This is a genomic window from Natrinema sp. CGMCC1.2065, from assembly GCF_051225675.1.
Classification (GTDB): Archaea; Halobacteriota; Halobacteria; order Halobacteriales; family Natrialbaceae; genus Natrinema; species Natrinema thermotolerans.
Genome location: NZ_JBPJSJ010000002.1, coordinates 273,863 through 325,371, shown reverse-complemented (window position 1 = coordinate 325,371; position 51,509 = coordinate 273,863). Strand labels below are relative to the sequence as shown.

Here is a 51,509-nt window from a genome sequence, read left to right as displayed (position 1 = left end):
GGCACCGGGCGGGATGTCCGGCTCGGCCTCGAGGCCGGCCGCACCGTGGCGGGACTCGCGATCGTGATCGTCGGCGGGCGCGTCCTGGTCGACGCCGCGGTCGGGCTGGCTCTCTCGGTGGGGATCTCCGAGTGGGTCATCGGCGCGACGATCGTCGCGGCCGGTACGTCGCTGCCGGAGCTGGTGACATCCGTCGTAGCCGCCCGCCAGGGTGATACCGGAATCGCCGCGGGCAATGTCGTCGGCTCGAGCGTCTTCAACGTCCTCGGCGTACTGGGGCTGGCCGCCGCGGCTCGCCCGCTGGCCGTCGATCCGGCGGTCGTTCTCGCGCTCGGATGGCTCGCCGCCGTGACCGCGTTCGCAACGGTCGTCCTCGCGACGGGGCGGCAGCTGACCCGCCTCGAGGGGGCCGCGCTCGTCGCGTTCGGAACGGCCTACTGGGTCGTTAGCGCCATTCTCTGAGGCCGCGGCGTCGCCGATCGACGAGACCGGAACCGGTGACACGAGTGTTAGCGAGTATATATGTGGGTCGCAGCCCTGAACGTGAGTATGAACATGCTCGTCGACGGCGAGTGGCGAACCGACGCGTACGAGTCGACTGACGACGACGGCTCGTTCGAGCGCCAGACGACGCCGTTCCGCGACGAAATCCGCGACGACCCCGACGCCCGATTCCAGCCGGCGGCCGGCCGGTATCACCTCTACGTTTCCGCCGCCTGCCCGTGGGCCCACCGGACGCTCGTGACGCGGGCGTTGAAAGGCCTTGAGGACGCGATCTCGGTGTCGGTCGTCGATCCCTATCGGGGCGAGGACGGCTGGCAGTTCTCCCCCGAGAAGGAGGGCTGTACGCGCGATCACGTCCACGACGCCGACTACCTGCGCGAGCTATACGTGAACGCGGATCCGGACGCGACCTGTCGCGTTACGGTGCCGGTCCTCTGGGACAAAGAAGAGGGGACCATCGTCAACAACGAGTCCGAAGAGATCATGCGGATGCTCGACACCGAGTTCGACGAGTACGCTCGGCGGGACGTCGATCTCTACCCCGAGGGCTACCGCGACGAGATCGACCGGATCATCGACGAGATCTACGAGCCGATCAACAACGGCGTCTACCGGGCCGGCTTCGCGACGAAGCAGGGGCCCTACGACGAGGCGGTCGACGACCTCTTCGCGGCGCTCGACCACTGGGACGAGGTGCTTGCCGTCCAGCGCTACCTCGCCGGCGACCGGCTAACCGAAGCCGATGTCGCGATGTTCACGACGCTCGTCCGGTTCGACAACGTCTACCACACGCACTTCATGTGTAACGTCCAGTACATTCGCGAGTACGACAACCTCTGGCCCTACCTGCGGGACCTCTATCAGACGCCGGGGGTCGCCGAGACGGTGAACATGGACCACATCAAGGAACACTACTACACGACCCACCCGGACGTCAACCCCCACCGGATCGTCGCTCAAGGGCCGGACCTGGACTTCGAGAAACCCCACGACCGCGACGACCTCCCCGGCGGCCCGCCGTCGGATCTGGTCGCGGCCGCCAGCGCCGACGACTAGGTCGTCCTCGAGCAGAAGAACGATCTCGCGGCGTCAGGACTCCGCAGTCGCCTGTTCGGTTTCGTCCTCGGATTCGGCATCGTCGGCCTCGGTGGCTTCCGTTTCGGCCGCCGCGAGTTCCGCGTCGGCGGCGGCCGCACGGTCATCGGGGGTACGGCCGGTGTCGCGCCGCCAGTCCTCGAAGCTGTGGCCGAACTCCTCCTCGGCGACGAACACTTTCCAGAGGATCCAGACCGGAACCAGGACCGGGATCAGTGGAAGCAAGACGATCACGAGTACCGCGGCCATGATATAGCCGAACAGGGACATCTGGGTGTTGGGCCCGTATCCCGTCGACTCGGACACCTTGACTGACATATGGGTTCGTACGAACGTACCGGTGTTCGGTCTTTCGATTCGTCGGGTTCGTTGCCGTGGCTGTGCTAGTCGCCGGTCAGCACCACCTCGGCGTCGTCCTGCGGTCGGTACGACAGCGCCTGCATGGTCTCGGACAGCGAGAGGAACCGCTCGGCATTGTCGGAGATGCCGTGGGCGATCAGGGGGGACTCCTCGAGCGTCGCCGTCGCGGCCGCATTGAGAAGCCGTCGACAGTCGCCGGGGCTGAGCCACATCGCGCGGGCGTAGCGCTCGCCGGCCCCGTCGCGCTCCCGGCACTCCGCGCGGAGTTCGTCGCGGGTGAGCAGCCAGCCGATCCGGAGGTTCACTACGTCGAACCCGTGGCGCTTCGCGTAGTAGGACCCCATCGACTCGCCGAAGACCTTCGTGACGCCGTAGTAAGTGTCGGGATCGGTCGGATCCGACGGCCGAACGATCTCCGGTCTGCCGACCGTCGACTCCGGCCGGATCCCCGAGACGGCGTTTTTCATGTTGACCGCGTGGTTCGAACTCGCAAAGACCACGCGTTCGAGGTCGTTCTCCGCCGCGGCCTCGAAAGCGTTGTAGACGCCGTCGACGTTCGGTTCGCGTACCTCGTCCCACTCGGCCCGCGGGGAGGGGTTAGCCGCGAGGTGAATCAGAACGTCCTGACCCGCGATCGCGTCGCTGAACGCGTCGTAATCGGCGATCTCGATCGGTTCGGACTCGAGGTCGTCGGTCTCGCTGTGGGTAAACAGCGCGAGGTCGTGATCGCCGTCGGAGAACGCGGCGATTGCCTCCCGGCCGACGTTGCCCGCCGCGCCGGTGATGGCGATGTTCGTCATACGGAAGCGACGGTGACCGGCGCAAAATAGGTCGGGCCGGCGTCTTCTTGCCTAGCCGTGTGCGCCATTGCGATAGGTAATCCGGACGCCGGAGACGCGGACACGACGACCTCGATTCCCGCCCGCCGGGGGATCGATCGGGCGGCAGGAACGCGTCGGCGGTCGGTACTGTGGTGTTACGGCTCGACGACGATCTTGCCGACGCTCTCCCGGTCTTGCATCGCCGCGAAGGCCGCGTCGGTGTCCGCGAGCGCGTACGTCTCGTCGATCTCGGGCTCGAGATCCCCGTCGGCGGTCAGCTCGACGAGCCGCCGGAGGTCGTCCTGGGTCCCCATCGTGGAGCCGACGATGCGTTTGTGACCCAGAAAGAGGCTCGCGATATCGATCGTCGACTCGCCGCCCGCCGTGCGACCGCAGATCGCCATCGTCCCGCCGCGTCGCATGACCGACTGGCCGAGCCGCGTGAACTCGCCGCCGAGGTGGTTGATCACCGCGTCCGGCTCGCCGATCCGCTCGACCGCCGTGCGGATCTCGTCGACGTCGGCCGATTCGACGCCGTGATCGAGGCCGAGTTCGCGGACTCGCTCGAGCTTCGACGCCGACGTCGACGTGCCGATGGTTTCGGCACCGAACACGGCCGACAGCTGAACCGCCGCGACGCCAACGCCGCCGGTCGCGCCGGGGACGAACACGAGGTCGCCGGGGCCGACCTCGGCCCGCCGGAGCATGTGGAAGGCGGTCATGTAGGCCGTCGGGATCGCGGCGGCGGTCGTCGCGTCGACGCCGTCGGGCAGCGGAATAAGCCGGTCGCCTTCGACGCACGCCGTCTCGGCCAGCCCGCCGTGATAGAGCGAGAACCGCTCGCAGGTGTTTTCCGGCCCCTCGCGGCAGAACCGACACTCGCCGCAGGTCTCGTTCGGACAGAGAACGACTCGGTCGCCGGGCTCGACGCCTCGAACGCCGTCGCCGACCTCGCTGACGACGCCGGCCACGTCCAGCCCCGTGACGAACGGCAGATCGTCGGCGTCGACCATCGCCGAGTCCCCCTCGAGGATCCAGAGGTCGTGGCGGTTGATCGCACAGGCAGCGACGTCGACGGTGGCTTCGCCCGGGCCGGGCTCGGGCGTGTCGCGCTCGATCGTCCTCACTCCCTCGGGTCCGCTCAGTTCGGTGAAGGCTGCGGCTCGCATCGAGTTTCGGATCGATCCCGAGGACAAAGACCCTAGGGAAGGCGGAATCCCACGTCGAGCGCGGATCGGCGGGCTTGGGACCGCCGACCCAGCCCTTTTTCGCTGCCGGCCGTAGGTGTACCCGTGACAGCGCCCACGACCTGGGAGGTCGAACTCCGCGTGCCCGACGACGCCGCCCTCGAGGCAGCCGGCAAGTCCCGGACCATCGACGTCCGCGCGGACGAGGCGATCCTCGCGGCGGCCCGCCGGGCGGGCCTGTGGCTCTCCGCGGACTGCCAGCAGGGGTGGTGTATCACCTGCGGCGCGCGACTGCTCGAGGGGGAACTCGACCACAGTAACGCGAAGCGGTACTACCCCGAAGACGAGGCCGAGAACTTCGTGTTGACCTGCGTGGCCCAGCCCCGCGCCGACTGCGTTATCCTGGTCGAACAGTACGACGAACTGCTTCGCCATCGGGCCGACCACGACAGGCCGCCGGGGCGGTCGAAACTCGGCTAACCGAGGGGCGACGGCGGTCCGTCCGAGCCGCCGACACCGGCGACTGCCCGCCGAACGCTTTCGGCCCCCGCGATGGACGCCCCGGTATGACCGAGCCGCGGTTCACCGGCGTCCTGCTCTACGACGGCGATTGTCCCTTCTGTTCGGCCGCCTCGACCGCCGTGCGGCGACTCGAGTCCGTCGGCGTCGTCGCGTGGTCGGAACCGGCAGCACAGCGGTTCCTCGAGGCTCAGTTCGGCGAGACGCCGTTCGCGCTCTTTTTCGCGGATTGCGAGGCCGGGACGGTCTGGGCGGGCCGTGCGGCCGCGACCGAACTCTGCGAGCGGGCGGGGATGCCGGTGCTGGTTCGGGACATCGTCGGCGAGAACTACGAGCGACTCGCGGACGCCGTGCGGGTCGTCTCGGGAACCGACCGGGAGATCGAACCCTACCACGACGCGTATCCGATGGCCAGCGACGCCGCGGCGCTGTTCGACGAACTGGCGGCTAGCGCGGGCCGGACGCACGTGCCCGGAACCTGAGCGCCCCTCGAGGCGAGCCGGCGGTTCGCCGACCGGTGGGCCGCTCGAGCCCCGCAGGGACTACACGTCGATCGTTCCCCGCATGGAGTTGGGGTGGACCTGACAGTAGTACTCGGCCATCTCGGCGCTGGCGGTGAATGTAGCCGACTGAGTCGCCCCTTCTTCCCCGAGCAGGTCCGTCTCGAGTACGTCCTCCCCCGACTCGTCTTCGATCGCGAAATTGTGCTGGAGACCGTCGCCGTTCTCCCAGACGAGGGTGTACTCGGTCCCCGCCTCGAGCGACAGGGTCGGGTTTTCGGTCCCCGCGATGGTATCGGGTGCGGCTCCCTGCCAGCCGGACGTCTCACCGACGAGGCGGATGTCGGCCTGTGTGTCGGTGCCGTCGTCCCCATCTGCCGGCGTCTCGCCGCCGTCGCCGGGGAACTCCCAGTCCGCGAACGGCCCCTCGACGATCTCGTCCTGTTCCCACATCGCGTGGATAAACGGTTGAGTCTCGCCGTTCGGGAGTTCGAACGCGGTCGGTACCGGATCGTAGACGGGCCCGTCGGGTGTCGGCCTGATCGGCAAGACGACGCCGTGGGTGTGGTGGATCTGTCCGGCGATCGTCTCCGCGGGCGCGAGCGGCAGCTCATCGTCGAGGACCATCCGATACCGTTCGTCACGCACCGTCGCGGTCGTCATGAGGTGGACGACGCGCATCCCCTCCTCGGTGGCCCGCTCGCCGTTGACCTCGAGGTGGCCGACGCCCCAGGACGCGCCGTAGGTGTAGACCTGCGGGAACAGCGGTGAGCCGGTCCCCGTGATGCCGTGCAGCGAGCCGTCGGTCAACACGCCGCCGCCGGTCTCGTAGCCGGGGATCGGCGGCTGGATGACGTGATCGTGGTCGATCCTGTACTCGTTGCCCGCCGGATCGGTGAACTGCGCCTCGAGGGCGACCGTATCGGTCGTCTCGCCCGGCGCGCCGGGGAGGTCGTACGGCTGGTGATCTTCGTAGGTGATCTCGAACGAACCGCTGGTAACCTCGGCCTCGTCGCTGTACAGCGTCGGCTCGGTCAGTCGCTGCTGGGCGATCGAGTCGTCGTCCTCGATCGGTTCGCGGGCCTCGTCGGGTGCAGCGACGAGGAAGGGCAGGTCCGCGAGCAGCTGTGGGACGGCCTCGCCGAGCGGCGAGGGGAGCCCCTGGGCCTGTTCGATCCGCGCCTCGAGGAGGTCGGTCCCGCGTCGCGGGTTTTCCGCGGTTCCGAACACCGACGGACTCAGTCGCCGCTCGCCGGGCAACACCCAGTAGACGGCGTCGCCCGGCTCCTGTCTGGCGGTGACGGTCACTTCGGGGTCGTCGCCCTCGTCGCCTTCGCCGTCGGATTGGGTCGCGCCGACGCCGGACGCGCTCGCGAGTCCGCCGATCGCTGCTATCGTCCCTAGTTCGAGGAATCGCCGTCGTGATGACGCCATAGCAATCGGACACCGAGGGTGTGGATAAAGCCCGACCCGGTGGTGTATCCCGGTCGAATAGCCATCGCTGCTGAAATCGAAGGGACGTGGACAATCACGGTGAGCGAGATAGCGGCGACCGTCCGCGGCTAGCCGCGTTCGCGGACGCTCAGTCGCGTCCGGGTGCGGGCTCGGGCAAGGCCCGCCGTTCTCGAGGCGGCACGAGGTAGTTCGCCCGGTTCGCGACGGTGATGTACTGGAGGATGCCGTTGTTCGTTCGCCGGCCGACCGAGCCATCGGTGAGGTCACCGCCGGTCATCGCCGTCCGGGTCGTCACGAAGTCGTCGATCGAGCGCTGCAACGAGAGGAAGTGAAGGCCGGCCCGATCGTCGTCGGTCGAGTCGAAGTCCCGTCGGAGGACGATCGGCTCCCCGTCTTCGCGGGCGCGAGCGGTCTTCTGTGCGTGGCCGACGGTCCCCTTCCGCCGGGCAGCCTCGTCGGCCGCGTCGGCGACCTCGGTCACCCGACTCGAGTCACCGAGGTTGTGGCCGGCTCCCTCGACGAACCCCTCCTCTGCGTGGGTCGGCGAGAACATCTTGGCGACGCGTTGCTCGCGGCTGTCCTGGTCGTACCACTGCTGGAGATGCAGGTTGAGCTTCGAAAGGTGGATCGTGGTCCCACCGGCGAACGGCCCCTCGTCGATCGTTACGCGATCCTCGCTGGCCTGCGTTCGCTTGAAGCCGGACTTGAAGCCCATGAACATCGGCGCGTCCTCGGGGACCGGTTCGCCGTCGGGGATGCCGGCGACGCCCGACTGTTTCTCGGCCGGGAGCCCGCGGCCGATGAACCCCGTTCGGCGTTCGGCGATCTCGAACACCCCCTCGAGCGTACCCTCGACCGCGAGGCCGTTCAGGTCCTCGAGTTCGCCCTTCAGCGCTTCCTCGGCGCTCAAGGTGACGTGGCCGTAGTCGCTGGCCAGATGTACCAGCGCGTCGTACTCGTCGAGGGCGGGGTCCTCCAGCGCGGTCAGGGGCTCGGGATCGGGCAGTTCGACCCCCTCGAGGTCGCTCTCGAACCGGTCGAAGTACGCGGGCCCGTAGCCGACGGTAAAGGCGAGCCCCTCGTTGCCCCGTTTGTAGGCCCGCTCGAGCGTTTGGAACGCGGCCTCGAGCTGGTCGCGCTCCTCGGCGGCGTCGGCGGGGCCGTCGCCGACGTACTCGAGGGCGAGCAGGAGGTGGTGTCGGGGCGGCACGTCGTTGCCGTGGTCGTCCGTCGAGAGGAACTCGTTCCAGGCGTGCTGTCGGGTCGGGAGTTCGTCGGGCGCGAGGACGGCCTGTGGGACGTCCTCGCGCTCCTCGCGCTGGAGACACGCGGCAAGCCCAGCGGCACCGCCGACGGCGACGGCGCGTTTGACGAACTCGCGACGCGGGAGTCCGCGGTCCGACCTGTCCATACACGACTCTGGGGTGCTGACGACTAAGGATATTGTGGTCCGACCGTTGAACCACCGAGGGAGCGACACCGACGGTTCTCGGCAATTGCAAGCAAAGCTTCATGCGCCGAGTTATGGGAGTGGACCGGTGGATGTCGGACGAGAAACCACACGCGGCAGGCAACGTCGACGCAGGGGACACGAGCGAGCGCGTCGGGATGAAGGTGCTTCGCGAACGCGGGCTCGAGCCCGAGGAACTGCGCGAGAAACTGATCGACGCGATCGGTACCGAGTTCACGACCTACTACTACTACACCAACCTGCGGATGCATCTGGCCGGCCACGAGGACTACAAGGAGATCACCGAGGACGCCCGCCTCGAGGACCGAGCCCACTTCGAACTGGTCGCGCCGCGGGTGTACGAACTCGGCGGCGCGCTCCCCAACGACATTCGGGACTTCGCCGATCGAGCGTCCTGTCCCGACGCCGAGGTTCCGACGCCGATGGCTGGCGACGGGAGCTTCGACACCGAGTCACTCGACGCCGAGAGCATCCTCGAAGTACTGCTCGAGGCGGAACGCTGTGCGATCCGGACGTGGTCGGAGGTCTGTGACATGACCCACGGGAAAGATCCCCGGACCTACGACATGGCCTCGCGCATCCTGCAAGAGGAGATCGAACACGAGGCGTGGTTCGTCGAACTCCTCTCGATGGAACGGGACGGCGAGATCAACCCGGCGGGTCACTTCGTCCGGGGCGAGCCCGGCGACGCGCCGCTCTCGACGAACCGGCGGTTCAACGACAGCGCGTAGTCGAGACGCGCCGGCGACCACGGCGTCGACCCCGAATCCGACCTCGAGCGCTCGCGGGCCCCGGATCCCGGCCCACCCCCATCGCGGCGCGCCAGCGATGACCGGCAGTGCCATCCGTCTTCGAGTGGTATACGTTCCCATGAATCAGATCGAGGCGTTCGTCGAGATCGACGCGCCACCCGATGTCGTCTGGGATGCGCTCATAGCGTTCGACACCTACCCGGAGTGGGACCCGCTCACGCGAACGATCGAGGGCGTCGCCGTCGACGCGACGGGTGGTTCCGAACGGAGCGACGCGTTCGCGTACCGCCCTCGGCCCATCGGGCCGACGGTCGTCGCCGCCGAGCCGCCGCGACGGCTCGCCTGGCACGACCGGCTCGTCGTGCCGTTCGCGTTCGATCGCTACCACGAGTTCCACCTCGAGCCGATCGGCGACGGACGCCGGACCCGACTGCTCCAGCGGGAGACGGTCCGCGGGGCACTCGCCGGTCTGGCGTTCGACGAGGCACGCCTCGAGCGGGCCTTCGTCGCGATGAACGAGGCGATCGCGACGCGGGCGGAGCGGCGGATCGCCGCCTAGAACGCCGAGAGCGACGCGAGCGATCCGACCCCGTGTGTCGGCCCGACCGGCAGTTCGTCGTCGGTGCGGTGGTCCAGCCGGCGGAAGTCGGCGGTGACGCGCCGTGGCGAGGGGACGCCGGGACGAACAGCGTCTCCACGTGACTCGAGGGTGGCTCGGCGAGGGTTCAAGTACGGACAAGCGGCGAGGCTCGCCGTGACCCGCTCTACCCGACGTCGTACGAGCCGTGAGCGAACCGTCCCGAGTCCACCAGCGAGGCACGCACATGGGACATAGAGCGCTGGTCGCCTACCGGCGGCCGGACCGGCTCTACGGACTGCGGTACAGCCACTGGGGCGGCGAGGACCTCGCCCTCGCCGAGGCGATCACCCCGCGGACGCCGCTTGCCGACGGCGCGATCGACGGTGCGTTGCTCGCGGATTCGATCAGCCGCGAGCGGATCCTGACCGATCACCTCGACCCCCGCGTCCACGAAGCACTGTATCTGGTCGCCCCTGACGCCGGCTATGCCGTCGATCCCTACCGGGTCTGCTGGCTCGAGTGGGGCGACGGCCGCGACGGCGGCCGGGGCGCGATCGTCGCGACGGAGCCGGCCGACGACCGTGCGGTCAGGGTCTGGTTTCGTGCGACCAAGACCGCGCTGGCCGACGTCATCGAGATGGGCGTCCTGTCCCGGCGGGCCGCACAGACCTACCTCGAGGCCCGCGTCCACGAGGAGTGGGACGGGCGGTGCTACACCTACGGCGACGCGCCGGCCGACGAGCCGGCTGGCGGCTACGATCCGCCCCTCGACCGGTGGCTCGGCGGCGTGGACGGGCTCGAGGGGGATGCCGACGGGGAACGCGGCGCTGACGGGGACGAAACCGGCGAGAACGAGCGTGACGAGGGGAACAGATGGGACGGTGAGGGGAACGGACGGGAGGACGAGGAGAGCGGAGACGGGGCCTGAGATCGATCGATCACTCGCCAGTCGTCCACCTGGCGTCCGCGAGCGTCCGCTGGACGACGTCGTTGCCGACCGCCTCCGCGAGCGTCTCGAAGCCGGCCCGCTCGCCGCGGTCGTCCGCGTTGGCGACCAGCCGCGAGACGATGAACTCCGGCGTCGACCGGCCAACCGTGTCGAAGCGGGGCTGGTAGTCGACGAGCAACTCGAGGTCAGGATTGAGTCCCTCCGCGAAGATGCCGTCGACGCGGGCCTCGGGTGGCAGCGGCTCTAAGTCGTCCGCGAGGTGGGTGACGAAGACGCCAAGCGCCTCGCGGTCGACCGAGAGCGTGACCAGCCCGTGTAGCAGGTCCGCCGCGCTGCCGGGCTCGGTGATCGCCTCGAACTCGTCGACTAGCATCAGCGTGCGCCCGCCCGTCGAGAGGGGCGGGACGATCGACTTGAGCGTGGACTCGAGGACGCCGGCGTTGAAGCTCGCGTGCCGGCGGTGAAAGACCAGCGAGTCGACGGGCGTCACCTCGGCCCGATCGGCCGGGACGGGCAGCCCCATCGCCGCCAGCAGGACGACCTGACACAGCGTCTCGAGCAACGTCGTCTTCCCGCCGCTGTTGGCCCCGGTGAGGACCGCGACCCGCTGCCGGCCGGGGACCGAGTCGACGCCCTCGGGGACGCTCGAGACGCCGTGGTCGCCGAGCCCGTAGGTCACCGGCTGGACCGACTCGTCGTCGCGCGCAGCGAGCGTGAGGTTGCGGGCGTTGACGACGGAGACGGCGGCTTCTTCGGCCTCAACGAAGACCGGCCGTGTACAGTCGTACTCGAGTGCGAAGCGGGCCAGCGACAGGTGCAAGGCGATGTCGTCGACCGCGTCGACGGCCTGATCAACTGCGTCGCGGGCGTCGTCGAGGGTGTCCTCGAGGTCGCTCGCGACGGTGTCCTCGCGCTCGTCGACCGCTTCGGTCAGGTCGCTCCGGAGGGCCCGTAGCGTGGCGCCGACGAAGTCCGTCGCGTCGGTGGCGTCGGTCGCCATCGCCGCCCGAACGCGGTCGATCGTCACGCCGGTCTCGGTCAGCAGGTGGTCCTCGAAGGACTGGCGAAAGCCCTCCACGTCGCGGACGCCCTCCGAGCGCAGCTCCTCGATCAGCTCGAGGGCGTTCGCGTCCATGTCCTCGATCGCTCCCAGCGCGTCCCGGAGGCGATCGAGTTCGTCGTCGGCCCCCTCCCGGACCCGATTCCCGTCCAGCGCCGCCAGCGCGTCGGCGGCGTCGGCCAGCCGGTCGCGCTCGAGGTCGGCGATCGCGGCGAAAGGACCCGAATCGACGCCGGCCTCGAGCAGCGCTATCGCGGCCTCGACCGCGGCGTACTCGCTGCCCTCGCGCTCGTCGTAGCGCTCGTAGGCCGCCAGGACCGCCTCACGCTCTTCCTCCTCGAGGGCGGCCCACGCGTCGCGAGCCGCGATCACGTCGTCGAGGCGAGAGTCCATCGCCTCACGGGTGGCAAGCGGGGTCAGTACCCGGATTCGGTCCGCAGCCCGCTGCGTGACGGCGTGTTCGACCGCGAGATCCAGCAGTTCCTTGTAGGCCGACCGCGCGTCGCTGGTCGCCAAAATGTCCATGCCAGCGCCGCCGGTCGCCCGCCGGAGGATCCGCGTCGCCCGACCGCGGGCGAGCCCGGCGTCGGCAAGCGCCCGGACGTCGCCGTTCTCGATCGCCCGAACCGCCGCTTCCGTCCCCAGTTCGTCGACCAACCGCTCGCGCGTCTTCGGGCCGACGCCCCAGTACTCCTCGAGTCGCATACGCTGTTGACTCGAGGCGACCGTCTTGAACACTGTGTCTCGCGGGCTCGAGTCACGCCGTAGGACCGCGTTCGACGCGGTGGCGGGGGCAGCGCCGAACCCGCGCTAGCGCGCCGCGGCGTGTGCGAGCAGTTCGATCGGCGTCGGCGGCGACTCGCCGTCCAGCGAGCCGCCGGCGAGGGAGCTGTCGGCCGGGACCGGCTCGACCTCGCTGTCGCCGAGTTGGGTGCGACAGGAGGTGCCCGGCGCGGCCACGACGTCGGCACCGCTGTCCTCGATCTGGCCGACGAGGATGTCGCCGATCGACTGGCTCAGCGAGTAGTGTTCGGCCTCGTAGCCGAACGTCCCGGCCATGCCACAACAGCCCGAGTCGAGCGGGTCGACGGCGTAGCCGGCCCGCCGGAGGACCCCCACCGCGTGGTGGTCTTTCTTCTCGGCTTTCTGGTGACAGTGGCCGTGGTAGACGACCGACTCGTCGGGTGCCGCCCAGTCGACGTTCTCGTCGAGCCGGAAGGTGTCGAGGTACTCACAGAGGCCGTAAGAGTTGGCGGCGAACCGCTCGACGGCCGCCCCCGAGCGCAGGTCCAGGGCGTCTGACTGGAACATGACCGCGTCCGAGGGCTCGGCGACGACGACGTCCCAGCCCTCGCGGATCCGGGGCTCGAGTGCGGCCACGTTCGCCTCGATCGCATCGCGAGCGATATCGATAAAGCCCTTCGACAGCGCCGGTCGGCCGCTGTCGGTCCGGTCGGCGACGTCGACGTGGACGCCCGCGGCCTCGAGGACGCGGACCGCCGCCTTGCCGACCTCGGGATGGCTGTAGTTCGTGTAGGTGTCCGCGAAGAGGACCGCCTTCCGTTCGGCCTCGGATTCGGCGACGCGCGAGCCGCCTCGCTTCTCGAACCAATCTTGCAACGTCTCGCGCTCGAACTCCGGCAGGGACCGCTCGCTCGCGATGCCGACCGTCTTCTCGGCGATCGTTCCCGAGCCGGGAAGCGACTGCACGAGGTTCGACACCGGCGCGAGCGCGCTGCCGACGGCCGCGAGTGTGTCGAAGTTGGCGAACAGTTTGTCGCGGAGGCTCGCGCCCTCCTCCTGGTGGCGCTCGTGCATGACCTCCGTCTTGAGTTTGGCCATGTCGACGCCGCTCGGACAGTCGCGCTTGCAGCCCTTACAGCCGATACAGAGGTCCAGCACCTCCTCGGCGAACTCGTCGTCGGTCGGGTCGTCCGGCAGGTCGCCGCTCATCGCCTGCCGGAGGAGGTTCGCCCGGCCGCGGGTGGCCGTGATCTCCTCGTCGGCGGCCCGGTAGGTCGGACACATCACGCCGCCGGTCGTCTCCTGACTCCCGCGACAGCCGCCACAGCCGTGACAGAGTTCGACCATCCCCTGCATCCCGTTCTCGTTGTCCCAGTGCAGCGACGGCTCGAGCCCGGCGTCGTACTCGTAGTCGGCGTCGTACCGGAGGTGTTCGCTCATGTCGTGGTCGCCACAGACGTTGCCGGGGTTGAGCAGCCAGTCGGGGTCGAACGCGGTCTTCAGGTCGCGGAAGGCCTGCCAGAGGTCGTCGCCGTACAGCTTGTGGTTCCACTGGGTGCGTGCCCGGCCGTCCCCGTGTTCGCCGGAGACCGACCCGCCGAACTCGACGACCATGTCGGTGACCGCGTCGGCGATCGCGACCATCTCCTCGCGGTCACGGTCGGCCTTCGTGTCGACCAGCGGCCGGACGTGGAGGACGCCCGGGCCGGCGTGGGCGTAGAAGGCCGCATCGTTGTCCCGCCCTTTCTCAGTCAGCAGCGACTGGAACCGTTCGACGAACTCGGGCAGGTGTTCCGGCGGAATCGCACAGTCCTCGATGAAGCTGATGTGCTTCTCGTCGGAGGTCCGCGAGAGCAGGATCGGGAGCCCGGCTTTTCGCAGCGTCCAGAAGGTCTCGCGCTCGCCCTCGTCGTGGGCCTCGAGGCCGTCGAACGCGATCGTCTCGTCGATCGACGGCCGCTCGGCGGGCGGGGCCGCCTCGGCGTCGGTCCCGGGGACCCTGTCGGCGAGCAGGCCGGCCGTCTGTGCCCGCCCGTGGTCGTCGTCATCGGCGTAGAACTCGACCAACAGCGCCGCGTTCGCGGCGTCGGGCACCAGCGACGCCGCTTCCTCGAACTCCGTCGTGTCGCGGGCCAGCCCAAGCAACACGTCGTCGATGAGTTCGACCGCCGCGGGCTCGTGTTCGAGGACGTGCTGGACGTCGGTGACGGCCTCGAGGACGCTCTCGTAGAACAGCAGCGAGACGGCCTTGGTTTCGGGAACAGGCTCGAGCGCGACCTCGGCCTCGGTGACGACCGCCAGCGTCCCCTCGCTGCCGGCCAGCAGCCGCGCGAGGTTGACGGTCCCCGTCTCGGCCTCCTCGACGAGGACGTCGAGGTTGTAGCCGGAGACGTTGCGCTTCATGTCCGGGAACCGCTCTCGGACCGCCTCGCTCTCCTCGTCGATGATCCGGACGACTTCGGCGTGAATCCGCTCGAGTACGGAGCCGTCGGGATCGGCGGACTCGCGGAGGTCATCGACGGCGACCTCGCCGAGCGTGGTGACCGTGCCGTCGGCAAGCACCGCCTCACACTCCTCGATGTAGGCGTCGGTCTTGCCGTAGACCAGCGAGTGGGCGCCCGTCGAGTTGTTGCCGATCGCGCCGCCGATCGCGCTGCGGTCGCCGGCCGCGGGGTCGGGTGCGAACTTCAGACCGTGGGGGGTCAGCACGTCGTTGAGTTCGCCCAGGACCGTCCCCGCCTCGACGCGCGCCCGGCGGTCCTCGGGATCGATCGAGACCACGCCGTCCATGTGGCGGGTGAAATCGAGGACGACGGCTTCGTTGACGGCCTGTCCCGCGAGGCTCGTCCCGCCGCCGCGCGGGAGGACGGGAATCCCCCGCTCGGCACAGTAGGCGACGGTCGCGGCGACGTCGTCGGTCGATTTCGGATAGACGACGCCGATCGGCGTCAGCTCGTACGCGCTCGCGTCGGTGGCGTACAGCTGTCGCGTGTAGGTGTCGAAGCGAACGTCCCCCGCAACGCGGTCGCGGATCTCGTCGACCAGCGCCGGTTGCGCGACGTCGTCGGAGACGAAATCGTACTCGGCCCGCCGGTCACCGGTTTCGGCCCCGCCGTCGAACGTCGTGTTAGAGCTTGCAGTCATCCTCAACTGAACACGTTGGTTGATCCGTCACACGTTTCTCAACGATAAAGCGTTCGGACCACCGGCCGGTGCCGTCGGCGAACTGTTATGCGCCGGACACGACAGAGCCCCAACGGCCGGATCCGGGCGGCACCGATACCGGGTACGCACGCACTTGGGGTTCGACGCGCCACCGAATCCTCCCGACCGGGCAGGCAATCCGGCACGTCATCACCGAGCGCGGGACCCGAGGTCAGTCGACCGTTCCCGCCGTGACGTGACAGGCCGTCACGCAGTCCCCGACGGGATATACACAAACGCGCATATAACTCTGGTCGATGGGGAGCTGAAGCACCACAAACACGGGGATTTTTATCGTCTCGGTGCCCTACGAACACCCATGACTGATGGGCGGGGCGAGACTCCCCGGCGAACAGGAATGACCGAAAAGTGCGGCGTCGTCGGCGTCTCACTCGACGGTCGGGACGCGGCACGACCGTTGTACTACGCGCTGTACGCGCTCCAGCACCGCGGTCAGGAGTCCGCCGGTATCGTCACCCACGACGGGTTCCAGCAGCACAGCCACGTCGAAATGGGGCTCGTGGGTGACGCCTTCGGCGAGGGCGATCTCGACGAACTGACCGGCGCTGCGGGGATCGGCCACGTCCGGTATCCGACGGCCGGCTCGGTCGACTCCTCGTGTGCCCAACCGTTCTCCGTCTCGTTCAAGAGCGGCTCGCTCGGCCTCTCACACAACGGCAACCTCGTCAACGCCGACGAGATCCGCGACGAACTCGCCGCTGCGGGCCACGCCTTCACCAGCGACGGCGACACCGAGGTCATCGCCCACGACCTCGCGCGCAACCTCCTCGAGGAGGACCTCGTCCGCGCGGTCAAGCACACGATGGGCCGGATCCACGGCTCGTACTCGCTGACGATCACCCACGACGATACCGTGCTGGGCGTGCGCGACCCACAGGGCAATCGCCCGCTCTGTATCGGGGAACTCGAGGACGGTTACATCCTCGCCTCGGAGTCGGCAGCGATCGACACGCTCGATGGAGAACTCGTCCGCGACGTGCGACCGGGCGAGCTGGTCGTCCTGCAGGAGGACGGACAGGGCTTTGACTCCTACCAGCTCGTCGAGAACGAGAACACCGCCCACTGTTTCTTCGAACACGTTTACTTCGCCCGTCCCGACAGCGTCATCGACGACACGCTGGTCTACGAGGCTCGCCGGAACCTCGGGCGCAAGCTCTGGGAGGAAAGCGGCGTCGAGACCGACGTCGTGATGCCGGTCCCCGACTCCGGACGCGCCTTCGCCTCGGGCTACGCGGACGCGGCAGGCGAGACGACCGCCGACGGCGAGGCCCGCGACGCCGACGACGACGGCGTCGAGTTCGCCGAGGGACTCATGAAGAACCGCTACGTCGGGCGTACGTTCATCATGCCGACCCAAGACGAGCGCGAGCGCGCGGTGCGGCTCAAGCTCAACCCGATCAAGTCGACGATCGAGGGCAAGACCGTCACGGTCATCGACGACTCGATCGTCCGCGGGACGACCTCGACCCAGCTCGTCCAACTCCTCAAGGACTGCGGGGCCGAGGCGGTCCACGTCCGGATCGGCGCGCCCGCGATCGTCGCCCCCTGTTACATGGGGATCGACATGGCCACCCGCGAGGAACTCATCGCCGCGGACAAGTCCGTCGGCGAGATCCGCGACGAGATCGCCGCCGACAGTCTCGCCTACCTCTCGACCGACGCCGTCGCCGACGTCCTCGGGAAAGAGCGCATCGACCTCTGTCTGGGTTGTGTGACCGGCGAGTACCCCTACGACATCGAGGGCGAGGAGACCGACCGCGACGTCAGCCGGCCCGACGTCGGCGGCCAGCAGCTGCCCGCGGACGACTAACGAAATTTTGCGCTGCGCTCTGAGCGGACGGTTGCGCCATCAGCGCAACCGTCCGCTCGTCACTCGGCAGAATCTTCAAAAGAGCGCACAGCGCTCTTTTGGACAGCGAGGGACCTCCGGTCCCTCGAGCAGGCGGTGCGAAGCGCCGCCGACCTCGCGGGATCGAAGATCCCGCTCAGTTTCGATCAAAAGCACTCCTCCTTCCCCTCCGCTCGCTTCGCTCGCTCCGGGTCAATCGTCGGCCCGCTCGTGCCGACGGCACTCGCGGTCGTAATCGGTGTCCTCCTGCTCCCTGTCCGTGGAATGCGTTCGGGCACTCCGTCGAGAGCGTTCCGATCTCGACAACCTACGCGATCGGGAGCCAGTTCACCCCGAACAGCAGGACGACGCCCTACGGGATGTCGACAGTGTTCGGCCGCCGCCGGAACGCCCAAGCCGGTCACCGGTCGACTCGAGGGATGCCGCTATTGTGGTTTGAGACGACGCTGTCGCTGTCGGACGAGGAAACGACCGCTCTCGCCGATCGGGTGACGGAGCTGGACACCGACGAGATGGTGACGACGGCGGGTCACGTCGCGGTCTCGATCCGCGAGCGCGGGCGGGCCGAGACTTCCACGACCTCCACCTCGAACGCGTCGTCGACGGCCCGCTGCTCTTTCTGAGGGCAGCGACTAACGGTCGTGAAAGGCGGCCGGCCGGGTACCGATTCGTCGGGGGCTGACGCCTACCGCAGACAGGCCGCGACGACCTCGAGCATCCCCTCGCCCCGGACCTCGTCGGCGAATAGCGGCACGCGTCGAACGTCGGTGCCGCGGAACAGTTCCTGCGCCTCCGCGAGGGCGCTCTGCTGGACGTCCCAGCGGCGCTGACAAAATTCGCAGTCGTCCAGATTCGGCTGGAGGAACTCTCCGTGGACGTCGTCGGTGACGTTCGACAGGGGCTCCATCACGCGGTTGACGACGACGGTACCGACCGGAATCCCGAACTCCTCGAGTTGGGCCCGCAGGCGCTTGGACTCGACAACGCTCATCTCCTCGGGGACCATGACGATCCGGAAGTCCGTCCGCGCGGGGTCGCGCAGGGCCGCCCGGAGGCGCTCGATGCGTTCGCGAAGCACCTCCAGGTCCTCGAGGTCGTCGCCGTCGTCGGGCGCGTCGCCGCCGAACATCCCCTTGACGCCCTCGAGCATCCCGCCGAGGCGCTGGCGGAGTTTCATGATGCGGCCCATCATCGTGTCCATGATCTCGGGGAGTTGCAGGAGCCGGAGGGTGTGACCGGTCGGTGCCGTATCGACCACCACGCGCTCGAACCGCGGGTCGTCCATGTACTCGAGCAGGAGTTGCATGGCGGCGGCCTCGTCGGCACCGGGCATCGCGCCGCCGAACAGGGCATCCATCGGCGACTCGCCGCCGAGCATGTCGCCGAGGCCACCGAGCGGCCCGCTCGCGTCCCCCTCGCCGCCGGGGAAGGGCGAGCCGCCCGCCTCGCCGCCAGCGAAGGGGTCCGTCTCGTCCGCACCCTCGCCCGCGCTGAAGGGCGTCTCTCCCTCCTCGAGGGCGGTTTCGGGGTCGATCTCGGCCGCGTACAGCGGGATATCGTCCCGGATTCGGCCGGGTTCTGCCGGGATGTCGGTCTCGAAGGTGTCGGACAGCGAGTGGGCCGGGTCGGTCGAGACGACCAGCGTCGACGTCCCGCCGCGGGCGCTGTCCAGCGCCGTCGCGGCCGCCATGGTCGTCTTCCCGACGCCGCCTTTCCCGCCGTAGAGGACGTAGTCGGGGCCGTCGATCGGCTCGTCGGACGGCTCGACGTCGACGGTCTCGCGCTCCTCGTCGCCGACGGAGTCGGTCGGCGTTACCTCGATGGTGTGGTCGCCGTCGTCGCTTTTCCCCCGCTCCTCCTCGTCGACCGGTTCGACGTCGATGCCGCTCATACGCCGCCGTTCCCGGTCCCGACAGGAGTATTCGTCGGTCTCGCGCGAACGGTCGCGCCGCCCTCGAGTCAGTCCTTCGGCGTCACGTCGAACGTCGGGACGACGCCGCGGACGGCGTCGGCGAGCGCCAGACAGATCGGGACGGCCCACAGCGTCGCGTACAGCGCCTGCGTGATCGGGTTCGAGACCAGCGAGTACCTGACCCGCTCCCACCGGCCGTCGAAGGCGACCGCCTCCCAGGCCGCGCGGTAGGACCGCCAGCTGTAGTAGCACCAGACGACGCCGTTGAACGCGACGAGCGGGAGCAGCGACGCGGGGACGACGCCGGCCGAGCCGGTGAGGGTCAGCCAGAGGACGGCGAGTCCCACCGGTAGACCGAGGACGTTCGTCACCGCCAGAAGCTGGGTCAACACGGTGCCCGCCCAGAACCGGCCGCGCTCGAGCCCGGACCAGCCCGGCGTCAGCAGGTGCCGATACGGGCCGCGGACCCAGCGGCGTTTCTGCCGGATCCAGGCCTCGAGGTCGGCCGGACAGAGGTCCTGTACGTAGCGGTCGATGATGCCGAGCGTACAGCCCCGTTCGTGGGCCGCGACGCCCAGCGCCATGTCCTCGGTCACTGCGTCGAGCTGCCACCGATCGAGGTCGTAGAGGACGCCGGCCGGGACGAAGTAGGCCTTCCCCAGCAGCTGGTAGGGGCCGTCCGTCGAGTTGGCGTATATCAGGTCCGACCACGCCGCGATCCCCATCGACTCGAGCAGCGGGAGGAGGCCGTCGTCGACGTTTCGCGCGGTCTGTTTCGCCTGCACGATATCGTACTCGGTGAGGCCGGCGGCGGCGAGTTCGAACGTGTCGAGGGGCACCTGCGTGTCCGAGTCGAAGACCGTCACGACGTCGTCGGCCGAAAACGACAGCGTCGTGAAGGCGTAGGTCAGGGCAGCGGCCTTCGTCCGTGGGACGCCGGTCCCGCTGAACGTCCAGTCGCCGGGCGCGCGGTCGGCCGCGAGCGACGCCCGGTCGACGGCGACGAACTCGACGGCGAGGTCGTCCTCGCGGGCGGCGATGGACTCGCGGACCGCCGACACGGTCGGATCGTCGGGCTCGTGGATCACGTATACGGAGACGGCCGCGGTCGGATACCGCTGGGCGGCGATGTTGTCGAGCGTCTCCGCGAGGACGGCCGGCGACTCGCGGTAGATCGGGACGAGAACGCGGAGCCGACGGACCGCCGACTGCGGGAGCCGACAGCCCGAACTGGCTGCGGTCGGCGGTCCGCTCGAGGGGCGCTCCTCGTCCGTCGACGGGGCGTCGACCCCCGCGTTCCGTCCGCCATCGGGCCGTGCCAGCGGCCGCTCACGGTCGCGTTCGGCCGCCTCGGCGACGACCCGCTCTACGGTGGCGTCGTCGATCAGGGCGTCGGAGCGGCGAACGAGCAGCGTCACCAGCGCACAGTTGCCGACGAAGTAGGCCACCTGAGTCAGGACGAACACGGCGACGACGGCCTCGAGAAGCATTACGTGGTCGGTTGGCTGCCCGACGTATTGGTATTTCGGCCGGACTATCGTCGCCGCCGAACGGTCGGCACGGTCAGTCGAAGTACGCTGCCAACCGCCGGGCTGCCTCCTCGACGCGCGGGGTCACGAGGGCAAAGCGCAGCCACTCGGAACGGGAGTCCCCGAACGCCTCGCCGGGCATCCCCGCGACGCCGGCCTCGTCGATCAGGCGCTCGACGTTTGCGAGCGTCCCGGGGTAGCCGTCGAAGCGTGCCATCACGTAAAACGAGCCCTGTGGCGTCGTATACTCGGCACCGGCGGCCTCGAGCGCGTCGGTGAAGGTGTCGACACGCTCGCGCAGCAGTTCGCGATTGCGCTCGTAGTAGTCGGGCCCCGTCTCGCGAAAGGCCTTCAGGGCCGCGTACTGGCCAGGGCGGGTCGTGGCGACGTTGACCAGCATATGGCGGCTCTTGGCGTCCTCGACCAGTTCCGGTGGGAAGATCACGTAGCCGACCCGCAGACCGGTGACGGCCATCGATTTCGAGACGGCGTTGGTGACGATCCGGTGAGTCGATTCCGTCTCGAGCGCGCTCGCGAACTGGCCGGAGAGGTCGTAGTGGTCGTAGACCTCGTCGCTGATCAGGATCGCGTCGTTCTCCTCGGCGATATCGACGAGGGCCGCCATCGTCGACTCGGGATAGACCGCGCCGGTCGGATTGTTCGGCGTGTTGACCACGATAGCGGCGGTGTCCTCGCTCGCGGCCGCGCGGACGGCCGCGGGATCGAGCTGCCCGTCGTCGTCGGTCGCGACGTACCGCTGGGTGCCCCCGAGCATCGTCGTCTTGCCCGGATAGTAGGAGTAGACGGGATCGGTCAGCAGGATCTCGTCCCCGGCGTCGCGCTCGAGGGCCCGCGCCATCGCGAGGTAGTTGGCCTCGCCCGCGCCGTTCGTGACGACGATCTGGTCGGCGTCGACGCCGCGCCTGGCGGCGATCTCCGCGCGCAGTTCGGGTAAGCCCTCGCTGGCCGGGTACTGGAACCGGTCGGGCTCGAAGTCGGCGTACTCTCGCAGGCCGTCCCGGAGCGCCTCGGGGGGCTCCCAGTCGGGGTTGCCGCTGACCATGTCGACCACGTCGCGGTCCGCCGCGTCCGCGTACTCCATCACGTGGAAGAAAAGCGGCGTTTCGTAGTCCATGCGGCCCACTGGGGCGACGGCCACCGTTTGTCTTTCCGTTTCCGGCGGTACTCGCGAGGTGACGACCCGGACCCTCGCTTTGACAACGACCGCGTCCGTCGACTCGCACATGAACGACGACATCGACCGCGAGCTGCCGATGGCCGTCGGCGACGAGCTTCGCGACCGCGAGGAGCTGCTCGCAGTCGCCGAGTCCTGTACCGGCGGGCTGATCGGAGCCGCGATCACGGCCGTGCCGGGCGCGAGCGACTACTTCGATTCGGGGTTGACGACCTACGCCTACGACGCCAAGCGCCGCCATCTCGGCGTCAGTCGCGAGGCGCTCGACGACCACGGCGCGGTCTCGGAACCCGTCGCCCGCGAGATGGCACAGGGGATCCGGGACGTGACCGATGTCTCCTGGGGCGTCGCGACGACCGGCGTCGCCGGTCCCACCGGCGGGACCGAGGCGAACCCGGTCGGCACCGTCTACATCGGCGTCGCCCACGCCGCCCCGTGGGACAGCGGTGACTCCTACACCACCGTCTCCCGGTACGTCTTCGACGGCGACCGGGCCGACGTCCGTGCGAAGACCGTCGATCAAGCCCTCGAGGACCTGCTTACCGAACTCGAGGCGCGTTGATCGGCCCGCGAGTCGCCTCCGACGGGCCCGCGCCGACGCGGGATCGGTTCGCAAACCTGACAGTCTCGAGAGAAAGCTATTCCCGAGTCGGCTCCCCAGAGTCGGGTGAATGAACAAGAAGGGACACGTGTTGAACGCCGTGCTGTTGAGCATCGGGTTGGGGTATCTGCTCGAGCCTTCCGGGAGTCTGGAGACGTTCAGGACCATCGTGATGATCGGCGTGCCGGTGACGCTGGGGGCGCTCTTTCCGGACGTCGACACCGCCTTCGGCAAACACCGGAAGACGCTGCACAACCTGCCGATCCTGCTTGGCTTTCTGGCCTTTCCGTACGTCTTCGGGAACCTCGAGTACGTCTGGGTCGGCGTCCTCACCCATTACGTCCTCGACGTGGCGGGGAGCAAGCGCGGGATCGCGCTGTTCTACCCGCTCTGGAAGAAGGAGTTCGGACTGCCGATCGGGGTCGCGGTCAGCAGCAAGCGCGCCGACCTCATGATGGTGGTCGTCACCGTCGCCGAACTCGCGCTGGTCGCCCTGGTCGTCTTCCGGGTGCCACAGTGGGGGTTCGAGCTGGGCCGACAGGGACTCGGGCTGTAGCGGTCTCGCCCCGTCCCGCCGTCACGGCCCGCCGCTGACGAGGTGGAGCCCGACGATCCCGACGACGATCAGGCCGATGAACCCGATTCTGGCGAGCGTCGCCGGCTCGTCGAACAACACGATGCCGAGCGACGCGGTCCCGACGGCTCCGATGCCCGTCCAGACCGCGTAGGCCGTCCCGACCGGGAGTTCTTCGACGGCCCGCGCGAGGAGGACCACGCTGACGAGCATCGCGAGCCCGGTCGCGAGCGTCGGCACCGGCCGCGAGAGGCCATCGGAGTACGCGAGTCCGATCGCCCACGCGATCTCGAAGCAGCCGGCGACGAACAGGAGGGGCCACGACATGCCATCGGAGGTATCGATCGGCGGCGAGTATAGCTTCCGTTCTCGGACGGCGCGCGGGGCCGGACGAGCCTACCGGTTCGGCGTCCACTCCTCGCAGGCGTCCATGTCGTCCATGGCCGTCTCGTGGCGGGCACAGTAGGGGACCATTCCCTCCGAGGAGCGAACGTACTCGAAGTGTTCGCAGTTCCCGCAGTAGCGGTCCGTCGGCTCGGTCGGGCCCGTGGACTCGGATTCGACGATCTCGGCGTCGCCCCCTTCGAGCGGCGAGGAGATGTCCGAGGCCGCCGAGCCGCCGTCGCTGGTCGCAGCGCCGACGGTTCGCCCGGTACCGCCGGTCGATCGCGACGCGGTCGCCGATCGGGTCGTAGTCCGGCCGTCGGCCGGGGCCTCCTCGTAGGACAGCGACGTGCCGTCCGCGTCGGCGTCCGCGTTGGTCTGTGTCTCGACGTCACCGTCGGGGGTCCCGCCGAGGAAGCCGATCCCGCCCAGGCCGCCGTCATCGTTGCTCTCCTCGACTTCGACGACGGTCTTGTTGTGCCGGGTGACGTTCATCTCGAGGTTCCCGCCGGGATCGTTGCGCCGTTTGAACGTAGCGACGGCGGCGAACAGACACCAGATCGCGGGGAGGAGTCCGAGCAGGTAGACCACCGAGACCTCGAAGGTCAGTTGCTGGCCGTAGTTCCGCCAGTGGTGGGGGTAGGCGTACCAGAAGAGCGCGACCCCGAGCAGGCAGAGGCTCACGCTGATCGCGGCCGCGGCCTGCACGCGACGGCTGGCCGGCAAGACGATGAAGACGCCGACGAGGGCCGTCGGGACGGCGAGGCCGGCCAATACCCCCGCGGCGCGGACGGTCGCGTACTGGGGCGCCATCCCGCTCGAGAGAGCGGTTGCGTATCCGCCGACGAGGTCGGTCGTGGCCGCAAGGACGGCCACGACGGCCAGGATCGCACCGAGGATCACGAGCGTCGTGCCGGCGTACAGCCGGCGACTCGTCACCCCCGATGCGGTCCCGTCGTAGACCTCCGTCAGGCTAGTCATACGAGCCCGTTCGATGTCCTACCACAAAACGATACGTCAGACACCTTTCGGATCATAGAGGGATCGAGGGTCGTCGACGGATCGGCGGGTATTGTACGGAGTGGGTATCCAGCCGGGTCGCCAGGTGGCCATCCCGATCGCACCGCGTTCTGTCGACCTCCCATTACGGCCGTGTACCCGCTCCCGTGACCCGTGGAAGCGAAAGCTTGAATCACTGCGCTCGCAAACGACTGGCCATGAGCGACGACGACGAGGACGCGGAGCCAGCCGTCGAACTCGGATCACACACGCCCGTCGAGGGCGCACCGCTTGCCCGCGTGAGTTCGCGGCTGACCTGGCCCAAGGAAAAGAGCGAGGTCGAGCGCATGGAGGGCGAGTCGGTCGTTCGGACGCCGGACGGCCCCCGTGAGCTATCGACGATCCTCGAGTCGGTCGACGAAACGTACTTCCAGCGCAAACGGGAGTTCGAGGGCCACGTCCGGGACGTGATCGGGACCGGCCCGATTCCGACCGCCGACGAGTAACACCGTGGGATCCGAGTCTGATCGACGCGCTGTGCGCTGGCTTCGCCAGCGGTTGAGCCTCACCTGGGTACAGAAGTCGTTACTGCTCGGAGCGCTCCTGACGGCCCTGTGGATGCGGTTCGTCCCCGACGGGCTGGACGATCGACTCCTCGTGGACGGCGTCCTCCTGATCGGCGGGCCGCTCGCACTGGGGCTGTCCCACGGACGACACGTCGGGTGGCGGGTCGACCGGACAGCGGTCAGGAACGCGGCCCTGCTCGGACTGTTCGTGTTGCCGTTCTATCTCGTCGGCTCGACGTTGCCGACGATCCGCGCGTACTACCCGATCTGGGAGACGTCGGCCGCGCCGGCCGCGTTCGTCCCCCACGCGATCAAGCTGTTCGTCCTCGCACTGGCCGCCGAGACCTACTATCGGGGGCTGTTGTGTGTCGGGGTCAGGGAACTGGGTTTCGGTGCGGTGTTCATCAGCCCCGTCGTCTACATGCTTCACCACACGTCGAAGCCGCCGATCGAGTTCCTGCTGTCGGGGCCGACCGACGTCCTGTTCGGTGCCGTCGACTACACCTCAGACTCGATTCTCCCCTCCGTGGTCGCCCACGGCGGCGGGCTCGTCTTACTGGACTGGTTGGTGATTCACGAGCCGCTGTTCGATCCGACCCCGGTCCTGAACGTCCTCGAGGCACTCCCGCTCCCGATCTAACGATCCTTTCGCCGCGGCTAACAGTATAGAACACCAACACTTATGGCCGCCAGCCGTGAGGATTGCGTATGGACGCCCGGACGACGTTTTTCGCCCTCCTCGTCTCCATCCTCGCCGGCGTCGCCGCCCTGTTGGTCCGCCCGCTGCTCGAGTACGTCCTCGGTGCCTGCCTGCTCGCGGTCGTCCTCCGACCCGCGTACGAACGGCTGGCACCGCGGCTCGGCGAGCGTCTCGCCGCGCTCGCACTGACCGCCTTCGTGATCGTCGCCGGCCTCGTGCCGCTCGCGCTCGTCTCGCTCGTCGTCGTTCGAACGACTGCCTCGACGCTCGAGAACGTCTCGATCGAGGGGGTCACCGCGTACGGGAGCGAGATGGCACGTACCGAACTCGGTATCGAAGCGGAGTCGGTGGCAGTCGTCGAATCGGCACTGCAGGCACGGGTTCAGGAGATGGTGTCCAACGTCGTAGACGTCACGCTCGAACAGTCGGTCTGGCTCCTCTCGACGGCCGTCGACGTCGCGATCGGAACGGTCGCGTTCGTGTTTTTGCTGTACTATCTGCTCGTCGACGGGCCCGCATTGCTCGCCTGGCTGCGCCGGACGGTCCCGCTCGAGTCGGCCGTCCTCGACGAGTTGTTCGCTGAGGTCCACACGGTCACGTGGGCAGTGCTTCGCAGTCACGTTCTCGTGGCGGTGGTGCAGGGAACGCTCGGCGGGATCGGGCTGGCTCTGCTCGGCGTGCCCTCCGCCACCGTCTTGGCGGTGGTCCTGTTGTTCGCGTCGTTCCTGCCGACGGTCGGTGTCTGGCTCGTCTGGGGACCGGTGACGATCGCCCACGCGACCGCGGACGGGCCGGCAAGCGGGGCCGTCCTGCTCGGCTATGGGCTCGTCGTGCTGGCCGTCGCCGACTACTACCTCCGATCGATCCTCGTCGATCGCCGGTCCGGACTCCATCCGGCACTGGCCTTGCTCGGCGTCATCGGCGGGGTTTCGCTGTTTGGCATCGTCGGCCTGTTCGCCGGCCCGGTGATCCTTGGCGCGTTCGGTGCCGCATTGCGGGTCGCGAACCGCCGTCTCGAGCCGGTCTCGACCGAGTCCGGAACCGAGATCGAACGGGAGTCCCCGATCGTCGAGACGGAGCGATAAACGCGCTCAGTCGGCGTAGTGGGGCTGCTCGCGCCGACTGGTCGTCGGCACGCCCAGACCGGAAAACGCCATCACGAACAGCACGAGCGGCGACAACAGCCCGAACAGGTAAAACGGCGCGTACTCGAGGGTGGGGACGCCGGTCGCGGAGGCCATGAAGACGCCGCCGGCGTGCCAGGGGAGCAAGGCACCGGTCGGCGTCCCGGCGGCCTCGACGGCCCGCGAGAGTTCCTCGCTGTCGAGGTCGAACTCCTCGTAGAGGTTCCGCAGCGTCAGCCCCGGCAGGACGATGCTCATGTACTGTTGTGCGGTCAGGACGTTGACGAGGATCGCCGACGCGCCGGTGCCGGCGATCAGGCTTCCGGAGCTGCGGACGCCCTGCGAGAGGCGATGAGCCAGCACCGCGAGGACGCCGGTCCGCTCGAGGAGGCCGCCGAGCGAGAGCGCGGCGACGACGACGGTGATCGTCCAGGCCGAGCCGGTGAGCCCGCCGGTCGCGAGGAGGTCGTTCACGAGATCGGTGCCGGTTTCGGGAGCGGTTCCGCTCATGAAGACTTCCCAGGCGGCGACGAAGCCGGTGCCCTGAACTGCGATCGAGGTGATGACGCCGGCGAAGACGCCGGCGACGAGCGTCGGGAGCGCGGGGAAGCCATAGAGCGCGAGCCCGAAGGTGACCACGAGCGGCAGGAAGACGAGGACCGAGAGGTCGTACGCGCCCGCGATCGCGGTCTGGATCTCGACGACGCGGTCGGTCGGGATCTCGCCGGCGGCCTGGAGTCCGAGAACGGCGAACCCGGCCACGGAGAGGCCAAAGGCGACGGCCGTTCCCGTTCGCATGCGACGGATGTGGTCGTACAGCGGCGTGTTCGTCACGCCGGCCGCGAGGTTGGTCGTATCGGAGAGCGGGGACTGCTTGTCGCCGGCGTAGGCGCCCGAGATGACCGCGCCGACGGTCATCGGTGCGGGGACGCCCAGCCCCGCGCCGATTCCCACGAACGCGACCCCGAGCGTCCCGACCGTGGTCCACGAGGAGCCGATCGAGAACGCCACGACGGCCGCCAATATCGCCGCGACAGGCAGGAAGACCGATGGCGTGAGCAGTTCGAGGCCGTAGTACATCATCGCCGGGATCGTTCCCGCCTCGACCCAGGTGGCGATCAGCGCGTAGATGGTAAAGATGATCAAAAGCGCCTGGATCCCCATCAGGAGGCCGTTTGCGACGCCGTCGGAGAGTTCGGGCCAGTCGTAGCCGAGATAGATGCCGAACGCGCCGACGAAGACGATACTCCACAGCAGCGGGACGTGCGGATCGAGCCCGAGGACGGCCGATCCGACCCCGAGGAAGGCGACGACTGCGAAGACCGGAACGAGCGCGAGCGCGAACGACGGCCGCCGTTCGGGCGCGATGTCGTCGATCGTCGTCGGTGTGAAGTCGAATGTCATCGGCCGAGTTATGCATTTGGGGCATAAAAACTGAACGATTCATTACTACAGAGCATGCACAATGCTACCAGCGACCACATTCAGCAGCTGCTATAAGTCACGTTCACAGTTATTTTCGGGACGGCAGATCGAACGATGGGATCGCGTGCGCTCGCTCACATCGATACGAGAACCGCCTCGTGACGATCGCCGGTCGAGAACCGCGCTGTTCGGCGCTCAGGTTCGACTCGAGAAGGCGCTCAGGTTCGCCTGCAGTCCGGCCGCGAGTTCGGACTTGCGGCGCAGTCGGGCGAGCGACACCGGCAACTGCGTCGCGACCTCCGAGACCGCGTCGTGGAAGGTTTCGGCCTCGCCGTACTGGCCCTCGAAGGCGTTGCGGACGCTCTCGCGGACCTGCCAGACGCCGACGGGAGCCCAGTAGTCGTCGCTTACCTCCCGCAGGACGAGACACTTCGCCTGCCGGCCGATTGACTCGAGGTACTCCAACACGCCCAGCCGGGCCGCGTAGTAGGCACCGGCGGTCTCCTCGACGTAGCTCGAGCGGCCCTCGTACCCCTCCGAGGCGCTGGCCATCCAGAGGTCGTCTTCGGGGTTTGGGTTCCAGATGCTGCCCGGCGCTTTCATCTCGACGAGTTCGAACTCCCAGTTGCCCGGCGCGAGGACGATCCAGTAGCGGTTACCGACGTATTCGTTGGCCCAGACCTGCACCTCGTCGATGCTGGGCGCGTTGCGGATGCGCCCGCGGAGGAACTTCCCGACGGTGTCGTCGACGGCCGTGATCGACCACCGCGTCGGGACGAGTCGGCGCTGTTTCGTCTGCCCGAGCGCGCCCGCCGAGAGGATCGAGTTGATCTCGTAGACGTCGAACCCCCGGCGATAGAGGTAGGTCATCGCGCCCTCGGCCTGCCAGTCGTCGTCCTCTAAGGTCTTCTTGACCGGCCGCGGAACGTGGGGGTTCTCGGTGAGGTCCGCGTTCCGGGCGTTGGCTCGGGGACCGCGCGGCGTCGCCACGTCCGTTCCCGCGTCCAGTCCGAGGTCGGGCGTGTCGTCCAGTCCGATCTCGAGGTCGACCGGACGATCGGCGATGGCGACCTCGCGCTGGACGCCGACGAAGCCGTCCCACGTGTCGTGGACCGAGGGGGTCAGCCGGCTCGCGATCGACGGCGAGTCGACGTTGGCCCGCTTGTTGGAGTTCAGGAGGCCGGTCCGGCGCTGGAGGACGTCATCGATCGCGTACCCCTGTCGGTACCAGTCGCCGTCGGTGACGTACTCCTCGGCGTCGCCCTCGTTGCCGACCGGCGAGAGCAGCCCAACGGGGATATCGGGGTAGTTCGACCGCCCGACGAAGATCGAGGGCGCGGTCGACCCGACGAGCGTGTCGCCACTCAGCGCGTCGTCGAACTGCCGTTCGAACTCCTCCAAGTGGTCCGTGATCGCGTAGGATTTCTCCTTCGCGAGGCGGCGACGCTCGGCCTCCTCGTCGGGCTCTAACTCCTCGATGTAGTCGTCGAGGCGCATTCAGTCGACGTAGGGCCGGCACCGGTTTGAATGTTCGTCGTTCGGGCCGGCGGTCGGCACGCTTTCGATGACGTGTCCGAACAGAATGTCAGAGGCAGAGGTTCGGTCGGGCGTCGAGTAACCGAACCTCATCCCAACCATCACACGGGGACATAAAATAGCCGCCAGTGCGTTTTCAGAGTCGGAAAACGCCGCGGCTGTGTTCGGACGCCGTTCCGAACCGGTTTGTGAGTCATGGTACTTCTTGCCAGTCAGCGAGGAACGTGGAAAGACAACCGTTAAAAACGGCGGGCGGGAAAGGATGGATATGAGTACGACCGACGACCGAGAGACGCGTTCCTGCGTCTCCTGTGGGCTCAACATCGCGGGCACGAACGCCGCCGCGTTCAAATGCCCCGACTGCGGCGAGCAGATCTACCGCTGTGCCAAGTGTCGCAAGCAGAGCAACCTCTACGAGTGCCCCGACTGCGGGTTCATGGGTCCGTAACAATGGGTAAGGTAGCCGCCAAAATCAAGGTCATGCCGGACAGCCCCGAAATCGACCTCGACGCGCTCCAGGAGCGCCTCGAGAGCGCCCTCCCCGAGGGTGCGAAGATCAACGGCGTCGAACGCGACGACGTCGCGTTCGGGCTCGTCGCGCTCTACCCCACCGTGATCGTCCCTGACGGTTCGGGCGGCACGGAGACCGTCGAGGAGAACTTCGGCGACGTCGACGGCGTCGAGAGCGTCGAAGTCGAGAACGTCGGCCGGATATAACCGGTCACTGGCCGATTTTCGGCTGTTTTTGTCAGTCGCGAGCCACGGCACTGTCGATTTCTCCGTCCGAGACGGGGGCCGGCAACGCTCGAGCCGACGCCGGCGAAAACGGCGTGAAAACGGATGACAGCGGAGCGGCAGTGCCGGGTTCGACCGCCCTTACTGCTCCTGCTCGCGGTTCGCACCGAGATCGGCCTCCGAGACGATCTCCGCGCCGATCGGCGAGAGGTCGACGGTCACGTCCTCGGTGACGGCCTTGCTGATCTCGTCTAGGTTCCCCGCGAGGACGGTCAACACGTCGTCGGGGTTCGCATAGAGCAGCATGTTCCCGTCCTGGCCCTCCGCGACGAGTTGCGTGTCGTTCAATACGACCTGATCGTTCTGGATCGTCGCCGAAACGACCGGCAGCGCCGCTGGTTTGCCCGGTTCGTCGTCTTTGACCCTGCGGATGTGGACTTCGTCGAGGTCGATGACCTCCTTGTGTTTCTTGATCTGTTCGGCGCAGTTTACCATATCGTTGAGCAGGGCCGTCCGCTTCTCGTTGCCGTGATCGCCGTCGAGACAGTGCTGGCAGACGCGGAGTTCGAGTCGCATTGGGCGTCCCTACGCGACCGACACCGATGAGAATTCCGCTTCGGTCCCTCGAGCCCCGTGTAACGACCCGATTCGGGTCCGACGCGGTCGCCTTACGCTCGCAACTCCTCGTGGATCTCCCGAATCCGCTCGGTCCCCCGATCCACGTAACCGCCGTGAAAGCACACCACGTGGTCGATCTCGCGATCGGCCAGCCGCCCGACCGATTCGGTCGCCTGCTCCATCTCCGGCGTGAAGTGGGGTTTTGGCCCGGATAGCGGCTCGTCACCGTCCGCGACGAGCGCGTCGCCGGCGATCAGCAAGTTCCCCTCGGGGAGGTACAGCGAGACGTGGCCGGGGGCGTGGCCCGGTGTCGCCACGACCTCCATCGGCCCGGCCAGCGTCGGGAACCGAACGCCATCTGCTAGTTCGATGTCGACATCGGCCGGCGGATACCGGTCGCCGTCGCCCTTGATCGGTTCGCGCTCGCCGCACACGTACGGCGCTTCCGCCCGATGGGTCGCGACGACCGCATCGACGTCTTCGAGCAAGGCCGCGAGGCCGCCGGCGTGATCGCCGTCGTGGTGCGTAACCAGAATCAGCCAGACGTCCGTCAGTTCGTAGCCGAGCGACCGCAGGTGCGTTCGAATCCCCTCGCGGGCCCCCTCCGGGCCGGCGTCGATCAGGATCGGACCGCGCTCGGTCTCGACGAGCGTCGGCGTGATGGTTATCTCCCGACCGCCGTACTCCACAGTCAGCGGCAGCACGTGGATGCCCGCGTCGCGTTCCTCCGTGGTCATACTCGGGTCGTCGACGGCGACCACGAAAGATCGTTCGCCTCCGACCGCCACGGCGTCCGTCACTCAAAAAGATACTAAACTACACTAGTTTGCAATAAAATACTTTAGCTCGGGAGACAAAACTATCGGTAATGGAACTCGAATCGAGAAGTTCTCCCCTCGAGGTCGAATCGGACCCGTTCTCGAACGCACCACAGCGGACCCTTTCGGAGACGGTACAGCCGCTGGCCGACGCCTACGACGAGCGGATCGGCGACCGTGACCGGTCGACGTGGTTGTGGTTCGACGCGGTCGAACCGGCGTTCCGACTGTCCTGTGTCGACGACGGGGCCGGACAGCGCGTCCACGATGCGAAGGTCCTCGCGACGATGTTCATCACGGTCATCGACGACGTCGCCGAACGCCACGGCGACCGCGCGACCCTCGAGGAACTCCGCCTCGTGCCGTTCGACGCCCGGGCTGCCGATCCGACGCGCGCGGATGTCGACGGCGACTACGTCCGGTTCCAGCGGGAGCTCTGGGACGCGCTCTGCAAGCAGTTTCGGGCGGGTCCGCGCGCCGCCGAGTTCGAGGCCCTGTTTCGGTTCGACGTTCGACAGGCGCTCCAGTCGGTCGACTACTCGGCGCTGCTGGCCCGCCAGCCCGGCCTCGCCAGCGAGCGCGAACTTCTGACCTACGACGTCTACAACATGATGCTCTTTCCGTTCGCCGATATCGACATCGCGAACGCGAGCGCGTTCGATCCGCGCGACCTCTCGACGCTCCGGACCGTCGTCGCTCACGGCCAGCGAATGGCACGGATCGGTAACTGGCTCGCTACCTGGGAGCGGGAACTCGCCGAGGGGGATTACAGTTCCGGCGTCACCGTCCGGGCTCTCGAGTCCGGACTCGTCTCACCCGCGGAGCTTCGGGCGCTCCGGAACGAGCCGACCGATGCGGCCGTCGCGCCCGTGATCGAGCGGATCCGCGAGTCCGGTATCGAGACCGCCTTCGTCGAACAGTGGGACCGCGAGTTCGAGACCGCGCTCGACGCCTGCGGCGACGCCGAGTCGTTCGACGCGCGCGCCTACCTCGAGGGGTTCGAACCGATCTTCCGCTCGCAACTCGCCCGGCGGGCCCGGTCCGGGGAGTAGATACTCAAGCGAGTGCGGCGTCGATCGCGCCCTCGAGGTCGGCGATCAGGTCGTCGACGTGTTCGATTCCCACGGAGACGCGGATCAGGCTGTCCGAGAGGCCGGCCGCGAGCCGTTCCTCCCGCGGAATGGCGGCGTGGGTCATCGGCGCTGGCTGTTCGATCAGGCTCTCGACGCCGCCGAGACTCTCCGCGAGCGTGAAGATCTCGGTGTTCGAGACGACCTCGCTCGCTTGCTCGAGACTCGCGTCGAGTTCGAAGCTCAGCATGCCGCCGAAGTCGTCCATCTGCTCGGCGGCGATCTCGTGGCCGGGGTGGGACTCGAGGCCGGGGTAGTAGACCCGCTCGACGTCGGGGTGGTCGGCGAGCCACTCGGCGATCGCGCGGGCGTTCTCGCAGTGCCGATCCATCCGGACGGGCAGGGTCTTGGTGCCCCGGAGGACGAGGAAGGACTCGAAGGGGCCAGGCGTCGCGCCGACGGAGTTCTGGTAGAAGCCGAGTCGCTCGTCGAGTGTCTCGTCGTTGGTCAGGAGGGCGCCGCCGACGACGTCGGAGTGGCCGCCGAGGTACTTCGTCAGGGAGTGGGAGACGATGTCGGCACCGAGATCGAGGGGCCGCTGGAGGTACGGCGTCGCGAACGTGTTGTCGATCGCACACAGCGCGTCGTGATCGTGGGCGATCTCGGCCGCCCCCTCGATGTCGACGATCGACATGAGCGGGTTCGTCGGCGTCTCGAGCCAGAGCAGTGCCGTCTCCTCTCGGAACGCCGCCTCGATCTCGTCGAGGTCGGTCATATCGACGAAGGAAAACTCGAGGTCGTAGTCCTCGTAGACCTGCGTGAAGATGCGGTGGGTCCCGCCGTAGACGTCGTTGCCGGTGACGACGTGATCGCCGGCCTCGAGCAGGTTCAGGACGGTGTTGATCGCGGCCATCCCGCTGGCGAAGGCCCGGCCGTACTCGGCGTTCTCGAGGCTCGCGAGGTTTTCCTCGAGATCGGTACGCGTGGGGTTCCCGGTACGGGAGTACTCGTAGCCGCGGTGGTCCCCCGGGGCGTCCTGCTTGTACGTGGAGTTCGCGTGAATCGGCGACATCAGTGCGCCCGTCTCGGGATCGGGCTCCTGACCGGCGTGGATGGATCTAGTCTCGATCCGACTGTCGTGGTCGTCGTCCATACTCCTACGAGTGCCCCGCGGTCGGATCACTGTTATGGACGCCGTTGCTCGCAGTCGGTTGCAGAAGCGAGGTCGCTTGTCCGCTCGCGGCTGCTCGAGGCGGTGACGCCCCACAGAACCAACGCTACCGGCTTACTGGTTTTGCTCCTGTTCGCGTCGTCCCACGAACGTCTGGTATTTGAGATCGTCGTCACGCAGTTCCTCGAGGATACGCTCGACGAGGATCTCGTCGGGATCGTGCAGCCCCGAGACGCGCTCGGACAGTTCCTCGAAGCTCTCGAAGGGCTTTCGCTTTCGCTCGTCCAAGATGCCGTTGCGGAGTTTCTTCCCGATCCCCGGCAGTAGGTTCAGCTGGTGGAGCCGCAGCGTGATCGGCTGGGCGTCGTTGTAGAAGTCGACGAACCGCTGTTCGTTCTCCTCGACCAGATCCTGGACGACGTACTCGAGTTCCGACTGCGCGCCCGAGGAGAGGTCCTCGTACTCGACGCGGTGACACTCGGTGACGATGTCGCGCTCGGCGGCCGGTTCGACGACGACCTCGCTGCCGATCGTGAGTCGTTCGTCCTCGTCGAAGGCGACCTGATAGAGCTGAAAGTCCTCGATTCCGACGGCGTACCCTGCCGGAGACTTGGCGTACTGCGGTCGGCCGTCGTCCGACAGCCCGTGTGCGAGGTAGTCCAACACGACCGCCCGACGAACGTCCATCTCATCGCGATCAGCTTCGCTCATTGGTTTACGGTACGGCGAGGTCGTACTTAAAGAGTCGGCCCACTTTCACGACGTTGCTCGGGGGAACGGAAGGCGCGTGACGTCGCGGTCGGGGTCGCGGTGCGACGCCGTCGCGGTCAGTCGATGACGCCGAACCAGAGGACGATCCCGACGACGACGGCCAGCGTCCCCAGGGCCAAACTCGTCAGTTCGACGCTCGCCAGCAACGCGAGGTTCGAGCCGATCGCGAGCAGCGGCACCCAGGGCACGCCCGGGACTCGGAACCGCCGCTCCCGGTCGGGTTCCTTCCGGCGGGACCGAATCAACGCGACGTTGACGAACACCAGCCCGCCCAAGAGCATGACGTCCGCGAAGTGAGCCAGCGACTCGAGGCCGAGCAGGGGGTCGTGGGCACCGCCGCCCCCGACCGGAGACGCGCCGAAGACGACGCCGAACAGCAGGAAGAAAACGAGGATGAGACAGCCGGTCAGCACCACCGCGACCGTCGGGACGCCGGACTGTGGGTTGATCCGCTGGACCCGCTCCGGAAGGTGATCGCGTCTGGCCATCGCCAACTTCACTCGAGAGCCGGCCAGCACGGTCGCGTTGGCGGCCGAGATCATCGACAGCAACGCGCCGACGATGAAGACGTAGAAGCCGGCGTCGCCGAGGTAATACTGGGCCGCCCGCGCCATCGCGACCTCGCCGCGTTCGGCGACGAACCCCGTGGCAGCGCCGGACGACGACAGCCCGGCTCGCTCGGCGAGAAACGAGAGGAAGCTGCCGTCGTTGATCGCAAGCACCACCACGACGATTACCAGGACATAGAGGACGGTGACGACGGCGATGCTCAGGAAAATCGCCCGGGGAACGGTCCGCTCGGGCGCTTCGATCTCGCCCTCGCTCGTGGCGATCGCTTCGAACCCGAAGAACGTGATGAACACGAGCGCCGAGGTCAGAGCGATGTCGTCGAACTGCGTGGCGTTCGCCGTAAGCGACGACGCAACGACGTCCGCGTCGAACGCGCTGAGACCGCCGACCAGGAACAGCCCGATAAGCGCGATCTTCAGCCCGGTCACGACGATCTGGAATCGACCCGTCTCCTCGGCACCGGCGAGGTTGACTCCAACGAGAACCGCGAGGACGACGACCCCCGGGATCCAGTACGGGAGCGCCTCGGGGAGCGCGATCTCGGGCCGTACGAATCGGGCGAACCAGTTGGCGAAACTCGCGAGGTAGAAGGCCGCGCTCGCGGGGTAGCCCAGAATCAGTAGCCAGCCGACCACGTACGACCAGTCGGAATCGAACACCTCGGCCACGTAGGCGTAGCCGCCGCCGTCGACCGTGTAGATGGTCGCGAACTCGGCGTAGGTCAGCGCGGTGAACGACGCCACGATCGCCGCCAGCCCGAACGAGACGATCGCCGCCGCGCCGACGTTTGCGACGGCGAGTCCCGAGAGGACGAAGATACCGCCGGCGATCATCGTTCCCGTTCCGATCGCCGTGGCTCCGAGAAGGCCGATGTCCCGTTCGAGCGAGTCGGTTTCGTGTGTCCCCATCGGTTCGGTCTCCGCCTCAGCGCTGTCCATGACCGACACCACCTACCCGGATTCCTCGTCCCCCTTCCACGGAAAGGCGACGGGAAATACCAGTCGACGGTAGTTACACGAGGATTGAAAACGACGCGGAAACGCGGCCTCGAGCGCTGACGCTAGTCGCGATCGTCGAACGCCGGTCGTCGCTGGCGGGACCGCTCCGAACGGAAACGGCGAACTGCGTTCAGGCGTACTGCGCGACGACGTTGAGAATCTCGTCGAGTTCGTCCCCCGACAGCGAGTAGCGCTGCTTTGCGTATACCGACCGGAGTTCGTCCCGGTCGCGCGGCAGGAGGTTGGCGATCTTGTACGCGGTCGGCTCGTCGACCTTCTCCAAGTCCTGCAGGTCATCGACCAGGGCCTGAGCCTCGTCGGGCTCCAGGACCGCGAACCGGTTTGCGTGTTCGATCGCTCGCGCGAGTTCGTACCGCAGCTCGCGGTCCTCGTCCATCGCGCGTTCGGCTTCGATGTCGGCGAGCAGCTCCTTCGTCTCCGAGACCGTCAGGAACTCCTCGTCGACGATCTCTTTGAAGATCGTCATCCTGCTTAGATCCGGCTCTTTTCCTGGTTCTGTGCGCGCATGTGGGCCGCGGCGACGAGCAGGGTCTTGTCCTTGCCGCCGTCATTGATCGCGACCTTGAAGACGCTACCCTGTTTGCCGACGACTTCGCCGGTGCGACCGTCGAATCGTGGGTGGAAGCGACCGTCGGCGACGCTTGGGTCGATCTTCAGGTGGACTTTCTCACCCTCCTCGTACTCCTGAATCGCGCGCTGTGGCGGCGACGTGCCGCGGTCTCGAGGATCGTTCGCGAGCTTTTTCCGGGTTCCCTGACGGGGGCCATTAGATTTCGGCATAGTCGTACGCCCGCTTTGTCCGGTGACGGTTATAAAACACACGTATTCCACCCACCGGTTTTCTCGAGCCGCGGTCGACGGCGCTGTCCGCGAACCCCGCCCGTTCACGGGCCGACGGCCCGTTGCACGTCAAGTGGGACCGTTTTCCGCACTGTCAACGGACGGCCGAGACGGTGCGTTTACACCCGGCCCGACCGAAGCGCCGGCAATGAGAGATCCAGACGGGCTGATCGCCCGAGCGGGCGTGCGGGGCGATCCGGACCGCGATCAACACTTCCTCGTCGACGATCGGGTGCTGGACCGGCTGCCGACCTACCTGGAAGCGATCGATGCGGACACGAGTCAGTTACTCGAGATCGGCGGCGGGACGGGGGCGCTGACCGATCGACTGCTCGCGGCCGGCGACGAGGTGACCGTCGTCGAGCGCGACCGCGACCTCGCCGAATTCCTGCGCGAGGAGTTCGCCGACGAGATCGCGGCCGGCGAACTGACCGTGATCGAGGGCGACGCCCTCGCGGTCGACCTCCCCGACTTTACCGCGTCGGTCTCGAACCTCCCCTACGGCGTCTCGAGCGAGATCGCGTTTCGGCTCTTTCCGGAAAAAAAGCCCCTCGTGTTGATGTTCCAGCAGGAGTTCGCCGAGCGGATGGTCGCCGAGCCCGGAACGTCAGAGTACGGCCGGCTCTCGGTCTCGAGCCAGCACTATGCCGATGTCGAACTCGTCGAGTCGATCCCCAAAGAGGCGTTCGACCCACAGCCCGCCGTCCAGAGCGCGGTGGTCCGGGCGGTCCCACGCGAGCCCGATTACACGGTCGCGGACGAGGACTTTTTCCTGCGGTTCGTCAAGGCCGTGTTCACCCAGCGCCGGAAGACGGTCCGCAATGCGATCCGGAACACGGCCCACATCTCCGGACTCGGCGAGCCGGACGCGGTCGTCGAGGCGGCCGACGAGGAGCTGCTCCGCAAACGGCCCGACGCGATGGCACCGGCGGAGTTCGCCGCACTGGCCGGGCTCGCGTGGGACGTCGGCGAACCGGAGACGTAGTCTGCGAGATCGAGACGTAACGTCGGACGAGGCGGCTCGAGTCGGCCGTTCGGTGGGCCTACAGCGGCCACACAACCGGGGCGAAGTAACCAACGAATACTCAAAGCTGCACGGCCGAGAACTCGGGAGACGAACGCATGTCTGTACTGACGCGGCTCGACTGGCTCTCGGAGGTGTTTCCGACGGTCCCGCTTCGGCTCGCGGTGTCCCTCGTCGCAGTCGGGCTCGTCTTCGCAGTCCTGCTCTCGTACCGGCGGCTACACGGGCGCGTGGCCGAGCGAACGCGACCGCTATATGCGGATGTCGTCTCGGTGGCAGTACTGATCGGGGCCTGTGCGGTCAGCGCCGGCGTTGTTCTGGGCGTCTGGGACCGCACCGACGAGGTCCGCCAGCTCTTCGTGGGGCTCGACCCGGGTGGCGACACCGTTCCGCGGGCGGTCTTTTCGTTCATCCTGCTCGTACTGACCGTCATCGTCACGCGGTTCGTCCGACGGATCATCGAGGAGGTGATGGACTCGACGGCCGCGGTCACCGAACACCAGCGCCAGATCACCCATCGACTCTCGCAGGTGATCATCTGGACCGTCGCGCTGGTCGTCATCCTCGGTATCTGGATCGAGGATCTGGGCAGCCTGCTCGTCGGGGCCGGCTTCCTCGGGATCGTGCTGGGCATGGCGGCCCGCCAGACCCTCGGGACGATGCTGTCGGGGTTCGTCCTGATGTTCGCCCGACCGTTCGAGATCGGCGACTGGATCGAGGTCGAAGGCGACGAGGGAATCGTTACCGACATCTCGATCGTCAACACTCGCGTCCGGTCGTTCGACGGCGAGTACATCATGATCCCCAACGACGTCATCGCCTCGAGCATGGTGACGAACCGCTCGAAGCGGGGCCGCCTGCGGATCGAGGTCGAGGTCGGCGTCGACTACGGGACCGACGTCGACCGGGCCGCGTCGCTCGCCGAGTCGGCGATCGGGGACGTCGACGAGGTGCTGACCGCGCCGTCGCCGCAGGTGGTCGGGAAGTCCTTCGGCGACTCGGCGGTGATCCTCGGCGTGCGCTTTTGGATCGACAAGCCGAGCGCCAGACGCTACTGGGAGGCCCGGACCGCCGCGATCGACGCGGTCAAGCGAGCCTTCGAGGACGAGGGGATCAAGATCCCGTTCCCGCAGCGGGAACTCTCGGGCCGCGCCGAGACCGGCGGGTTCCGGATCGCCGACGACGCCGACCGTGAACGGAGCGAGGAACACCGTATGCAAACACCGGAGGAACGATAGATGGGACTCGAGGAGCAACGCGACGTCGAAACGGACGTCTACCAACCGGCCGAGGACTCGCAACTGCTCGCCGACGCAGTCTGTGAGCGACTCGAGGGGGCCGAGCGCGTCCTCGAGGTCGGCACCGGCTCGGGCTTCGTCGCCGGGCGGATCGCCGACGAGACCGACGCCCGCGTGATCGCGTCGGACCTGAACCCCCACGCCGTCCGGCAGGCCCGGGGTGAGGGCGTCGAGGCGGTGCGTGCGGATCTGGTCTCGCCGTTCCGCGACGGCAGTTTCGACGCGGTCGCGTTCAACCCGCCCTACCTGCCGACCGACCCGAAAAACGAGTGGGACGACTGGATGGAACACGCCCTCTCCGGCGGCGAGGACGGCCGGGCGGTCATCGATCCGTTTCTCGAGGCGGTCGGGCGGGTCCTCGCACCCGACGGCAGCGTCTACCTGCTCGTGAGCAGCCTCACTGGGGTCGACGAGGTGGTCGAGGAGGCCGGCGAACAGGGTTTCAGCGCCGTCGCCGTCGCCGACGAGTCGTTCCCCTTCGAGACGCTGACGGTACTGAAGCTATTTCGGTAACTTCCTCGGATTCTGCCCTCATGATGGCTGTTAACACGATCCACTGACTCGGAGACCGACCGGTCCGAAACCCGCAAGAATTACTACAGTGTATTAGAATGGATGGAAAATATTAAGCGTCGGTATAGCCTAGTCGGGGCTACGATGACTGAGTACGTTTCGACCACGCCGGGGCTGTATCCGCTCCCGGACTGGGCGAAAGACGACCTCTCGGATCTCAAGGGACACCAGAAACACGACCTCATCAGCGGCGACGAAGGTGAGGAAATCACCGCGACCTACGAGGAGGCCCGCGAGGAGGTCGTCGGCGTCCAGACCGAGGCCGGTCTCGATCGGATCGTCGAGGGCCAACTGCGCTGGGACGACATGCTCGCGCACCCGCTGGCCGTCGCCGACGCCGTCGAGACCCGCGGGATCGTCCGCTACTACGACAACAACAACTTCTACCGGGAGCCGGTCGTCACCGACGACCTCGAGCCCACCGGCGACGTCGCCGCGGAACTCGAGGCCGCGTCCGAGTTGATCGACGGTGAGGACCTGCAGGCCGTCCTCCCCGGCCCGTACTCGCTGTTCGATCTCGCGACGGACGAACGCTACGGCGACGACGCCGAGTTCCTCGGCGCGATCGCCGAGTTCCTCGCGGGCGAGGTCGAGGCCTTCCCCGCGGTCGAGACGCTGTTCCTGCTCGAGCCCTCGCTGGTCGAGTCCGCGCCCGCCGACGGGCTGGACGAACGCGCCAGCGAGGCGATCGACCGGGTCGCGAGCGCGACCGACGCAGAGGTCGTCGTCCAGCCCTACTGGGGCGCCGTAGAGGAGAAGGTCTACGCGCACCTGCTCGACGCCGACGTCGACGCGGTCGGCTTCGACTTCGTCGCGAACCAGGACGACAACGTCTACAACCTCCAGGAGTACGGCGCGACCGACGACGTCGCGCTCGGGCTCGCCGACGGCCAGAACACGCTCGTCGAGGACCCCGAAGCGATCCGTGACCGGGTCGAGTGGGTCGAGGGCCAGCTCGGGGTCACCGACTTCGAGACGGTCTACCTGACGACCAATACCGAGACGTTCTACCTGCCCTACCGCAAGTACGTGGAGAAACTCGAGGTCCTTGCCGAAGCCGCGGACCTCGCGGAGGTGACCGCAGCATGACCAACGAGAACAAAGACCAGTTCCGACCGGCCGATCACGACAACGACCACTTCCTGCTGACGACCGTCGTCGGCTCCTACCCCAAGCCCAAGTGGCTCAACCGGGCGAAGGACCTGTACGAGGACGAGGACAGCGACTTCGACGAGGACAACTGGCAGGAAGCCAAAGACGACGCCGCCCGCCTGATCACGGCCGAACACGAGCGCGCCGGCCTCGACGTCGTCGTCGACGGCGAAATGCGGCGCAACGAGATGGTCGAGTTCTTCGCCCACCGGATCGAGGGCTACGAGTTCAACGGCCCCGTCAAGGTCTGGGGCCACAACTACTTCGACAAGCCTTCCGTGGTCTCGGAGGTCGAGTACGACGACTCCTGGCTCGTCGACGAGTACGAGTTCACCGCCGATGCCACCGACCGACCGGTCAAGGTCCCGATCACGGGCCCCTACACGCTCGCGAACTGGTCATTTAACGAGGCCTACGAGGACGACGACGAACTCACCCTCGAGCTGGCCGACCTCGTCAACGAGGAGATCGAGAAGCTCGTCGACGCCGGTGCGCGCTACATCCAGATCGACGAGCCCGCGCTCGCGACGACACCGGACGACCACGCCATCGTCGGCGAGGCGCTGGAACACATCGTCGCGGACATCCCCGAGGAGGTCCGTATCGGGCTTCACGTCTGTTACGGCGACTACTCCCGGATCTACCCCGAGATCCTCGAGTTCCCCGTCGACGAGTTCGACCTCGAGCTGGCAAACGGCGACTACGAACAGCTGGACGTCTTCAAGGACCCCGAGTTCTCGAAGGACCTCGCGCTCGGCGTCACCGACGCCCACGTCGCCGAGGTCGAATCGGTCGAGCAGATCGAGGAAAACATCAAGAAAGGCCTCGAGGTCGTCCCGCCGGAACAGCTGGTCGTCTCGCCGGACTGCGGCGTGAAGCTGCTGCCACGTGACGTCGCCTACGGTAAGATGGCGAACATGGTGCAGGCGGCCCGCAACGTCGAAGAAGACCTCGACGAGGGCAACATCGATATCGAGCGCGGCGCGCCGACGCCGGCCGACGACTGACAACTCGGCCGAACCGCGCTCCTTCTGTTTCCGCCGTCTCTCGTCCAGTCGAGGCCACCGGCACGGATCTCCGAGCCCTCCGATCAGGGGAGATCGATACCGGTGAGCCCCTCACTGCTCCCGACGACGATCCTCCCGTCGCGGCGCACGACGATCCCGTAGCCGAACAGGGTCAGCTCGAAGACCACGTCATCGGCCCCTCCCCCGTCGCTCCTGAGCGGTTCCTCGACGGCGAAGGTGACCGACTCGATCCTCGGCGCGTCGTCCGCGATCGCCGCGAGCGTCGCGGGCGGAACGTCTCGAATCGCACCCTCGACGGTAAACGCGAGGACGTCGGGTCGCACGTCGGTCGCGTCGGGACCGTCGTCCGCCGACGGCTGGAGCGTCGCGATCCCGTCTGCGATATCGTCCGGGTCCGGCGTCGTGACGCCGACGTCGACGTCCTCGAGGCGAAGCGCCGCCGACGCCGTCAGATCGATCTCGACGGGATCACCCTCGGCCGACACGGCGACGCGAACGGGGTTCAACGTCGCGCCCTCGAACTGGGCGAGCAACGCCTCGGTCATCGTCAGTCTGCCCTGCAAGGTAAACTCGAGTCGGTCCGGCGGCTCCGTTTCGACGGTGTTCTCAGTCAATCGAACGCTTTCGTTGTCGGCGACCCGAACTGTGACACTCATTGGCCCCTCCTGACGGCCGGATACGTCCCCGACCGGGGAAACCGTATCGTGCGGTGCGGAAGTGATCCGGCCTCGCGACTGCCGATCCACGGCAAAGCGCTAACTATCGGGCCGATGAACGGCCGTCCATGACCCTCGAGGTCGGCGTCCTCGGCTATCGGTTCATGGGGAAAGCACACGCGAACGCGATGGCGCGGCTCCCGATGTTCTTCCCCGACGCACCGGCGATCGAACGCAGCGTGCTGGTCGGCCGCGACGAGGCGGCGCTGGAAGACGCCGCCGAACGGCTCGGCTTCGACTCGATCGCGACCGACTGGCGTGACGTCGTCGCCGACGTCGACGTCTTCTACAACCTCGGCCCGAACCACGTTCACGCCGAGCCGTCGATCGCCGCCCTCGAGGCCGGGACGCCGGTCTTCTGCGAGAAACCGCTCGCGCCGACGCTGGACGACGCCGAGGCGATGGCCGCGGCGGCCCGCGAAGCCGGCGACGACGTGCCCGCCGGCTGTGCCTTCAACTACCGGTTCGTCCCCGCGATCCAGTACGCCAAGACGTTGCTCGAGGCGGGCGACCTCGGCGAGATCCATCACGTTCGCGGGCGGTACTTACAGGACTGGCTGGTCGACCCCGACGCGCCGTGGTCGTGGCGCAACGACGAAGAAATGGCTGGGTCGGGCGCGCTGGGCGACCTCGGCGCACACACGGTCGATCTCCTGCGATACCTGGTCGGCGACGACGATCTCGCGGGCGCGATCGAACGGGTCAGCGGCCACTTGGAGACGTTCGTGGAGGAACGACCGGTCGAAGACGCCGGCGAGGGCGGGGATCCGGAGACCCGCCCCGTCACCGTCGACGACGCCTACACCGCCCAACTCGCGTTCGCGAACGGCGCGATGGGCACCCTCGAGGGGTCGCGCTTCGCGACGGGACACAAGAACGATCACACCATCGAGATCCACGGCTCGAGTGGGAGCCTGCGGTTCTCGCTCGAGCGGCTGAACGAACTCGAGGTCCTCCGGGCGGGCGACCGGGGCTACGAGACGATCCTCGTGACCGACGCGGACGACCCCTACGTCGACCACTGGTGGCCGCCGGGCCACGTGCTGGGCTGGGAACACACGTTCGTCCACGAGAACTACGAGTTCCTGAGCGCGGTCGCGGACGGCGAGTCGTTCGCGCCGAGTTTCGCGGACGGGCTGGCGGCCCAGCGGGTCCTCGACGCGATCGAACGCAGCGACCAGCGGGGGGAATGGGTCGCACTCGAGTGAGTTCGGCCGTGGTCATTTCCTCGAGCGGTTCGGTAGGCGGTCGGCCTCGAGAGAGGCAAGTTGTGTTTTGGGTCGGACCGCCACAGCCGACGTGCGGTGGCGCACGCTGTCGACTGCTCGAGTGAGAACGAGAGCAGTCGACGACACCGTGCGAGGGATGAGTGAACGCCGCCAGGCGTGAACGAATCGGTTGGGGAGGGTGTGGAGACTCCGTGCAGCCACGATAGCAGAACGACTCTCTTCTTCCCAACATCGCAGTCGATACGGACTTCCCTGCTATCGTGGCAACGGGGAATGACCACGTCCTCCCTAGCCGATTCGCTCTCACCTTTCAGTCGGTCGCTTATCCCTCACACAGAGTCGTGTCGCGGTTCGTTACTCACTCACCGCGACACAGCGCGCGTCACCGCACACCGTGTGGTCGGTTCGGCACGAGACGTCGCTCGCGGGCTTCGAAAACGGCAGTTCGAATCGTACGCCGACGAACTGCGTAACTCGAGCGGCCGACCGAGTTCGCAACGTATTCGCCGTGGCACCGCCTCTCACCGACCGATGGCGGCCTACGAGACGACGGTCGACGTCAGGACCGACGACCTCGGGCGCAGCGGCCACGTCAACAACTCGAAGTTCGTCGCTTACACCGACCTCGCGCGGGACCGCTACCTCGCGAGCCACGGCTACGGCCCCGACGAACTCGATCATCTGGTCGTCCGCCTCGAGGTCGAGTACGAGCGGGCGCTCGCGTCGCTGGACCCGGTTACCGTCGGAATCGACGTGACCGACGTCGGCGAGACGAGTGTCACCCTCGAGTACGAACTCCGGGACGCGGAGGGGGTCGTCGCGACGGTCACCACGGTGGCCGTCACGGTCGACGGGGACGGCCCGACGCCGATTCCGGACGCGCTGTGCGAGGGACTGAGTGCCGACCTCGAGGGAACGACCTGATACCGGCCACTGCGGGGCTCGATTGGTTTGTGGCCCGTCTCAGCGGTGACTATCGCTCTCGATCGTCCCGACCGTGTGGATCTCGTCGTAGCGGACACTGCCCGCGTTGAGCGACTGGCCGTCGATCTCGAGATAGCCCGGTTCGAACCCCGTCACGTCGCCGACGACGTCGGTCCCGTGGTCCTCGGTCCGTTCCTCGCTCCGGACCTCGATGGTGTCGCCGATCTCGAGGTGGTCCTGCACGAGGGCTTTGATGCGATCCGTGTCGGCGTCCGGGGGAATCGTCAGGTCGGTCATCGTCCGTCGAGACGCCGACGGCCACGCGGGTAGTCGTTACACCGGTATTCGCAACCTCGCTTGCGGCGTCCGGACGGCTGTCGTGGGTCGGACGACCGTTTTTGTACGTTCAGGCCGAACTCGCGCCAATGAAGACGATCAAGGACAGCGTCCACGACCACATCCGGATCGACGGCGTCGCCCGCGATCTGCTCGATACGCCGGCACTCCAACGGCTGCGACGCATCAGCCAACTGGGCACCGTCTCGCTCGTCTACCCCTCGGCCAACCACACCCGCTTCGAACACAGCCTCGGCGTCTATCACCTCGCCTGCGAGGCCCTCGAGCAACTCGGCGTCGAGGGCCGGGAGGCCCAGCGGGTTCACGCCGCCGCCATGCTCCACGACGTCGGTCACGGGCCATTTAGCCACAACCTCGAGTCGCTGACCCACCGTCGGACGGGCCGGTATCACGACGATGTCCACGACCTGCTGGCCAACGGGCGAGTCGGGGCGGTGTTGCGATCACACGGCTTAGCGCCCGATCGGGTCGCGGATCTGGTCGCCGGCGAGGGGCGATTCGGGCAACTCGTTTCCGGGGAACTCGACGTCGACCGGATGGACTATCTGGTACGGGACGCCCACCACACGGGGGTTCCCTACGGGACGATCGACCACGGCCGGCTGGTCCGGGAGCTGACCTTCGTCGACGGCGAACTCGTCCTCGCGGAAGGCAACGTCCAGACCGCCGAGAGCCTGTTGGTCGCCCGGGCGCTGATGAATCCGACCGTCTACAGCCACAGCGTCGCCCGCATCGGCAAGGCGATGCTTCGCCGGGCGGCCGAACGGTTGCTCGAGTCGCCCGAAACCGATGTCGATGCGACGACACTCCAGCGGATGGACGATCCGGATCTGCTCGTCGCGTTGCGCTCGTGTCCGGCGACGAGCGAGTTCTCCCGTCGTCTCGATCAGCGCGATTTGTTCAAGCGGGCGGTGTGGGCGGAGATGGACGACGTGCCCGGCGGAATCATCGAGGCCGATCACGGGACGATCCGAGAGTTCGAACGCGAGATCAGCGACCGGGCCGGTGTCGACCCGGAGCGGGTCATCCTCGACGTGCCGAGTCGCCCCTCGATGACCGAGTCCACCTCGCGGGTGATGGTCAACGGCGAGATCAGGCGATTGGACGAGCAGTCGCCGCTGGTCGCGGCCCTGCGGGCGTCTCAGTACTCCCAGTGGCGGCTCGGAGTGTACTCGCCGGCCGACCTGCGCGATCGAGTGGGTCGAGCCGCCGTCGACGTCCTCGGCCTCGACATCGACGGGGCCTTGGTCAGCGAGGTCCGGAACGGCGTGGACGCGACGCTGGACCAGTTCGTCGACTAGGGTCCCGCGGTCAGTACAGGTGTACGTACCGCTTATTTCGGCATCGCGCCGCAGCTCCTCGGCAATATGGTCCCCGCACTCACGAGGAGGTGACCGTCCGCTCGAACTCCTGAATTGCATCGTCGCTCCCCGCGACGATCACTTCGTCGTCGGCTTCAATGGTGGTCCGTTCGTCGGTACGGATAGTGCCGCCCCGTGAGACGCCGATCACGGTCCATCCACGCTCTGGATTACGACGGGTATCCCCCAATGAATCGCCAGTAAACGGCGCTGCGTCGGCTCGAATCAGGCGGATTTGGCTTGTCGGAGACATGACCCGTTCACCGTGAACCTCCGCTGCGACCAGTCGGGCGGACACTTGTTGGATGGAGAGAACGTAGTCAGCGCCCGCTCTAAATGCCGCCCTCGTCTTCTCGCTATCGGTCACACGGGCTAGGATCTCGATCTCGCTCGAGAGCGAGCGGGCGATGGCGATGGTCATCAGTGCGGTCGAATCGTTCCCGACGGTCACGACCAGGGCCGAAGCGTCGTCGATGCCGGCGTCGCGGAGCGTTTCCGGTTCGGTGACATCGCCGACGATATCGGGTCCCCGATCCTTCGATTCATCGACGGTCGTCACCGAGACGTCCGTCGGGAGCGCGTCGACGGCTGCGGTTCCGCCCTCACCGAAGCCGGCGACGATGAGCTTCGAGGGGGTTCGGATGCGCCGCGACCGAGCGCCCGCGATCTCGTCCGTGATTTCGTCGATCTCGCTCCTCAGTCCGGCGACGACTAACACGGTGTTGGGCGTGAGTTCGTCGTCGGGCGACGGCGGCAGGTGCAACTCGCCGTCGAACCACCCGGCGACCAGCGTCAGGTTCGGATGGTTCACGATCGGCGAGTCGCGCACTTTGACGCCGTGGAGCGGGCTATTTCGTCGGACGAGGATCTCGCGGACGTCGACCTCGTCGCCGTCGGTTCGATCGGGCACCGTGACTGGCGTCGTCGCTTTCTCCGCTAACCGCTGGCCGATCAGCGCGTGCGGGGCGATACTTCGGCTAACACCGACCTCCGCGAGTGCCGCCTTGCGGCGCGTCGACTCCGTGAAACTGATCACCCGCAGGTCCTCGTTGGCTTCCAGCGCCGTCAGGACGATGCTCGCGGTCTCGTCGCCGGCATCGGTGATGAGCAGCGACGCTCGCTCGATCGTCGCACGGTCGAGATCAGCGCGTTCCTCCGGATCACCCTGAATAGCCTGATAGCCATCGTCCGAGAGCCGCTTCGCTTCCTCCTCGTCGGACTCGATGAGAACGTAGTCGATATCGAGTTCCTCGAGTTCGTCGAGGAGCAACTCGGTATCGTGCTGGTACTCCGCGATGACGACGTGGTCGTTCTTGGTCGTGAGGCGGTCGGAGAGGTCCAGCGGCGTCCGCTCGAAGAGCGGGATGACCAGGACGCGCAGCGTGACGAACCCGATGATGACGCCGGTTAACTGGATCGACACCATCAGGACGTTCATCACCGGCGTCTCCCAGGGCGAATCCGCACCGTACCCGGTCGTCGTCATCGTCTCCACGACCGTGTTGAACGACCGGAAGATGGACTGCGGGCGATCCTCGAGCGCTTGCATTCCCCAGTTGTAGACGACCGTATAGAAGAGGACGACCGCGATGAGACCGACCACGAATAGCGCTAACAGTCGTTGCCGTTGCGTCAGATCGCGCGGATGCAGTCCGTCTATATCCCGAAGCTCGCGCATGTGCTGTCCACCAGTCACTCTCGATAGCGTCTCTGATCGATTAAGTGACCGGTTTTGCTGGGGCTGCCTGTTGGCACCGCGTATCGGCCCTCGAGCGCGAGCGCTGCGATGCCTGCAAACCCTCCCTGACAGCGTCGATACAATCACCGGCAGAGACGACTGTGATCGGTCGATCGGGACAGGCCATTTATTATCATGCCCTCGCTTTGATGACGTATGACCGTCTACGAGAGCGATCTTCCCGGCGTCGGGAAGAAATTCGAGATCGAACTCGATGACGGGGAGCGCCTCGTCATCGTGACACACAACACGGGGAAACGAGAGGTGTACCTGAAAGCGGACGCGGATGCAGACAGCGAGAAGGTGTTCGAGGCGTCGGATCGCCTGGCCCGGAAAATCGGCACGATTCTGGAGGGAGCGTACTTCCAGCCGGTGCAGGCCGAACAGGTGGAGACGATGCTCTCCGACGATACCTATCTCGAGTGGTACGGCGTCTCCGAGACCGCCGAGGTCGCCGGCCAGACCCTCGCTGAGGCGAACATCCGCGATGAGACCGGCGTCTCCGTCATCGCCATTCAGCGCGGCGAGGAGTTGATTTCGCCGCCGACGCCGGAGACGGTCCTCGAGGTCGATGACATGCTGGTCGTCATCGGCGACCGCGAGGACTGCGCCCAGTTCGAGGAACTGCTCGGAGCCGGGCTCGACGAGTGATCGCAACGAACCTTCCTGCACGAGGTGAGCGCTAGTGGCGACTGAAACGGCGCTCGTCGATGTCGGGATTCTCTTTACTGCGGTCGCCATCGCTGGCGTCCTCTCGAGTCGGATCAAGCAATCGGTGATCCCGTTTTATATTATCATTGGGGTGGTGCTGGGATCGAACGTACTGGGCGAACTCCCCGCGCTCGCCGGCAACGAGGTGGGTGTCGGTAGCATCGCCGTCACTGTTCCCGATGTGACAATCGGTGGCGTCGACCTCCTGGCCGCAGTCGGCGGACTCGCGCTCGGCGAAACCGACTTTATCGTCGTCGGTGCGGAGATCGGGATCGTCCTCCTCCTGTTCTTTCTCGGCCTCGAGTTCAATCTGAGCCGATTGATCGCGAGCAAAGATCGGATCGGCAAAGCGGGATCCGTCGATCTGGTCATCAACTTCGGTATCGGGTTGGTGTTCGGCTATCTCGTCTTCGGAAGCTTCCTCGCGGCCTTCCTGACGGCGGGCATCGTCTACATCTCCTCGAGCGCGATCATCACGAAGTCACTGATCGATCTGGGCTGGATCGCCAACGACGAGTCCGAACCGATGCTCGGCACGCTCGTCTACGAGGACCTGTTCATCGCGGTCTATCTGGCGATCGCGTCCGCACTGGTACTGGGCGGCGGTGACATCGGGGAAGCCGCGGGACAGATCGGGATCGCGGTCGCGGTCATCGTCGCTCTGCTCGCGCTGGTCACCTACGGCACCGGCTTTTTTCAGCGCTTTCTCGACGCCGACACGAACGAGTTCATCGTCATCCGCGCGCTCGGGGTCACGATCCTTGTGGCCGGCATTGCGTACGCGCTGGGAGTCAGCGAGGCCGTCGCCGCCTTCTTCGTCGGTATGGCCTTCTCCTCAACCGATCACGTCCACGACCTGGAGCAACTGCTCGAGCCGCTGCGAGACGCGTTCGCAGCAATCTTCTTCTTCTGGATCGGACTCGTCACCGATCCGGGACTGTTCACGCTTTCGATTCTCGGGATGATCGTCGCTGCGGTGCTCGTGACGACACCGACGAAGATTATCAGTGGCTACCTCAGTGGGCGGATCTACGGCCTCGACGACCGTCGGTCACTTCGGGTCGGCTTCGGGATGGCCACCCGCGGCGAGTTCTCACTGATCATCGCGAGTCTCGCTCTCTCCGGGGCCGGCAGCGGCATGGCAGCGGAGACCGCGCAGACGATCTACGCTTTTACGGTGGGTTACGTTCTGGTTATGAGCATTCTTGGCACCTCGCTCATGCAGTACTCGAACCGGATCGAACCCACCGCTGTCTCGCTATTCGAACGGGCCCGCAGCGGAACGGCACGACTAACCGATAGTTGAACGGTACGAACGAGCGACTCGAGCCATACCGTCTACTGTCGCCCGTCGGTCGCAACGATTGAAAAGACGGCCCACGAACGGCTCGGTATGGAACGAACGGGAACGATCCTCCGCGGCCGCGAGTTCGAGCCCGTCGAGGGGCGGGTCGTGATCGGCGATGACGGCCGCATCGAGGCCGTCGAGGAGACGGCAGTCGAGAGCGACGATATCATTCTGCCGGCCTTTGTCAACGCTCACACCCACATCGGCGACTCGATCGCCAAGGAGGCCGGTGGCGGCCTCTCGCTCGAGGAACTGGTCGCGCCGCCGGACGGGCTGAAACACCGACTCCTGCGGGCGGCCTCGCAGGACGAACTCGCCGCCGCGATGCGACGCTCGCTGGGGTTCATGCAGCGGGGCGGCACGGCGGCCTGTCTGGAGTTTCGCGAGGGCGGCGTCGAGGGGGTTCGGACGCTCGAGCGGGCAGTCGAGGGCCTTTCGATCGACGCGCTGTCGTTCGCGCGAGGGTCGATCGACGCGATGCATGCGGGCGATGGCTTCGGGGCCAGCGGGGCCAACGACGACAGCTTCGATCGGGAACGGACGGCGACCCGCAAGGCGGGCAAGCCCTTCGGCATCCACGCCGGCGAGGTCGATTCGAGCGACATCAATCCGGCCCTGGATCTCGATCCCGACTTTCTGGTCCATATGGTCCATCCCGAACCGGTCCACCTCGACCGGCTCGCGGACAGTGAGATTCCAGTGGTCGTCTGCCCGCGGTCGAACCTCGTCACCGACGTGGGGCTGTCGCCCTACGCGGAACTCAACGAACGGACGACACTCGCGCTGGGGACGGACAACGTGATGCTGAACTCGCCGTCGATG

The 51,509-nt window shown here is 67.2% G+C and carries 51 protein-coding genes and 1 pseudogene (1 of these 52 cut by a window edge); 28 read left to right on the top strand and 24 right to left on the bottom strand.

The features are described from left to right. Both ACSBP4_RS04945 and ACSBP4_RS04940 read left to right on the top strand, forming a co-directional pair. The coding region (locus ACSBP4_RS04945; protein ID WP_435551529.1) for a sodium:calcium antiporter at positions 1 to 462 on the top strand (462 nt) is incomplete at its 5' end. 87 nt (positions 463 to 549) lie between these two features. Then, complete coding sequence (locus tag ACSBP4_RS04940) at positions 550 to 1,560, top strand: glutathione S-transferase family protein (protein ID WP_435551528.1); 1,011 nt, start codon at positions 550 to 552, stop codon at positions 1,558 to 1,560. A 33-nt stretch (positions 1,561 to 1,593) separates the two neighbouring features. Here ACSBP4_RS04940 and ACSBP4_RS04935 read toward each other — a convergent pair whose 3' ends face one another. The 3 genes from ACSBP4_RS04935 to ACSBP4_RS04925 all read right to left on the bottom strand — a co-directional run bounded on the left by ACSBP4_RS04935 (position 1,594) and on the right by ACSBP4_RS04925 (position 3,949). Continuing rightward, positions 1,594 to 1,917, bottom strand: coding sequence for a DUF7535 family protein (locus ACSBP4_RS04935; RefSeq protein ID WP_006650430.1), 324 nt, complete (start codon positions 1,915 to 1,917; stop codon positions 1,594 to 1,596). A 65-nt stretch (positions 1,918 to 1,982) separates the two neighbouring features. Next, entirely contained in the window at positions 1,983 to 2,759 is a 777-nt protein-coding gene (locus tag ACSBP4_RS04930; RefSeq protein WP_435551527.1) for an NAD-dependent epimerase/dehydratase family protein, read from the bottom strand. Positions 2,760 to 2,935: 176 nt separating this feature from the next. Further along, positions 2,936 to 3,949 (bottom strand): alcohol dehydrogenase catalytic domain-containing protein, encoded by a 1,014-nt coding sequence (locus tag ACSBP4_RS04925; protein WP_435551526.1) that lies wholly within the window; start codon positions 3,947 to 3,949, stop codon positions 2,936 to 2,938. Between the two features lie 123 nt (positions 3,950 to 4,072). Between ACSBP4_RS04925 and ACSBP4_RS04920 the strand changes: the two genes are divergently transcribed. Both ACSBP4_RS04920 and ACSBP4_RS04915 read left to right on the top strand, forming a co-directional pair. Then, positions 4,073 to 4,447, top strand: a complete 375-nt coding sequence (locus ACSBP4_RS04920; protein ID WP_435551525.1) for a 2Fe-2S iron-sulfur cluster-binding protein — start codon at positions 4,073 to 4,075, stop codon at positions 4,445 to 4,447. 86 nt (positions 4,448 to 4,533) lie between these two features. Next, positions 4,534 to 4,968, top strand: a complete 435-nt coding sequence (locus ACSBP4_RS04915) for a DUF393 domain-containing protein (protein WP_435551524.1) — start codon at positions 4,534 to 4,536, stop codon at positions 4,966 to 4,968. Between the two features lie 60 nt (positions 4,969 to 5,028). Here ACSBP4_RS04915 and ACSBP4_RS04910 read toward each other — a convergent pair whose 3' ends face one another. Further along, positions 5,029 to 6,420 carry a cupredoxin domain-containing protein gene (locus ACSBP4_RS04910; RefSeq protein WP_435551523.1) on the bottom strand — a complete coding sequence of 464 codons (1,392 nt, stop codon included), beginning with the start codon at positions 6,418 to 6,420 and terminating at the stop codon, positions 5,029 to 5,031. Between the two features lie 148 nt (positions 6,421 to 6,568). Then, positions 6,569 to 7,852: a DUF7405 family protein gene (locus tag ACSBP4_RS04905; protein ID WP_435551522.1), complete on the bottom strand. Its 1,284-nt coding sequence runs from the start codon at positions 7,850 to 7,852 to the stop codon at positions 6,569 to 6,571. Between the two features lie 131 nt (positions 7,853 to 7,983). On the opposite strand from ACSBP4_RS04905, the gene dps reads away from it, so the two are divergent. The 3 genes from dps (at position 7,984) to ACSBP4_RS04890 (ending at position 10,172) form a co-directional block, all read left to right on the top strand. Next, entirely contained in the window at positions 7,984 to 8,643 is a 660-nt protein-coding gene (dps, locus tag ACSBP4_RS04900) for a DNA protection during starvation protein (protein WP_435551521.1), read from the top strand. A gap of 139 nt (positions 8,644 to 8,782) precedes the next feature. Then, positions 8,783 to 9,223: an SRPBCC domain-containing protein gene (locus ACSBP4_RS04895; RefSeq protein WP_006650438.1), complete on the top strand. Its 441-nt coding sequence runs from the start codon at positions 8,783 to 8,785 to the stop codon at positions 9,221 to 9,223. Between the two features lie 265 nt (positions 9,224 to 9,488). Then, complete coding sequence (locus ACSBP4_RS04890; RefSeq protein WP_435551520.1) at positions 9,489 to 10,172, top strand: DUF6735 family protein; 684 nt, start codon at positions 9,489 to 9,491, stop codon at positions 10,170 to 10,172. A gap of 10 nt (positions 10,173 to 10,182) precedes the next feature. Here ACSBP4_RS04890 and ACSBP4_RS04885 read toward each other — a convergent pair whose 3' ends face one another. Beyond that, positions 10,183 to 11,958, bottom strand: coding sequence for a MutS-related protein (locus tag ACSBP4_RS04885; protein ID WP_435551519.1), 1,776 nt, complete (start codon positions 11,956 to 11,958; stop codon positions 10,183 to 10,185). Between the two features lie 105 nt (positions 11,959 to 12,063). Further along, on the bottom strand, positions 12,064 to 15,141 hold the full coding sequence (locus ACSBP4_RS04880) for an FAD-binding and (Fe-S)-binding domain-containing protein (RefSeq protein ID WP_435551518.1): 3,078 nt from the start codon (positions 15,139 to 15,141) through the stop codon (positions 12,064 to 12,066). Positions 15,142 to 15,559: 418 nt separating this feature from the next. On the opposite strand from ACSBP4_RS04880, the gene purF reads away from it, so the two are divergent. Both purF and ACSBP4_RS04870 read left to right on the top strand, forming a co-directional pair. Next, positions 15,560 to 17,032 (top strand): amidophosphoribosyltransferase, encoded by a 1,473-nt coding sequence (gene purF, locus ACSBP4_RS04875; RefSeq protein WP_435551536.1) that lies wholly within the window; start codon positions 15,560 to 15,562, stop codon positions 17,030 to 17,032. Between the two features lie 458 nt (positions 17,033 to 17,490). Continuing rightward, positions 17,491 to 17,699: pseudogene (locus tag ACSBP4_RS04870) on the top strand (tautomerase); the annotation flags it as partial. 57 nt (positions 17,700 to 17,756) lie between these two features. Here the strand turns inward: ACSBP4_RS04870 and ACSBP4_RS04865 are convergent. From ACSBP4_RS04865 to ACSBP4_RS04855, 3 genes are all read right to left on the bottom strand, one after another. Then, entirely contained in the window at positions 17,757 to 18,962 is a 1,206-nt protein-coding gene (locus ACSBP4_RS04865) for an ArsA family ATPase (protein WP_435551517.1), read from the bottom strand. A gap of 68 nt (positions 18,963 to 19,030) precedes the next feature. Next, positions 19,031 to 20,473, bottom strand: a complete 1,443-nt coding sequence (locus ACSBP4_RS04860; RefSeq protein WP_435551516.1) for a glycosyltransferase — start codon at positions 20,471 to 20,473, stop codon at positions 19,031 to 19,033. 73 nt (positions 20,474 to 20,546) lie between these two features. After that, positions 20,547 to 21,647, bottom strand: a complete 1,101-nt coding sequence (locus tag ACSBP4_RS04855) for a pyridoxal phosphate-dependent aminotransferase (protein WP_435551515.1) — start codon at positions 21,645 to 21,647, stop codon at positions 20,547 to 20,549. Positions 21,648 to 21,756: 109 nt separating this feature from the next. Between ACSBP4_RS04855 and ACSBP4_RS04850 the strand changes: the two genes are divergently transcribed. Beyond that, entirely contained in the window at positions 21,757 to 22,269 is a 513-nt protein-coding gene (locus ACSBP4_RS04850) for a CinA family protein (protein WP_435551514.1), read from the top strand. Positions 22,270 to 22,378: 109 nt separating this feature from the next. Beyond that, positions 22,379 to 22,864, top strand: coding sequence for a metal-dependent hydrolase (locus ACSBP4_RS04845; RefSeq protein ID WP_066296674.1), 486 nt, complete (start codon positions 22,379 to 22,381; stop codon positions 22,862 to 22,864). Positions 22,865 to 22,885: 21 nt separating this feature from the next. Here the strand turns inward: ACSBP4_RS04845 and ACSBP4_RS04840 are convergent, their stop codons facing one another. Together ACSBP4_RS04840 and ACSBP4_RS04835 are read right to left on the bottom strand one after the other, a co-directional pair. Further along, positions 22,886 to 23,209, bottom strand: coding sequence for a DMT family transporter (locus ACSBP4_RS04840; RefSeq protein ID WP_435551513.1), 324 nt, complete (start codon positions 23,207 to 23,209; stop codon positions 22,886 to 22,888). Positions 23,210 to 23,278: 69 nt separating this feature from the next. Beyond that, the gene (locus tag ACSBP4_RS04835; protein WP_435551512.1) at positions 23,279 to 24,247 is read right to left on the bottom strand and encodes a DUF7139 domain-containing protein; all 969 of its coding nucleotides are present in this window, start codon (positions 24,245 to 24,247) and stop codon (positions 23,279 to 23,281) included. A 236-nt stretch (positions 24,248 to 24,483) separates the two neighbouring features. Between ACSBP4_RS04835 and ACSBP4_RS04830 the strand changes: the two genes are divergently transcribed. From ACSBP4_RS04830 to ACSBP4_RS04820, 3 genes are all read left to right on the top strand, one after another. Then, on the top strand, positions 24,484 to 24,771 hold the full coding sequence (locus tag ACSBP4_RS04830) for a DUF5789 family protein (RefSeq protein WP_006650451.1): 288 nt from the start codon (positions 24,484 to 24,486) through the stop codon (positions 24,769 to 24,771). A gap of 4 nt (positions 24,772 to 24,775) precedes the next feature. Continuing rightward, a complete protein-coding gene (locus tag ACSBP4_RS04825) occupies positions 24,776 to 25,471 on the top strand; it encodes a CPBP family glutamic-type intramembrane protease (RefSeq protein ID WP_435551511.1) in 696 nt (231 codons plus the stop codon). A 68-nt stretch (positions 25,472 to 25,539) separates the two neighbouring features. Beyond that, on the top strand, positions 25,540 to 26,616 hold the full coding sequence (locus ACSBP4_RS04820; protein WP_049966424.1) for an AI-2E family transporter: 1,077 nt from the start codon (positions 25,540 to 25,542) through the stop codon (positions 26,614 to 26,616). Between the two features lie 6 nt (positions 26,617 to 26,622). On the opposite strand, the gene nhaC is transcribed toward ACSBP4_RS04820, so the two are convergent. Together nhaC and nreA are read right to left on the bottom strand one after the other, a co-directional pair. Further along, positions 26,623 to 28,059 (bottom strand): Na+/H+ antiporter NhaC, encoded by a 1,437-nt coding sequence (gene nhaC, locus ACSBP4_RS04815; protein ID WP_049966425.1) that lies wholly within the window; start codon positions 28,057 to 28,059, stop codon positions 26,623 to 26,625. Between the two features lie 216 nt (positions 28,060 to 28,275). After that, entirely contained in the window at positions 28,276 to 29,577 is a 1,302-nt protein-coding gene (gene nreA / locus ACSBP4_RS04810) for a DNA repair protein NreA (RefSeq protein WP_049966426.1), read from the bottom strand. A 307-nt stretch (positions 29,578 to 29,884) separates the two neighbouring features. Here nreA and ACSBP4_RS04805 point away from each other — a divergent pair, with 307 nt between their 5' ends. Beyond that, on the top strand, positions 29,885 to 30,064 hold the full coding sequence (locus ACSBP4_RS04805) for an HVO_2753 family zinc finger protein (RefSeq protein ID WP_006179492.1): 180 nt from the start codon (positions 29,885 to 29,887) through the stop codon (positions 30,062 to 30,064). Positions 30,065 to 30,066: 2 nt separating this feature from the next. Next, entirely contained in the window at positions 30,067 to 30,333 is a 267-nt protein-coding gene (locus tag ACSBP4_RS04800; RefSeq protein ID WP_006179491.1) for an elongation factor 1-beta, read from the top strand. Between the two features lie 159 nt (positions 30,334 to 30,492). On the opposite strand, the gene ACSBP4_RS04795 is transcribed toward ACSBP4_RS04800, so the two are convergent. Together ACSBP4_RS04795 and ACSBP4_RS04790 are read right to left on the bottom strand one after the other, a co-directional pair. Continuing rightward, positions 30,493 to 30,927, bottom strand: a complete 435-nt coding sequence (locus tag ACSBP4_RS04795; protein ID WP_006650455.1) for a hypothetical protein — start codon at positions 30,925 to 30,927, stop codon at positions 30,493 to 30,495. 92 nt (positions 30,928 to 31,019) lie between these two features. Then, positions 31,020 to 31,706 carry an MBL fold metallo-hydrolase gene (locus tag ACSBP4_RS04790; RefSeq protein WP_435551510.1) on the bottom strand — a complete coding sequence of 229 codons (687 nt, stop codon included), beginning with the start codon at positions 31,704 to 31,706 and terminating at the stop codon, positions 31,020 to 31,022. 131 nt (positions 31,707 to 31,837) lie between these two features. Here ACSBP4_RS04790 and ACSBP4_RS04785 point away from each other — a divergent pair, with 131 nt between their 5' ends. Continuing rightward, positions 31,838 to 32,839, top strand: coding sequence for a hypothetical protein (locus ACSBP4_RS04785; protein WP_435551509.1), 1,002 nt, complete (start codon positions 31,838 to 31,840; stop codon positions 32,837 to 32,839). A gap of 4 nt (positions 32,840 to 32,843) precedes the next feature. On the opposite strand, the gene ACSBP4_RS04780 is transcribed toward ACSBP4_RS04785, so the two are convergent. The 5 genes from ACSBP4_RS04780 to ACSBP4_RS04760 all read right to left on the bottom strand — a co-directional run bounded on the left by ACSBP4_RS04780 (position 32,844) and on the right by ACSBP4_RS04760 (position 37,168). Further along, entirely contained in the window at positions 32,844 to 34,010 is a 1,167-nt protein-coding gene (locus ACSBP4_RS04780; RefSeq protein WP_049966428.1) for a cystathionine gamma-synthase, read from the bottom strand. A gap of 132 nt (positions 34,011 to 34,142) precedes the next feature. Beyond that, entirely contained in the window at positions 34,143 to 34,739 is a 597-nt protein-coding gene (locus ACSBP4_RS04775) for a DUF655 domain-containing protein (RefSeq protein ID WP_006179486.1), read from the bottom strand. Between the two features lie 116 nt (positions 34,740 to 34,855). Continuing rightward, entirely contained in the window at positions 34,856 to 36,307 is a 1,452-nt protein-coding gene (locus tag ACSBP4_RS04770) for an APC family permease (protein ID WP_211249116.1), read from the bottom strand. 190 nt (positions 36,308 to 36,497) lie between these two features. Beyond that, positions 36,498 to 36,854, bottom strand: a complete 357-nt coding sequence (locus ACSBP4_RS04765; RefSeq protein WP_006179484.1) for an RNA polymerase Rpb4 family protein — start codon at positions 36,852 to 36,854, stop codon at positions 36,498 to 36,500. A 5-nt stretch (positions 36,855 to 36,859) separates the two neighbouring features. Further along, positions 36,860 to 37,168, bottom strand: coding sequence for a 50S ribosomal protein L21e (locus tag ACSBP4_RS04760; RefSeq protein ID WP_006179483.1), 309 nt, complete (start codon positions 37,166 to 37,168; stop codon positions 36,860 to 36,862). Between the two features lie 208 nt (positions 37,169 to 37,376). Between ACSBP4_RS04760 and ACSBP4_RS04755 the strand changes: the two genes are divergently transcribed. The 5 genes from ACSBP4_RS04755 to ACSBP4_RS04735 all read left to right on the top strand — a co-directional run bounded on the left by ACSBP4_RS04755 (position 37,377) and on the right by ACSBP4_RS04735 (position 42,282). After that, positions 37,377 to 38,213 (top strand): 16S ribosomal RNA methyltransferase A, encoded by an 837-nt coding sequence (locus ACSBP4_RS04755; RefSeq protein WP_049966430.1) that lies wholly within the window; start codon positions 37,377 to 37,379, stop codon positions 38,211 to 38,213. A 137-nt stretch (positions 38,214 to 38,350) separates the two neighbouring features. Continuing rightward, positions 38,351 to 39,490, top strand: coding sequence for a mechanosensitive ion channel family protein (locus ACSBP4_RS04750; protein WP_435551508.1), 1,140 nt, complete (start codon positions 38,351 to 38,353; stop codon positions 39,488 to 39,490). After that, positions 39,491 to 40,063, top strand: coding sequence for a HemK2/MTQ2 family protein methyltransferase (locus ACSBP4_RS04745; RefSeq protein ID WP_435551507.1), 573 nt, complete (start codon positions 39,491 to 39,493; stop codon positions 40,061 to 40,063). A gap of 144 nt (positions 40,064 to 40,207) precedes the next feature. Then, positions 40,208 to 41,212, top strand: coding sequence for a 5-methyltetrahydropteroyltriglutamate--homocysteine methyltransferase (locus ACSBP4_RS04740; protein ID WP_435551506.1), 1,005 nt, complete (start codon positions 40,208 to 40,210; stop codon positions 41,210 to 41,212). Beyond that, positions 41,209 to 42,282, top strand: coding sequence for a methionine synthase (locus ACSBP4_RS04735; protein WP_006650465.1), 1,074 nt, complete (start codon positions 41,209 to 41,211; stop codon positions 42,280 to 42,282). The genes ACSBP4_RS04740 and ACSBP4_RS04735 overlap by 4 nt, the downstream gene beginning before the upstream one ends. 83 nt (positions 42,283 to 42,365) lie before the next feature. Here ACSBP4_RS04735 and ACSBP4_RS04730 read toward each other — a convergent pair whose 3' ends face one another. Beyond that, the gene (locus tag ACSBP4_RS04730) at positions 42,366 to 42,959 is read right to left on the bottom strand and encodes a hypothetical protein (protein WP_435551505.1); all 594 of its coding nucleotides are present in this window, start codon (positions 42,957 to 42,959) and stop codon (positions 42,366 to 42,368) included. Positions 42,960 to 43,087: 128 nt separating this feature from the next. Here ACSBP4_RS04730 and ACSBP4_RS04725 point away from each other — a divergent pair, with 128 nt between their 5' ends. Then, complete coding sequence (locus ACSBP4_RS04725; RefSeq protein ID WP_435551504.1) at positions 43,088 to 44,227, top strand: Gfo/Idh/MocA family protein; 1,140 nt, start codon at positions 43,088 to 43,090, stop codon at positions 44,225 to 44,227. A 552-nt stretch (positions 44,228 to 44,779) separates the two neighbouring features. After that, complete coding sequence (locus ACSBP4_RS04720) at positions 44,780 to 45,172, top strand: acyl-CoA thioesterase (RefSeq protein ID WP_435551503.1); 393 nt, start codon at positions 44,780 to 44,782, stop codon at positions 45,170 to 45,172. 39 nt (positions 45,173 to 45,211) lie between these two features. On the opposite strand, the gene ACSBP4_RS04715 is transcribed toward ACSBP4_RS04720, so the two are convergent. Beyond that, positions 45,212 to 45,469, bottom strand: coding sequence for a hypothetical protein (locus ACSBP4_RS04715; protein WP_435551502.1), 258 nt, complete (start codon positions 45,467 to 45,469; stop codon positions 45,212 to 45,214). A gap of 128 nt (positions 45,470 to 45,597) precedes the next feature. Between ACSBP4_RS04715 and ACSBP4_RS04710 the strand changes: the two genes are divergently transcribed. Then, a complete protein-coding gene (locus ACSBP4_RS04710; RefSeq protein ID WP_435551501.1) occupies positions 45,598 to 46,830 on the top strand; it encodes an HD domain-containing protein in 1,233 nt (410 codons plus the stop codon). A 79-nt stretch (positions 46,831 to 46,909) separates the two neighbouring features. On the opposite strand, the gene ACSBP4_RS04705 is transcribed toward ACSBP4_RS04710, so the two are convergent. Continuing rightward, positions 46,910 to 48,568 (bottom strand): potassium channel family protein, encoded by a 1,659-nt coding sequence (locus ACSBP4_RS04705; RefSeq protein WP_435551500.1) that lies wholly within the window; start codon positions 48,566 to 48,568, stop codon positions 46,910 to 46,912. A 216-nt stretch (positions 48,569 to 48,784) separates the two neighbouring features. On the opposite strand from ACSBP4_RS04705, the gene ACSBP4_RS04700 reads away from it, so the two are divergent. From ACSBP4_RS04700 to ACSBP4_RS04690, 3 genes are all read left to right on the top strand, one after another. Further along, positions 48,785 to 49,279, top strand: coding sequence for a cation:proton antiporter regulatory subunit (locus tag ACSBP4_RS04700; RefSeq protein WP_435551499.1), 495 nt, complete (start codon positions 48,785 to 48,787; stop codon positions 49,277 to 49,279). Between the two features lie 34 nt (positions 49,280 to 49,313). Next, complete coding sequence (locus ACSBP4_RS04695) at positions 49,314 to 50,645, top strand: cation:proton antiporter (RefSeq protein WP_435551498.1); 1,332 nt, start codon at positions 49,314 to 49,316, stop codon at positions 50,643 to 50,645. A gap of 87 nt (positions 50,646 to 50,732) precedes the next feature. Further along, positions 50,733 to 51,509 carry the 5' portion of an amidohydrolase family protein gene (locus ACSBP4_RS04690; RefSeq protein ID WP_435551497.1) on the top strand. It continues 276 nt past the right edge of the window, so the window shows 777 of its 1,053 coding nt (coding positions 1–777); it begins with the start codon at positions 50,733 to 50,735; the stop codon falls past the right edge of the window.

Coding starts and splice junctions, on each gene's coding strand:
- ACSBP4_RS04935 (WP_006650430.1), bottom strand. CDS start 1,917: ATGTCAGTCAAGGTGTCCGAGTCGACGGGATACGGGCCCAACACCCAG.
- ACSBP4_RS04795 (WP_006650455.1), bottom strand. CDS start 30,927: ATGCGACTCGAACTCCGCGTCTGCCAGCACTGTCTCGACGGCGATCAC.
- ACSBP4_RS04925 (WP_435551526.1), bottom strand. CDS start 3,949: ATGCGAGCCGCAGCCTTCACCGAACTGAGCGGACCCGAGGGAGTGAGG.
- ACSBP4_RS04865 (WP_435551517.1), bottom strand. CDS start 18,962: ATGAGCGGCATCGACGTCGAACCGGTCGACGAGGAGGAGCGGGGGAAA.
- ACSBP4_RS04835 (WP_435551512.1), bottom strand. CDS start 24,247: ATGACTAGCCTGACGGAGGTCTACGACGGGACCGCATCGGGGGTGACG.
- ACSBP4_RS04725 (WP_435551504.1), top strand. CDS start 43,088: ATGACCCTCGAGGTCGGCGTCCTCGGCTATCGGTTCATGGGGAAAGCA.
- ACSBP4_RS04840 (WP_435551513.1), bottom strand. CDS start 23,209: ATGTCGTGGCCCCTCCTGTTCGTCGCCGGCTGCTTCGAGATCGCGTGG.
- ACSBP4_RS04940 (WP_435551528.1), top strand. CDS start 550: ATGAACATGCTCGTCGACGGCGAGTGGCGAACCGACGCGTACGAGTCG.
- ACSBP4_RS04890 (WP_435551520.1), top strand. CDS start 9,489: ATGGGACATAGAGCGCTGGTCGCCTACCGGCGGCCGGACCGGCTCTAC.
- ACSBP4_RS04910 (WP_435551523.1), bottom strand. CDS start 6,420: ATGGCGTCATCACGACGGCGATTCCTCGAACTAGGGACGATAGCAGCG.
- ACSBP4_RS04855 (WP_435551515.1), bottom strand. CDS start 21,647: ATGGACTACGAAACGCCGCTTTTCTTCCACGTGATGGAGTACGCGGAC.
- ACSBP4_RS04895 (WP_006650438.1), top strand. CDS start 8,783: ATGAATCAGATCGAGGCGTTCGTCGAGATCGACGCGCCACCCGATGTC.
- ACSBP4_RS04770 (WP_211249116.1), bottom strand. CDS start 36,307: ATGGACAGCGCTGAGGCGGAGACCGAACCGATGGGGACACACGAAACC.
- ACSBP4_RS04880 (WP_435551518.1), bottom strand. CDS start 15,141: ATGACTGCAAGCTCTAACACGACGTTCGACGGCGGGGCCGAAACCGGT.
- ACSBP4_RS04745 (WP_435551507.1), top strand. CDS start 39,491: ATGGGACTCGAGGAGCAACGCGACGTCGAAACGGACGTCTACCAACCG.
- ACSBP4_RS04780 (WP_049966428.1), bottom strand. CDS start 34,010: ATGGACGACGACCACGACAGTCGGATCGAGACTAGATCCATCCACGCC.
- ACSBP4_RS04720 (WP_435551503.1), top strand. CDS start 44,780: ATGGCGGCCTACGAGACGACGGTCGACGTCAGGACCGACGACCTCGGG.
- ACSBP4_RS04800 (WP_006179491.1), top strand. CDS start 30,067: ATGGGTAAGGTAGCCGCCAAAATCAAGGTCATGCCGGACAGCCCCGAA.
- ACSBP4_RS04715 (WP_435551502.1), bottom strand. CDS start 45,469: ATGACCGACCTGACGATTCCCCCGGACGCCGACACGGATCGCATCAAA.
- ACSBP4_RS04775 (WP_006179486.1), bottom strand. CDS start 34,739: ATGAGCGAAGCTGATCGCGATGAGATGGACGTTCGTCGGGCGGTCGTG.
- ACSBP4_RS04735 (WP_006650465.1), top strand. CDS start 41,209: ATGACCAACGAGAACAAAGACCAGTTCCGACCGGCCGATCACGACAAC.
- ACSBP4_RS04765 (WP_006179484.1), bottom strand. CDS start 36,854: ATGACGATCTTCAAAGAGATCGTCGACGAGGAGTTCCTGACGGTCTCG.
- ACSBP4_RS04905 (WP_435551522.1), bottom strand. CDS start 7,852: ATGGACAGGTCGGACCGCGGACTCCCGCGTCGCGAGTTCGTCAAACGC.
- ACSBP4_RS04755 (WP_049966430.1), top strand. CDS start 37,377: ATGAGAGATCCAGACGGGCTGATCGCCCGAGCGGGCGTGCGGGGCGAT.
- ACSBP4_RS04750 (WP_435551508.1), top strand. CDS start 38,351: ATGTCTGTACTGACGCGGCTCGACTGGCTCTCGGAGGTGTTTCCGACG.
- ACSBP4_RS04760 (WP_006179483.1), bottom strand. CDS start 37,168: ATGCCGAAATCTAATGGCCCCCGTCAGGGAACCCGGAAAAAGCTCGCG.
- nhaC (WP_049966425.1), bottom strand. CDS start 28,059: ATGACATTCGACTTCACACCGACGACGATCGACGACATCGCGCCCGAA.
- nreA (WP_049966426.1), bottom strand. CDS start 29,577: ATGCGCCTCGACGACTACATCGAGGAGTTAGAGCCCGACGAGGAGGCC.
- purF (WP_435551536.1), top strand. CDS start 15,560: ATGACCGAAAAGTGCGGCGTCGTCGGCGTCTCACTCGACGGTCGGGAC.
- ACSBP4_RS04805 (WP_006179492.1), top strand. CDS start 29,885: ATGAGTACGACCGACGACCGAGAGACGCGTTCCTGCGTCTCCTGTGGG.
- ACSBP4_RS04930 (WP_435551527.1), bottom strand. CDS start 2,759: ATGACGAACATCGCCATCACCGGCGCGGCGGGCAACGTCGGCCGGGAG.
- ACSBP4_RS04730 (WP_435551505.1), bottom strand. CDS start 42,959: ATGAGTGTCACAGTTCGGGTCGCCGACAACGAAAGCGTTCGATTGACT.
- dps (WP_435551521.1), top strand. CDS start 7,984: ATGTCGGACGAGAAACCACACGCGGCAGGCAACGTCGACGCAGGGGAC.
- ACSBP4_RS04860 (WP_435551516.1), bottom strand. CDS start 20,473: ATGCTTCTCGAGGCCGTCGTCGCCGTGTTCGTCCTGACTCAGGTGGCC.
- ACSBP4_RS04785 (WP_435551509.1), top strand. CDS start 31,838: ATGGAACTCGAATCGAGAAGTTCTCCCCTCGAGGTCGAATCGGACCCG.
- ACSBP4_RS04830 (WP_006650451.1), top strand. CDS start 24,484: ATGAGCGACGACGACGAGGACGCGGAGCCAGCCGTCGAACTCGGATCA.
- ACSBP4_RS04710 (WP_435551501.1), top strand. CDS start 45,598: ATGAAGACGATCAAGGACAGCGTCCACGACCACATCCGGATCGACGGC.
- ACSBP4_RS04915 (WP_435551524.1), top strand. CDS start 4,534: ATGACCGAGCCGCGGTTCACCGGCGTCCTGCTCTACGACGGCGATTGT.
- ACSBP4_RS04885 (WP_435551519.1), bottom strand. CDS start 11,958: ATGCGACTCGAGGAGTACTGGGGCGTCGGCCCGAAGACGCGCGAGCGG.
- ACSBP4_RS04845 (WP_066296674.1), top strand. CDS start 22,379: ATGAACAAGAAGGGACACGTGTTGAACGCCGTGCTGTTGAGCATCGGG.
- ACSBP4_RS04700 (WP_435551499.1), top strand. CDS start 48,785: ATGACCGTCTACGAGAGCGATCTTCCCGGCGTCGGGAAGAAATTCGAG.
- ACSBP4_RS04790 (WP_435551510.1), bottom strand. CDS start 31,706: ATGACCACGGAGGAACGCGACGCGGGCATCCACGTGCTGCCGCTGACT.
- ACSBP4_RS04740 (WP_435551506.1), top strand. CDS start 40,208: ATGACTGAGTACGTTTCGACCACGCCGGGGCTGTATCCGCTCCCGGAC.
- ACSBP4_RS04705 (WP_435551500.1), bottom strand. CDS start 48,568: ATGCGCGAGCTTCGGGATATAGACGGACTGCATCCGCGCGATCTGACG.
- ACSBP4_RS04820 (WP_049966424.1), top strand. CDS start 25,540: ATGGACGCCCGGACGACGTTTTTCGCCCTCCTCGTCTCCATCCTCGCC.
- ACSBP4_RS04850 (WP_435551514.1), top strand. CDS start 21,757: ATGAACGACGACATCGACCGCGAGCTGCCGATGGCCGTCGGCGACGAG.